35 protein-coding genes, 4 tRNA genes and 1 pseudogene are annotated in these 40,406 nt (G+C 39.5%); 36 read left to right on the top strand and 4 right to left on the bottom strand.

Annotated features, from left to right (window positions below; genetic code table 11):
• Positions 1-598: 598 nt before the first annotated feature.
• Complete coding sequence (rpmH, locus tag NST12_RS16340; protein ID WP_003353423.1) at positions 599-733, top strand: 50S ribosomal protein L34; 135 nt, start codon at positions 599-601, stop codon at positions 731-733.
• A 97-nt stretch (positions 734-830) separates the two neighbouring features.
• Positions 831-1,187 carry a ribonuclease P protein component gene (gene rnpA, locus NST12_RS16335; RefSeq protein ID WP_048624337.1) on the top strand — a complete coding sequence of 119 codons (357 nt, stop codon included), beginning with the start codon at positions 831-833 and terminating at the stop codon, positions 1,185-1,187.
• Positions 1,188-1,830: 643 nt separating this feature from the next.
• Here rnpA and NST12_RS16330 read toward each other — a convergent pair.
• A complete protein-coding gene (locus tag NST12_RS16330; RefSeq protein WP_048622333.1) occupies positions 1,831-3,192 on the bottom strand; it encodes an IS1182 family transposase in 1,362 nt (453 codons plus the stop codon).
• 503 nt (positions 3,193-3,695) lie between these two features.
• Here NST12_RS16330 and mnmE point away from each other — a divergent pair.
• The 7 genes from mnmE to NST12_RS16295 all read left to right on the top strand — a co-directional run bounded on the left by mnmE (position 3,696) and on the right by NST12_RS16295 (position 11,715).
• Positions 3,696-5,075, top strand: a complete 1,380-nt coding sequence (gene mnmE, locus NST12_RS16325) for a tRNA uridine-5-carboxymethylaminomethyl(34) synthesis GTPase MnmE (protein ID WP_187118544.1) — start codon at positions 3,696-3,698, stop codon at positions 5,073-5,075.
• A 32-nt stretch (positions 5,076-5,107) separates the two neighbouring features.
• Positions 5,108-6,997 carry a tRNA uridine-5-carboxymethylaminomethyl(34) synthesis enzyme MnmG gene (gene mnmG, locus NST12_RS16320; protein WP_341102088.1) on the top strand — a complete coding sequence of 630 codons (1,890 nt, stop codon included), beginning with the start codon at positions 5,108-5,110 and terminating at the stop codon, positions 6,995-6,997.
• Positions 6,998-7,188: 191 nt separating this feature from the next.
• Positions 7,189-7,905 (top strand): 16S rRNA (guanine(527)-N(7))-methyltransferase RsmG, encoded by a 717-nt coding sequence (gene rsmG / locus NST12_RS16315; protein ID WP_048624335.1) that lies wholly within the window; start codon positions 7,189-7,191, stop codon positions 7,903-7,905.
• Positions 7,906-8,100: 195 nt separating this feature from the next.
• Positions 8,101-8,955 carry a nucleoid occlusion protein gene (gene noc, locus NST12_RS16310; RefSeq protein ID WP_048624334.1) on the top strand — a complete coding sequence of 285 codons (855 nt, stop codon included), beginning with the start codon at positions 8,101-8,103 and terminating at the stop codon, positions 8,953-8,955.
• A 292-nt stretch (positions 8,956-9,247) separates the two neighbouring features.
• Complete coding sequence (locus NST12_RS16305) at positions 9,248-10,009, top strand: ParA family protein (RefSeq protein ID WP_003353431.1); 762 nt, start codon at positions 9,248-9,250, stop codon at positions 10,007-10,009.
• Positions 10,002-10,859 (top strand): ParB/RepB/Spo0J family partition protein, encoded by an 858-nt coding sequence (locus tag NST12_RS16300; protein WP_048624333.1) that lies wholly within the window; start codon positions 10,002-10,004, stop codon positions 10,857-10,859. Before NST12_RS16305 ends, NST12_RS16300 begins: the two co-directional genes overlap by 8 nt.
• A gap of 148 nt (positions 10,860-11,007) precedes the next feature.
• On the top strand, positions 11,008-11,715 hold the full coding sequence (locus NST12_RS16295; protein ID WP_048624332.1) for a DUF554 domain-containing protein: 708 nt from the start codon (positions 11,008-11,010) through the stop codon (positions 11,713-11,715).
• Between the two features lie 45 nt (positions 11,716-11,760).
• Here NST12_RS16295 and yyaC read toward each other — a convergent pair whose 3' ends face one another.
• Positions 11,761-12,375 (bottom strand): spore protease YyaC, encoded by a 615-nt coding sequence (gene yyaC / locus NST12_RS16290; protein WP_327797419.1) that lies wholly within the window; start codon positions 12,373-12,375, stop codon positions 11,761-11,763.
• Positions 12,376-12,556: 181 nt separating this feature from the next.
• Between yyaC and NST12_RS16285 the strand changes: the two genes are divergently transcribed.
• Both NST12_RS16285 and NST12_RS16280 read left to right on the top strand, forming a co-directional pair.
• On the top strand, positions 12,557-13,456 hold the full coding sequence (locus NST12_RS16285) for a mechanosensitive ion channel family protein (protein ID WP_048624330.1): 900 nt from the start codon (positions 12,557-12,559) through the stop codon (positions 13,454-13,456).
• Positions 13,457-13,470: 14 nt separating this feature from the next.
• Entirely contained in the window at positions 13,471-13,674 is a 204-nt protein-coding gene (locus NST12_RS16280; RefSeq protein WP_003353436.1) for a DUF951 domain-containing protein, read from the top strand.
• An 18-nt stretch (positions 13,675-13,692) separates the two neighbouring features.
• Here the strand turns inward: NST12_RS16280 and NST12_RS16275 are convergent, their stop codons facing one another.
• Positions 13,693-14,067, bottom strand: coding sequence for a hypothetical protein (locus NST12_RS16275; protein WP_048624329.1), 375 nt, complete (start codon positions 14,065-14,067; stop codon positions 13,693-13,695).
• Positions 14,068-14,155: 88 nt separating this feature from the next.
• Between NST12_RS16275 and ychF the strand changes: the two genes are divergently transcribed.
• The 22 genes from ychF to rlmH all read left to right on the top strand — a co-directional run bounded on the left by ychF (position 14,156) and on the right by rlmH (position 32,779).
• A complete protein-coding gene (gene ychF / locus NST12_RS16270; protein ID WP_048624328.1) occupies positions 14,156-15,256 on the top strand; it encodes a redox-regulated ATPase YchF in 1,101 nt (366 codons plus the stop codon).
• A gap of 350 nt (positions 15,257-15,606) precedes the next feature.
• Entirely contained in the window at positions 15,607-15,894 is a 288-nt protein-coding gene (gene rpsF / locus NST12_RS16265; protein WP_048624327.1) for a 30S ribosomal protein S6, read from the top strand.
• A gap of 69 nt (positions 15,895-15,963) precedes the next feature.
• Entirely contained in the window at positions 15,964-16,461 is a 498-nt protein-coding gene (gene ssb / locus NST12_RS16260; RefSeq protein WP_048624326.1) for a single-stranded DNA-binding protein, read from the top strand.
• Between the two features lie 26 nt (positions 16,462-16,487).
• Complete coding sequence (rpsR, locus tag NST12_RS16255; RefSeq protein WP_003353442.1) at positions 16,488-16,724, top strand: 30S ribosomal protein S18; 237 nt, start codon at positions 16,488-16,490, stop codon at positions 16,722-16,724.
• Between the two features lie 223 nt (positions 16,725-16,947).
• The gene (locus NST12_RS16250; protein ID WP_328203267.1) at positions 16,948-17,889 is read left to right on the top strand and encodes a YybS family protein; all 942 of its coding nucleotides are present in this window, start codon (positions 16,948-16,950) and stop codon (positions 17,887-17,889) included.
• Positions 17,890-17,905: 16 nt separating this feature from the next.
• Positions 17,906-19,879 carry a DHH family phosphoesterase gene (locus NST12_RS16245; protein ID WP_328203270.1) on the top strand — a complete coding sequence of 658 codons (1,974 nt, stop codon included), beginning with the start codon at positions 17,906-17,908 and terminating at the stop codon, positions 19,877-19,879.
• Positions 19,876-20,325 carry a 50S ribosomal protein L9 gene (gene rplI / locus NST12_RS16240; RefSeq protein WP_003353445.1) on the top strand — a complete coding sequence of 150 codons (450 nt, stop codon included), beginning with the start codon at positions 19,876-19,878 and terminating at the stop codon, positions 20,323-20,325. The genes NST12_RS16245 and rplI overlap by 4 nt, the downstream gene beginning before the upstream one ends.
• 209 nt (positions 20,326-20,534) lie before the next feature.
• The gene (dnaB, locus tag NST12_RS16235) at positions 20,535-21,899 is read left to right on the top strand and encodes a replicative DNA helicase (protein WP_003353446.1); all 1,365 of its coding nucleotides are present in this window, start codon (positions 20,535-20,537) and stop codon (positions 21,897-21,899) included.
• Positions 21,900-22,303: 404 nt separating this feature from the next.
• Positions 22,304-23,596 carry an adenylosuccinate synthase gene (locus NST12_RS16230; protein WP_003353447.1) on the top strand — a complete coding sequence of 431 codons (1,293 nt, stop codon included), beginning with the start codon at positions 22,304-22,306 and terminating at the stop codon, positions 23,594-23,596.
• Between the two features lie 52 nt (positions 23,597-23,648).
• Positions 23,649-24,023, top strand: a complete 375-nt coding sequence (locus NST12_RS16225; protein WP_341030438.1) for a hypothetical protein — start codon at positions 23,649-23,651, stop codon at positions 24,021-24,023.
• Between the two features lie 4 nt (positions 24,024-24,027).
• Positions 24,028-24,103, top strand: a tRNA-Lys gene (locus NST12_RS16220).
• Between the two features lie 4 nt (positions 24,104-24,107).
• Positions 24,108-24,179: transfer RNA gene (locus NST12_RS16215), tRNA-Glu, on the top strand.
• A 52-nt stretch (positions 24,180-24,231) separates the two neighbouring features.
• Positions 24,232-24,307: transfer RNA gene (locus NST12_RS16210), tRNA-Asp, on the top strand.
• A gap of 102 nt (positions 24,308-24,409) precedes the next feature.
• Positions 24,410-24,482, top strand: a tRNA-Phe gene (locus NST12_RS16205).
• 234 nt (positions 24,483-24,716) lie between these two features.
• Complete coding sequence (gene yycF / locus NST12_RS16200; protein WP_003353449.1) at positions 24,717-25,427, top strand: response regulator YycF; 711 nt, start codon at positions 24,717-24,719, stop codon at positions 25,425-25,427.
• Positions 25,428-25,433: 6 nt separating this feature from the next.
• Positions 25,434-27,257: a cell wall metabolism sensor histidine kinase WalK gene (gene walK, locus NST12_RS16195; RefSeq protein ID WP_048624322.1), complete on the top strand. Its 1,824-nt coding sequence runs from the start codon at positions 25,434-25,436 to the stop codon at positions 27,255-27,257.
• Positions 27,254-28,585 (top strand): YycH family regulatory protein, encoded by a 1,332-nt coding sequence (locus NST12_RS16190; protein WP_048624321.1) that lies wholly within the window; start codon positions 27,254-27,256, stop codon positions 28,583-28,585. The genes walK and NST12_RS16190 overlap by 4 nt, the downstream gene beginning before the upstream one ends.
• Complete coding sequence (locus NST12_RS16185; RefSeq protein ID WP_048624320.1) at positions 28,572-29,354, top strand: two-component system regulatory protein YycI; 783 nt, start codon at positions 28,572-28,574, stop codon at positions 29,352-29,354. Before NST12_RS16190 ends, NST12_RS16185 begins: the two co-directional genes overlap by 14 nt.
• A gap of 16 nt (positions 29,355-29,370) precedes the next feature.
• Positions 29,371-30,165, top strand: a complete 795-nt coding sequence (locus NST12_RS16180; protein WP_003353456.1) for an MBL fold metallo-hydrolase — start codon at positions 29,371-29,373, stop codon at positions 30,163-30,165.
• Positions 30,166-30,605: 440 nt separating this feature from the next.
• The gene (locus tag NST12_RS16175) at positions 30,606-31,811 is read left to right on the top strand and encodes a S1C family serine protease (RefSeq protein WP_341102073.1); all 1,206 of its coding nucleotides are present in this window, start codon (positions 30,606-30,608) and stop codon (positions 31,809-31,811) included.
• Between the two features lie 246 nt (positions 31,812-32,057).
• Entirely contained in the window at positions 32,058-32,216 is a 159-nt protein-coding gene (locus NST12_RS16170) for a CxxH/CxxC protein (protein ID WP_003353458.1), read from the top strand.
• A gap of 83 nt (positions 32,217-32,299) precedes the next feature.
• Positions 32,300-32,779 carry a 23S rRNA (pseudouridine(1915)-N(3))-methyltransferase RlmH gene (gene rlmH / locus NST12_RS16165; RefSeq protein ID WP_048624319.1) on the top strand — a complete coding sequence of 160 codons (480 nt, stop codon included), beginning with the start codon at positions 32,300-32,302 and terminating at the stop codon, positions 32,777-32,779.
• 437 nt (positions 32,780-33,216) lie between these two features.
• On the opposite strand, the pseudogene NST12_RS16160 reads toward rlmH, so the two are convergent.
• Positions 33,217-33,471, bottom strand: a pseudogene (locus tag NST12_RS16160) (transposase); the annotation flags it as partial.
• Between the two features lie 490 nt (positions 33,472-33,961).
• Between NST12_RS16160 and NST12_RS16155 the strand changes: the two are divergent.
• The 3 genes from NST12_RS16155 to NST12_RS16145 all read left to right on the top strand — a co-directional run bounded on the left by NST12_RS16155 (position 33,962) and on the right by NST12_RS16145 (position 39,545).
• On the top strand, positions 33,962-35,620 hold the full coding sequence (locus NST12_RS16155; protein ID WP_341102068.1) for a lactate permease LctP family transporter: 1,659 nt from the start codon (positions 33,962-33,964) through the stop codon (positions 35,618-35,620).
• Between the two features lie 1,592 nt (positions 35,621-37,212).
• A complete protein-coding gene (locus NST12_RS16150) occupies positions 37,213-37,812 on the top strand; it encodes a deoxynucleoside kinase (protein WP_048624316.1) in 600 nt (199 codons plus the stop codon).
• Between the two features lie 626 nt (positions 37,813-38,438).
• Positions 38,439-39,545: a hypothetical protein gene (locus NST12_RS16145; RefSeq protein ID WP_341102064.1), complete on the top strand. Its 1,107-nt coding sequence runs from the start codon at positions 38,439-38,441 to the stop codon at positions 39,543-39,545.
• Positions 39,546-40,406 lie beyond the last annotated feature (861 nt).

Raw genomic sequence — 40,406 nt, 5'->3', positions numbered from 1 at the left:
GCCGTCCCCTCCTTAGGGCATGATCAACTTTCATATTTTCATAGTAGGTTTCAAAATAAAATTTATAAATATGCATACCATGCATAGTGGATAACTATATAATAAAGATAAAAATAGCTTTTCGACAAAATCCGCAATATGTGGATAATTTTTTTGCAAGCCTGTGGAATAATTTTTCCACAGGTTATTCACAATTGTGGATAAGTGTATATATTCCGAAAAGCTATCCAGAGTGAAAACACATTAATAATAGCAAATAATATAAGCAGTTGCAACGACTTTCTCTATTTATCCACAATATCGAAAATATGTTCAAAAAAGTTTTCCACAAGCAGGGGATGTGTTAAAAACATGTTAGTATCCTATGTGGATAAGAAAAAATCTGTCGAAAGATATCCACAAAGTAATGAAGATGTCTTTTTGGATAAAATGTTAAGGAGCATTTTTTTCATTTTCAAATTTGAAAACTGATAGAAATCGTCGGCGGGTGTTTCAAAGATTTTGGGAAACGAGTTGACAATGAAGCTGCGACATCTTTATAATGAATTAGACTGTCTATTATTGTTGACTAACCGATCCTCAGGGAGGTGTTATCAAAATGAAAAGAACTTATCAACCAAATAAACGGAGAAGAAGCAAAGTTCATGGTTTTCGCAAACGCATGAGTACGAAAAACGGACGAAAAGTGTTGGCTCGCCGTCGTAGCAAAGGAAGAAAAGTATTGTCTGCATAGGCCACTGAAAACCTCAGTGGTCTTTTTTCACATTTAGGCTAGACGGAACAGCTTACGAAAAAGCGCAGTAAAGAAGCAAATAGGTGGGCTGAGAAAAATGAAAAAGGCTTTTCGAATTAAGAAAAATAAAGAATTTCAAAGGGTGTTTAAAGGCGGAAATTCAGTGGCGAACCGTCAGTTTGTTTTGTACTATTTTCCAAAAGAGCAGAAGGTGCCCTTTCGGATCGGGTTATCCGTCAGTAAAAAAGTAGGGAAAGCGGTCATTAGAAATCGGATTAAACGATACATAAGGCAAACATTCACTGATTTGAAAGAGGATATTAAACCTGGGTTCGACTTTGTGGTGATTGCGAGAAAGCCTACGGCGGAAATGGATTTTCATGAAACCAAAAAAAGTTTGCTTCATGTCTTAAAAAAAGCGAAGGTTTTAAACAAGAATTCAAGTGAATGTTAGTCCTAAAGTAGGATGGCAGACATCCATTGATTGATAAAGGTATGCATTGCTGACTTTTTCGTGCTTTTCATTTTTCAGACAGAGGTCCGTTTTTTTGCGGAATCAGCATAGAGAATACAGTCAGGTACAGGAAGAAAAATATGAAAGAACATACGGTGATCGGACAAATCGTTAAAGAAGCCGTGCAAACAGTTTTTGGCACGATTGAGAGTGAAACGGGACGCCGTTGAATAAGGAGTTTTGCAGAAAGCGAAAAAAGGGATTTCGCTGATAGAATCAAATCATTTAAAGGGAGATCGTCCATTTTCGCTTGTATGATGACTCATTCAGAATAAGCGGAACGCCATCTCTTTGTCGTCATTTCTCTCAAATAAAAGAAAATTTTCACCGTTCCGTCTCCAAAAATCGGGTGGAAATTAATATTTGGAGCGTGAAAAAGAAGCTCTAATTTCAAGAAAAGTTCATAACTGTATAATATAGGAAAATTTTAAGTATAAATTTGTTGATTTCTATAAACGAAAAACACAAGCTAGAAGGCTTGTGTCAGAGTGTAGACAAAAGGCATCCGAATGTGCGCTTTCGGATGCCTTTTGTCACTTTTATGCTTTCAAATGTTTGGAATAGACCCCTCCAGGGGTCTATTTTATGTTATTGCTGGACTTTTCCATGTCCAGCAAGCCATCTTTTTCAAATTCATTGCAGCAAAAGTTAGCATCGCCTGCATGGACAATTTTTTTAGACCTCTTAAGGTTGTCCAACGCATACCATGCTTTTCCTTTGCATCAGCAAAAACACGTTCAATGGTTTCTTTCCGTCTTGCATAAATGCTCTTATTCTCTTGTGTATGCCGAAGATGATCAGCTTCCTCTAAATAAAATTCCCATACATGTCGCTGAATCAGTTTTTTATGCTCCTTACTTTGGGTGCACTTCGAGAGGAATGGACAATCTTTACACTGGACTGGATCAGAAAAATATTGACGATAGCCTTCCTTCGTCGTAGTTGCATATTTTAACACTTGTCCTTGCGGACAAAGATAACAATCGTAGTATTCATCGTAAACATACTCATGTTTTTTGAAATAACCATCCTTTGTACGAGGGCGAGTATAAGGTAAAGCAGGGGTCATATCATTTTCAAATATGTATTGGGCAACGGCGGGAGTTTTATATCCAGCGTCAGCAGCAACTACAACCGGTTTTCCATGTTTTTCGATGACTTTTTCAAGAAGTGGCTCCAATACGGAACTGTCATGAATATTCCCTGGCGTTACAATAGCCCCCAAAACAAAGCCATTTCGATCCGCAGCAGCATGGAATGAGTAAGCAAACTGTTTTGTTCGCTCGTCTTTTACGTAGTAACCACTTTCCGGATCAGTGGTACTTTCTTTTATTTCTTTATATTCTTCTTTCCCAAATTTATCTGGAGGAAATGGCTTTTTTCCATGTGCTTCTCGATCAGCATTTATCTCATCTTGTAGACGTGCTTGATAGGCTTTCGTTTCTTTTCGAACCACTTTCTTCTCAAATTTATGCTTATTCGCACTCGCTTTGACATGAGTAGAATCAATAAAGACATGCTCACTGCTTATCAGCTTCTTATCTGCAGCTTCTTTCAAAATGCGATAGAATATCTGTTCAAATAAGTCTGTATCCTTAAAGCGTCGCTCGTAGTTTTTCCCAAACGTTGAAAAGTGAGGTACCTTATCATAAAAACCAAATCCAAGAAACCAACGGTAAGCCAGATTCGTTTCGATTTCCTCTATAGTTTTTCGCATGGAACGAATACCGAAGGTATATTGGATGAAAGCCATTTTAATCAATACAACTGGATCAATACTTGGTCGACCTCTTTCCGATGAATACATGTCTTGAACAAGCGAATAGATAAATGAAAAATCAATAGCAGCGTCGATTTTACGAACCAAATGATCTGCAGGTACAAGTTGGTCTAAAGCTATCATTTCTATTTGATCACGATTCATCTGTGTATTTTTTGTTAGCACTTCATCCACCTCAATTCATTACGGTATCTTAATTATACAAAAAAAGACTGTCGGCAAATCCGATTTTTTCGGATTTGTCGACAGTCTGACACAAGCTAGAAGGCTTGTGTCGTTTTTTGTGAAAGTTTTCTCCTTATCCCTCATTTCAATCCTTTCTCTTTCCCGCTCACTTAATTCTCTTCGTTTTACTTTGATAACTTTCTTTTCTTCCGAAGATATTCACATGTTTATAATGCCCCTGTTCGAAGGTCGATTTGATTATTGTTATTCACATGTGAATAAGTTAAAATAATACCATTATCCGTTTATACTGTGGATATTTTTTGATACACTTATGGGTAGAAAATCATAAAATGAGATCTGAGCCAAGCCTTGACAAAAAGCAAGGTTCTTTTTTTGAAATACCTTATGTGGTAACCTAATAATTTAGAGGATTTAAAACTAATCCAATTTATTTATATAGATCAAAAGTTTGAGACGAAAAGAGGTGAGTCGATATGGATATCGACACGATTGCGGCTATTTCGACACCGCTTGGGGAGGGAGCGATCGCAATCGTTCGTTTAAGCGGCCCCGATGCTGTTTCTATTGCTGATCGAGTGTTTCACAGCCCCAATGGAAAAAAATTGGCGGACGTTCCTACCCATACGATCCATTACGGACAACTGCATGATCCACAAACCGGAAATGTTGTCGAAGAAGTAATGGTATCGGTCATGAGGGCTCCCAAAACGTTTACAAGGGAAGACGTGGTGGAAATTAACTGCCACGGAGGCCTTGTTTCGGTGAATCGTGTATTGCAGCTAGTACTAAATTCGGGAGCCCGGATGGCAGAACCGGGTGAATTTACAAAAAGAGCCTTTTTAAATGGACGTATTGACTTGTCGCAGGCAGAAGCAGTGATGGATTTAATCCGCGCCAAAACCGATAAAGCGATGAATGTGGCTCTTAATCAAATAGAAGGACGCCTTTCCAAGTTGATCCGTAAACTTCGTCAGGAAATTTTAGAAGTGCTCGCTCACGTGGAAGTGAATATTGACTATCCGGAATATGATGACGTGGAAGAAATGACCCACGAGCTGCTTTTGAAAAAATCTTTATACGTCAAACAAGAAATTGAAAAACTGTTACGGACGTCTCAGCAAGGAAAAATTTTAAGAGAAGGATTGTCAACGGTTATTATTGGCCGGCCGAATGTAGGAAAATCATCGCTGTTGAATGCTCTTGTTCATGAAAATAAAGCGATCGTCACCAATATTCCGGGAACAACGCGCGATGTAATTGAGGAATATGTAAATGTAAGAGGCGTGCCTCTTCGATTAGTGGATACAGCGGGGATCCGGGAAACGGAAGATATCGTCGAACGTATAGGGGTGGAACGGTCGCGGCAAGTACTAAAAGAAGCAGATTTAATTCTACTCGTATTAAATTATTCAGAAGAGCTGACGCCGGAAGATGAAAAATTGTTTGAAGCGGCAAAAGGAATGGACGTCATTGTCATCGTCAACAAAACCGATCTTCCCCAAAAAATTGATATGGAACGGGTACAGAAACTGGCAAACAACCATAAGATCGTAACGACATCTCTGTTGGAAGAACAAGGAATTGATGAATTGGAGGAGGCGATTGCTTCACTATTTTTCGAGGGGTCGATCGAATCGCAGGACGCTACTTATGTATCCAACAGTCGCCATATCGCTTTGCTGAACCAAGCGCTTAATGCGATCAATGATGCGATTGCAGGAGTGGAAGCGTCTATGCCGGTCGACATGGTGCAAATCGACTTAACAAGAACGTGGGAATTGCTCGGTGAAATCATTGGGGATAGCGTCCATGAAAGTTTAATCAATCAGCTGTTTTCACAATTCTGTCTTGGAAAATAATGATCAGTACTTTTTAGAGGAGGAATATTACGATGCAGCAATATGAAGCAGGCCAATATGATGTCATTGTCGTCGGTGCCGGACATGCTGGAGTCGAAGCAGGCCTGGCTGCTGCCAGAATGGGTGCTAAGACGTTAATGATTACCATCAACTTGGATATGATCGCATTTATGCCTTGCAACCCGTCAATCGGCGGTCCGGCAAAAGGAATTGTTGTCCGCGAAATTGACGCATTGGGCGGGGAAATGGGAAAAAATATTGATAAAACCTATATCCAAATGAGAATGTTAAATACAGGTAAAGGTCCGGCCGTCCGTGCGCTAAGAGCGCAAGCGGATAAAGTTTTATATCAGCGGGAAATGAAAAAAACGCTGGAAAACGAACCGAATTTAACATTAGTTCAAGGAATGGTTGAAAAATTAATTGTCGAAAATGATGAATGTAAAGGGGTTATAACGAAAACAGGTGCGGTGTATCGTTCAAAAACAGTCGTTTTAACGACAGGAACCTATTTGCGCGGGGAAATTATCATCGGAGACTTGAAATATTCGAGCGGCCCGAATAATCAACAACCTTCGATAGGCCTTGCTGAGCATTTAAAAGAACTTGGATTTGACATTGTTCGATTTAAAACGGGTACACCACCGCGCGTCAATAGCAAAACTATCGATTACAGCAAAACGGAAATTCAACCGGGCGATGAAGAACCAAGAGCTTTCAGTTATGAAACGACCAAATTTATCACCGACCAGCTCCCTTGCTGGCTGACATATACCAATGAGGAAACACACAAAATCATTAATGCCAACTTGGACCGGTCTCCAATGTATTCCGGTATGATTAAAGGGACTGGACCGCGTTATTGTCCGTCCATTGAAGATAAAGTCGTTCGTTTCCATGACAAACCACGTCATCAAATTTTCTTGGAACCAGAAGGACGAAATACTGAGGAAGTATATGTTCAAGGTTTGTCTACGAGTCTGCCGGAAGATGTGCAACATCGTATTTTGCAAACTATCCCCGGTCTTGAAAAAGCACAATTAATGCGTGCTGGCTATGCCATCGAATATGATGCGATCGTGCCAACACAACTGTGGCCAACTCTAGAAACGAAAAAAATTAAGAATTTGTATACTGCAGGCCAAATTAATGGAACATCCGGCTATGAAGAAGCAGCTGGACAAGGGATTATGGCAGGTATTAATGCAGCATGTCGGGTTCATGGAAAAGAAGAAGTGATTTTAAGCAGATCCGATGCTTATATTGGAGTGCTTATCGACGACTTGGTGACAAAAGGAACGAACGAACCGTATCGTTTGCTGACATCGCGGGCTGAATACCGCTTGCTGCTCCGTCATGATAATGCCGATCTTCGTTTAACGGAAATTGGCTACAAGCTTGGATTAATTAAAGAAGAACGCTATCAAGCCTTTTTAAATAAAAAGCAAGACATTGAAAATGAAATGAAGCGGCTGAAATCCACTATCATCAAGCCGAATGAAGAGGTACAGCAGCTGATTTCAGAAGCAGGAGGAAGCCCGCTTAAGGATGGGATCCGAGCTTCAGACTTGCTGAAAAGACCGGAAATGACATATGACCATATCAAAAAAATCGTTCCGGCCGAAAAAGAGTTAAGCCCAGAAGTCGAAGAACAAGTTGAAATTCAGATTAAATATGAAGGATATATTCAAAAATCGCTGCAGCAAGTTGATAAGTTAAAAAAAATGGAAAATAAAAAGATTCCGGAAGATATTGATTATGATGCCATCAACGGTCTTGCCACAGAAGCTCGACAAAAATTAAAAAAAGTGCGGCCGTTGTCGATTGCTCAAGCGTCACGTATTTCCGGCGTCAATCCGGCGGATATTTCCATTTTGCTTGTTTATATTGAACAAGGAAAAATTGCACGCATCGCTAATTAAAATGAATATGGATCGGATCATTTTCCCGGAAGCGTCAAGCTGAACGAATGCGTTAGCATGTGGGAGAAAGGTTCCATAAAAGACACTGCAAATAGTTTTTTTCAAAAAATGTCCCCCACTTTTTGTCGATTTGAACAAGTGGGGGATGACTGCCTATAAGTGAGAGAATCAAAATAGGGAATGATGAAGTCATGAACATTGATCAATTTCAAGAAAAACTTAAAGAAAAAGGAATTATATTGACTTCTTTTCAGCTTGAGCAATTCGAACGCTATTACGAAATGCTTGTGGACTGGAACGAGCGAATGAATTTGACTGCCATAACCGATCGGGAAGAAGTCTATTTAAAACATTTTTATGATTCGATTTCCGCTGCTTTTTATTACGATTTTCGCAAAGAATGGTCGGTATGTGACGTGGGAGCGGGGGCCGGTTTTCCAAGCATTCCTTTAAAAATCGTATTTCCATCGTTAAAAATAACCATTGTCGATTCTTTGAAAAAACGAATTACCTTTTTGGAGGAATTAGCCAAAACATTGAAATTGGAAAATACGTCCTTTTACCATGACCGCGCAGAAAGTTTTGGACAAAAGAAAGAGCATCGCGAGCATTACGATGTGGTCACGGCTAGAGCCGTTGCCAGAATGTCGGTGTTGAGCGAACTGTGTTTGCCGCTTGTGAAAGAAAATGGAGCCTTTTTGGCGATGAAAGCTGCCCATGCCCAAGAAGAACTGCGTGCGGCTGAAAAAGCCATCTCCACTTTGGGAGGCAAAATCAAAGAAATTGGATCGTTTCTGTTGCCGTACGAACAAAGCGAAAGAAATATTATCTGGATTGAAAAAGTAAAACAAACGCCTAAAAAATATCCGCGCAAGCCTGGAGTGCCTAATAAAATGCCGTTGGAATAACGTTCCATAATAAGGAGAAAAAAGTTATTATAGAGAGGGAAAAGTCCGGACCGTCAAAATATTTTCCGGGAAATATATAAAAATATGTCGAAAGAAGATTATTGAAAAACACGAATTGACCATTGGTTTTGCAGGAACTTGTCGTCAAGATAAAGAATATGTAATAAGGGAGTTTCCTAAAGGTGGTGGAGGACGATGAAGCATCCTTTCTCTCGTTTTTTTGGTTTGGGTGAAAAAGAAGTTGATGAAACGCAAGAAATAACGAGTGAGAGAGAAGAAGTAAAACACATCCCCATATCCCAAATTATCCCCAATCGTTTTCAGCCGAGAACGATTTTTGATGATGAAAAAATAATAGAATTATCCAGAACAATTCATACGCATGGGATTATTCAGCCGATTGTTGTCAGGGAATTTGAGCAAGGAAAATATGAAATCATTGCTGGCGAGAGACGTTGGCGGGCTGTCCAGAAATTAGGATGGGAAACGGTACCGGCTATTATAAAGAATTTAAATGATACGGAAACAGCTTCTGTGGCCTTAATCGAAAACTTACAGAGGGAAGAGCTTTCACCCATAGAAGAGGCAATGGCTTACGGCAAGCTGTTAGAGCTTCATAATTTAACTCAAGAGGCTTTAGCTCAAAGGCTGGGAAAAGGTCAATCCACTGTGGCCAATAAGCTTCGTCTCCTAAAACTGCCTCAAGAAATCCAAGAGTCTTTATTGAAAAAAAACATTACAGAAAGACATGCGAGGGCGCTCATTCCTCTCAAAGATCCTGAAAAACAAATTCAGCTGTTGAATGAAATTATCGAGAAAAATTTGAATGTCAAACAAACCGAAGAACGAGTTGCCAAAATGTTAGACAAAACACCGGCAAAACCGAAACCGAGAAAAAAAGCAATCAGCAAAGATATGAGAATTGCGGTTAATACGATCAGACAGTCCCTTACCATGGTTGCAAAAAGTGGAATCAAGCTGGATTCAGAAGAAAAAGATTTAGGAGAGTTTTATCAAATTACCATTCGAATCCCGAAAAAAAAATCATAGATTACGTGAGTGAGAAGCATTCAATTTCATAAATGTTTCTCACTTTTTCATGGACTTTTCACATTTGTCTTCATTGCATCGATACAACCAGTCTCCTCTTAATCTTTCTCCCTCTTAAATAAACAAAAAAATTTGATTTTAAAAAATTAATTTAGATTAATTTAGATTTAAGAATCTTTTAAAAAAGTAAGTTTCGCTTTATTCTATCGTGGTTAAATCTGCACTGTACTTTAACACAGCCTTTGATAAAATAGATTACATAATTGGTAGAGCAAAAAGGTAGGTGAAAACCGTGGGCAAGGTCATAGCAATTGCAAATCAAAAAGGAGGAGTGGGGAAAACAACGACATCCGTCAATTTGGGCGCTTGTCTTGCTTACATAGGAAAAAAGGTTCTGCTCGTAGATATCGATCCTCAAGGAAATGCAACGAGCGGTGCCGGTATTGAAAAGGGAGAAATTCAGCAATGCATTTATGATGTTTTAGTTGATGATGCTGATATAGCCAAAATAGTGAACCCGACCGCTGTTGAAAATTTGTATGTTGTTCCGGCAACGATCAATCTTGCAGGTGCTGAGATTGAACTCGTCCCCACTATTTCCCGGGAAGTGCGATTGAAAAGCGCATTGGATAAAATCAAGCATGAATATGATTTCATTATTATAGATTGTCCCCCTTCATTAGGTTTGTTAACGATTAATGCATTGGCAGCAGCTGATTCCGTAATTATTCCCGTTCAATGCGAATATTATGCTCTCGAGGGGCTGAGCCAACTTTTAAATACCGTTCGTCTTGTCCAAAAACATTTAAACCATGATCTTACTATTGACGGCGTTCTTCTTACCATGCTGGATGCTCGGACGAATCTGGGTATTCAAGTCATTGAAGAAGTCAAAAAATATTTTCAGGATAAAGTCTATCGAACGATCATTCCCCGCAATGTCCGGCTGAGTGAAGCGCCTAGCCATGGGAAGCCTATTATACTTTATGATCCCAAATCAAGGGGAGCAGATGTTTATTTAGATTTTGCCAAGGAGGTGGCCATGAATGGCTAAGGGACTCGGGAAAGGAATAGACGCCCTATTTAAAAATTTGGAACCGGCCAATGAAGAAGTCATCAAAGAAGTAAAATTAAAAGAACTGCGCCCTAATCCTTATCAGCCACGGAAAATTTTCCATAAAGAAAAAATTAAAGAATTAGAGCAATCCATAGCAGAACATGGAGTGCTGCAGCCGTTGATTGTCAGAAAGAGTATAAAGGGATATGAGATTGTTGCAGGGGAAAGACGTTTTCGAGCGGCAAAAGAAGCGGGATTGGAAAAAGTCCCGGTGATTGTACGAGAAATGAAAGATGAGCAAATGATGGAACTGGCTGTTCTTGAAAACCTGCAGCGGGAGGATTTAACACCTATTGAAGAAGCAGCCGCCTATCAAATGCTAATGGATAAACTTGGTTTAACTCAGGAAGAATTAGCGAATAGATTAGGAAAAAGCCGTCCACATATAGCCAATCATCTTCGTCTTCTTTCTCTACCACCTGAAATTCAAGCTTATATTTCGGACGGGAAAATCTCCATGGGACATGGGAGAGCGTTGCTGGGGTTAAAGAAAAAAGAAAAGCTGCCTTATTTAGTCGAAAAAGTGATGAAAGAACATCTCAATGTCCGCCAGCTTGAAAAATTAATTCAGCAATTAAACGAAAATGTTTCACGTGAAACAAAAAAGAAAAAAGAAGAAAAAGATGTCTTTCTGAAAGAGCAAGAAAGCATTTTACGAGATCGACTGGGAACCAATGTGGTGATTCGCCAAGGAAAAAATAAAGAAAAGGGAAAAATCGAGATTGAATTTTTTTCAAAAGAGGATTTAAATCGAATCCTTCAGCTGCTCGATCAGCAAGAAAGATAAAGAAAACCATCCAACGATGGTTTATTTTTTGGGCTTTGTTTTAAATCGAGATTTCCTGCGAATTCTTATCGATATCATCGAAAACGCAAGATAATGACAATGCCGCTTCAAGATTGTAACAACTTCGGAAGTATTGGAGGAAATTGGAATGGTGCTTTTGGGCTCGTTGGTTAACGGATTGAGCATTTTAGCCGGCTCGATTATAGGGAAATTTTTACACAATATACCGGAAGGCATTAAAAATGCGGTAATGCATGCGATCGGATTGGCTGTATTAGTGCTTGGTCTGCAAATGGGATTGAAGAGCGAAAATTTTTTGGCCGTTGTGATCAGTTTAGTTGCCGGTGTTGTCATCGGAGAATGGATGGCGTTGGAAGACAAATTAAATCAGTTAGGCATATGGATCGAAAGAAAAATAGGCAATCATTCAAACCGTAGTGGGAGCATTTCTGAAGGATTTGTGACCGCTACGCTCATTTTTGTTATTGGCGCCATGGGCATTGTGGGTGCTTTAGACAGCGGTATAAGGGGAAATCATCAAGTGCTGTTTACGAAGTCCATTCTGGATGGATTTACGGCGCTTATTTTAAGCTCCACTCTCGGAATGGGAGTTTTATTTTCGGCTATACCTGTTTTTCTATATGAAGGTTTGATCGCTTTGTTTGCCACACAAATTAACCATTTCGTCCCAAAAGAAATGATAGATTCCTTTATTACCGAAATGACATCGGTTGGAGGAATTATGATCTTCGCGATTGGCTTAAACGTTCTTGGGTTAACGAAAATCAAAGTGGCCAATTTTTTGCCAAGCCTTGTGGTGACGGTCATTCTTGTAATTTTTTACTATTTTGTTTGATAACTGCTAATGATATGATCATAGTAAAGTGGGCAGCCAGTATTTTTATGGGAGCTGTTGCCTTTCTTTCAGTTCCAATGGATAAAAAGATTTTTTGACGGGATAAAGGTAGGACGCCTCTAAAATGCCTCGCGATATGATTTTGGCCATTTTCATCACTAAATTTAAACGGGTATTTTGAAGAACAAAAAACTCCATGAATCCGCTGACGTTCACGATGCCAGTTAAATGGGCATCGCCTACAGGGGGCAGATCTTTTTGAACACCCGCTCCAGGTTTGACGGGCCCTAGATCGATTTGGATACATCCAATGCTTTTTAAGCGGCCCAGGCATGCGTCGATTCCAATAATAAACGGATTGTCAAAAGTGCTGTGTACTTTATGTAATTTTTCCTGTAAATTTACCGCATGAACCGGATCGTCCAACGTTCCCAAAACATGAAAAGAAGAAAGCTGTTTTTCTTCCAGCAATGTCCCAACTAAAGGCCCTAATGAATCGCCAGTAGACCGATCGGTTCCGATACATATGAATACGATCGGCCGATTTTGTTTAGGCAGAAGTGAGACAAGCTGTTTTGAAATGATTTGGACGGCGTTTTCATCTTCATAGTGAATTTTTACAGGCTCTATTTTCTTGTCCAGCCAATTTTTTATATTCATTTATACCGCTCCCTTCCGGATGTATTATAGTATACGGATAAACCAATTTTTCTATACGTGGGAATGCACAATCTTGCCAAAATATCTATCTGCAATATCCATTACTGGATAAAAAAGGAATGTTCGTTTCGAAAATAGATCAATGTTTTCGTTAAATGATAACCAAAAGGGGGGGACCGACTTGAAAACTTGGGATAGATTGATTGAGCGGTTATGGGAAAGATTGACCAATGAAGATTTATGGCTGTCCATTGGTGAAGGAGCGCTGAAAATCACCGTAACGATATTGCTGGCAGCTATTGTGATTCGAATCGGAAAAGTGATGATCCGTAATATCTTTAAATTGCGTGCGAAATCTCCTTTAAACTTTTCGGAAAGAAGGGAAAACACCTTATTAAGGCTGCTGGAAAATGTTCTTACCTATGTGGTGTATTTTATCGCTTTTGTTAATATACTGTCGATTATGACATTTGATATAAAAGGTTTGATCGCGGGTGCTGGAGTAGTTGGTCTGGCTGTTGGTTTTGGAGCGCAAAGTTTAGTTAAAGATGTCATTACGGGATTTTTCATTATTTTTGAGGATCAATTCTCAGTAGGCGACTATATCCGTATTGGCAAATATGAAGGATATGTGGAAGAAATCGGGCTGCGGACGACAAAAATCAAAAGCTGGACAGGAGAGCTTCATATTTTGCCTAATGGCAGTATAACAGAAGTGACGAACTTTTCTTTGCACAACAGTTTAGCGATTGTCGACGTTACCGTTGCTTATGAAGAAAATATTGAGGAAGTGGAGCAAACGATTGAAGAGCTCTTAAAGACCCTTCCCGATAAATACGAAGAGTTAGTTGCTCCACCACAGCTGCTTGGCATCCAAAACATGGGGGCAACGGAAGTAGTATTGAGAATTGTTGCCGAAACAACTCCCATGAACCATATGTATATTGCCCGAATGATAAGAAAAGAAGTAAAATTGTGTCTAGATGAAAAAGGCATCGAAATCCCATTTCCGCGTCTTGTCATGTATTCGCGTGAAGAAAAAGAAAACATGATTGGAAGAAAAGACACGGAGACGAGTTAGGAGGGTGATCGTGTATGGACACCAAAACTTTTCAGCTGCATGATATTGTAGAAATGAAAAAGCAGCATCCATGTGGAACGAACCGTTGGCAAATCATCCGAATGGGGATGGACATCCGTATAAAATGCCAGGGCTGCGGTCATAGTGTGTTGATTCCAAGAAAAGAGTTTGTGAAAAAAATGAAAAGGGTATTGGAATCGGCTGATCAGGAAAACTAGACGAAAATGAGGCCATTTTCAGAGGATTGTTCCCTCTATCAAAATTGGCCTCTTATTTGTCCATTGAAAAAATGGAGAAATCTTACAATCTTTGATGAGAACCACTAAGTCTTTTTCTTTGTCAAAAAAGTTTTCCTTTGCCACACAGCTGTTTTGTAATGTTTCCACGATATGACAATGGTTTGTCATTTGAGATGCTTCTTGAATCACAAAAAAGCCTATCTCTTGATGACAAAGACGTTCACTCTTTTTCATTGGAAGTATTCGGAACAGGATTAAAAGAGATGCCAAGACGCGGTTCTTGTCATTTTTCTTTCTTATCTCTATAATTGGAAAAGGTTTTATTGTAGACTGACAATTTTTTATTCTTTTTTCAAGAGGAAAGAGGCTCATTTATAAATATCCTTTTCTTTGTTGCAGCCGTTTTTAGAAAGCAGAACAGTTATGGATGAAAGTTATATAAATAGAGGAGTGACTATTTATGGCTTTAACAGCCGGAATTGTCGGCTTGCCGAACGTTGGAAAATCTACCTTATTTAATGCGATTACAAAGGCGGGAGCGGAATCAGCGAACTATCCATTTTGTACGATTGATCCCAATGTAGGAATGGTGGAAGTTCCGGATCAACGTCTTAATCGATTGGCAGAGATCGTTCATCCCAAAAAAATCGTTCCGACCACTTTTGAATTCACAGATATTGCCGGAATTGTAAAAGGTGCCAGCAAAGGGGAAGGATTAGGAAATAAATTTCTTTCCCATATTCGCCAAGTGGATGCGATTTGTCATGTCGTAAGATGTTTTGCCGATGAAAATATTACCCATGTTGCTGGAAAAGTAGATCCGATTGCCGATATAGAAACGATCAATTTAGAATTAATTTTAGCGGACTTGGAAACAGTAGAAAAGCGAATTGGAAAAGTGGAAAAGATCGCGAAGCAAAAAGATAAAGCAGCTATGGCTGAATTTGAAGTGTTGAGCAAATTAAAAGAAGCCTTTGAAGCGGAAAAACCGGCTCGTACGGTAGAATTCACCGAAGAACAAGAAAAACTTGTGAAAGGTTTCCAATTGTTGACGATGAAACCGGTTCTTTATGTCGCCAATGTAGGAGAAGACGATGCAGCGGACGCCTCCAACAACCAATATGTACAGCAAGTACGTGAATTTGCAGAAAAAGACAATGCTGAAGTCATCGTGGTATGTGCAAAGATTGAGGAAGAGATCGCCGAATTGGAGGATGAAGAAAAAGCGATGTTCCTTCAAGAACTAGGCATCGAAGAATCAGGGCTTGATCAATTGATTCGCGCTGCTTATCATTTGCTTGGTTTGGCGACGTATTTTACGGCGGGTGAGCCGGAAGTGCGTGCTTGGACGTTTAAAAAAGGAATGAAAGCACCGGAATGCGCCGGTATTATCCATTCGGATTTTGAACGAGGATTTATCCGGGCGGAAGTGGTTTCTTATGAAGACTTAATCGAAGCAGGTTCTATGGTTGGGGCCCGCGAAGCCGGCAAAGTGCGACTGGAAGGAAAAGATTATGTCGTGCAGGATGGAGATGTCATTCATTTCCGTTTCAACGTATAATGAAGTTGATGGGAAAATCCGCTGTGTTTTTAGCGGATTTTTTCTTTTCAGTGTATATTAAGGAAACAAATTATTTTGTAACAGTTGAAAATACAAGCTTCAGTTGAAAAGCGATCTTTTTTTCAGATTTTAAAAAATAATCAGGAACATTCGTTCTGTTTATGGTATAATAAACAAGACAATGATAGATACACATTACCATCGTTTTTTTATACTGCACAACATTTATGGGAAATTGCTTTTTCGTTAAAACTATGGTATACTATCAAATTGTGAGTAATGAAAGATTGTTACTCCTTGCTCTTTTATGTGAAAAAGAGCCGCATAGACCATGAGGAGGTGAAAGAAAGATGAGAAAGTACGAACTTATGTATATTATCCGCCCAAACGTTGACGATGAAACGAAAAAATCAATCGTAGAACGTTTTGACAATATTTTGTCTTCCAAAGGTGCGGAAATCATCGATTCGAAAGAGTGGGGAAAACGTCGTTTAGCCTACGAAATTAACGACTTCCGCGAAGGAATTTACCACATTGTTCATGTGAAGTCGAATCCGGAAGCTGTTCAAGAATTTGACCGTTTGGCAAAAATCAACGACGATATTCTTCGCCACATTGTTGTAAAAGAAGATGAATAATTTGATGAAAATGAAATTTGAATCATATATGTTTCACGTGGAACACGTGTAAAAAAGGGGTTGATTCTGATGATGAACCGTGTCGTTTTGGTCGGTCGGTTAACAAGGGATCCTGAGCTTCGATATACACCGAATGGAGTAGCGGTTGCTACCTTTACTCTTGCTGTCAATCGAAATTATACGAATCAACAGGGCGAAAGAGAAGCTGACTTTATTAATTGTGTAGTATGGCGGCGCCCGGCTGAAAACGTGGCAAACTACTTAAAAAAAGGTAGTTTAGCTGGCGTTGACGGCCGTTTGCAAACACGAAACTATGAAGCACAAGATGGAAGACGTGTATATGTAACAGAAGTTCTAGCCGAAAGCGTTCAATTTTTAGAGCCACGCAGCGTTACCAATAATCGCGGCGGTGAAAACGGATTTTATAGCGGCCAGAAATCTCAGGATTTTCCGTTTAGCCCAAATCAGAATCAACAAAGAAATGAAAATTATACACGTGTAGATGAAGATCCATTTGCCAACGATGGACAACAAATTGATATTTCCGATGATGATCTTCCATTTTAAGCGAATAAAGAAAAGGAGGGAATCACATGGCTGGACGCAGAGGCGGACGCAGACGCCGGAAAGTGTGCTATTTTACAGCTAACGGCATTACACACATTGACTATAAAGATGTAGATCTTCTGAAAAAGTTCATTTCTGAACGTGGAAAAATTCTTCCGCGCCGTGTAACTGGAACAAGTGCGAAATATCAACGCCAATTAACTCGTGCCATCAAACGAGCACGTCAAATGGCACTTCTGCCATATGTAGCGGAAGATAAATAAGGTTTTCTTAGTAAGCAGCAGGGAATGGAATCCTTGCTGCTTTTGCTTATTTGTAAAATAAGCGCCATCTGTTTAATAGGATGAAATCTGTGTTTCTTCTGCACATTCCATAAAACAGAGCGATTTCAACAGTCTGCCAAGAATATTGAATCATCGTGATATGAAAGCTAAAATGGTAAGTGATGAACTTAAGCAACTTACCATGACATAGAGAGGTGTTTTTGTGAAAAATACGCGAATATTAACGGAAGGAGCGATGATGCTCGCTCTCTATGCAGTCCTGTTACTCATCACTCTTTACATACCGGTACTTTGGATTGCATCAAGCTTTTTTCTTATATTGCCGTTTTTCATATACAGCGCAAAATACCCTGCCAAAAACTCAGTCATGCTCATCATTGCAGCCATTATCATATCTATGATAACGGGAAATATTGTCGCTGTTTCGATTGGGTTTGCCTATGGAACAACAGGTGCGGCGATGGGTTATTTTCTTTATCGAAAAAAAGGGAAGTTCTCTGTTTATATGGCGGGAAGTTTGGTCTTTTTGGCCAATACGATCATTCAATACGTGGTCGCTGTTCTTTTCTTCCATTTTAATTTAATTGATGATTCCATGAAAATGTTGAGAGAATCGTTTGAGCGATCCGTTCATATGATGGATCAACTGGGAGAGCCCGTTCCTGACAAAGCAATGGAGCAATTCGAATTTGGCATGGACTATTTCCGTGCTCTTGTGCCAAGTATATTTGTCGTTTCTTCGTTTGTCATGGTTTTCCTGTTTACAGTCATCCATTTTCCGATTTTGAAAAGATTAGGGGTTGAGGTTCCCTCTTGGAAGCCTATCCGTGAATGGCAAATGCCGAAAAGCGTATTATGGTATTATATCATCGTTTTAATCGCAGCCATTATCTTTGTTCCTGAAAATGGGAGTATGTGGTATATGATTTATATAAATTTGTTATTTATGCTGCAAATCTGTCTCACCATTCAAGGGATCTCGTTTCTTTACTTTTTCGGGAACTTAAAAAATTGGCCGAAAGCGGTCCCAACAGCGCTGACAGTTCTTTCTTTTCTCTTTTTTCCGGTGCTTTATCTTGTCCGGATATTAGGTATAATGGATTTAGGTTTTGATTTAAAACAGCGCCTCCAACAAAAACCATGACTTAGGAGCTGAAGTTATGCTTTCTTATTATAACAGGCGGAACATAAGGTATCCGTTGATCGGATTAATCATTATGTCCATTGCTTTGTTATCTGTGCTAGCGCTATTTTACTGGTGGTTAAGCCTCATTGGGTTTATCATTATAGCTGCTCTATTTTTTCAAATTTTCCGTTCAGAGCGATTGATTTCCCACGAAATTGAAGAGTATATCTCAACGCTTTCTTATCGTGTCAAACGAGTGGGAGAAGAAGCTTTGATGGAAATGCCGATTGGGATCTTGCTTTTTAACGAGGATCTCTACATTGAATGGACAAATCCTTTTTTTGCTTCTTATTTTAAGGAAGAAACGTTAATAGGACGGTCACTTTATGAAGTAGCGGAAGAACTCGTACCGATGATCAAACAGGAATCAAGGGAAGAGATTGTGACTTTACATGACAGGCAGTTTCGGGTGGTGTTTAAGCCGGAAGAACGGCTTATGTATCTGTTTGATGAAACGGACCATCAAGAAATGGTCAGGAAATTTAAAGACGCTAAAACGGTGATTGCAATTATATATTTGGATAATTATGATGATCTTACACAAGGAATGGATGATCAAACTCGAAGCAGCCTAAATAGTATGGTGACTTCTCAATTAAATAAGTGGGCAAAAGAGTTTGGAATTTTTCTGAAGAGAACTTCTACGGAAAGATTTGTTGCCGTTTTCAATGAGGGGATTTTAAAAAAACTTGAAAAAGAAAAATTTTCTGTATTAGATGAAGTACGGGAATTGACTTCTAAGCATAATGTTCCGCTAACTTTGAGTTTTGGAATTGGAACGGGCGCAATGTCTCTGCCGGAACTGGGGACGTTGGCACAATCCAGTTTGGACTTAGCCCTTGGGCGTGGAGGCGACCAAGTTGCCATTAAAGAATCGAGTGGAAAAGTCAAGTTTTACGGTGGAAAAACCAATCCAATGGAAAAAAGGACTAGAGTTCGCGCGCGAGTGATTTCTCACGCGTTAAAGGAATTGATGATTGCCAGCGATAAAGTAATGGTGATGGGCCATAAATATCCGGATATGGACGCTATCGGCGCGGCCATAGGGATAAGCAAAATGGCTCGTATGAATCAGAAGGAAGGCTATGTCGTATTAAATTTTTCTCAAATGGATAAGGGTGTGAAACGGCTGCTGGCGGAAGTGAAGAAAGACCCTGACCTCTATTCGCGCTTTATTACTCCGGATGAGGCGTTGGAAATGGTCACAGAAAAAACGTTGCTGGTAGTAGTGGATACTCATAAGCCTTCGCTCGTGATTGATGAGAAATTATTGAGTAAAATAGAGAAGATAGTGGTAGTCGATCATCATCGCCGAGGGGAGGATTTCGTCCAAAATCCGATGCTCGTCTATATGGAACCATACTCCTCCTCTACTTCAGAGTTGGTAACGGAATTACTAGAGTACCAGCCAAAAGAAGAAAAAATCTCCATGCTGGAGGCGACGGCTCTGCTTGCCGGAATTACGGTGGACACCAAAAGCTTCTCATTGAGAACCGGATCACGGACATTTGATGCAGCTTCCTACTTGAGGGCACAAGGAGCTGATACCGTTCTAGTTCAAAAATTTTTAAAAGAAAATATTGATATGTATATTCAGCGTTCAAAACTAATTGAAACTGTATCCATCCAGCCAAATGGAATTGCGGTTGCCGTGGGAAGCGAAGAAGAGGAATACGATCCCGTTTTGATCGCGCAGGCAGCCGACACGTTGCTTATGATGGACGGCGTGAGAGCCTCCTTTGTCATTGCCAAGCGGAAAGATAACAAAGTGGGAGTCAGCGCCCGTTCTCTTGGTGACGTCAATGTACAGCTAATTATGGAGGAATTGGAAGGCGGAGGACATTTGACCAACGCCGCAACACAACTGGAGGATACGACCATCGAGGAAGTCGAAGTTCGACTTTGGAAAGCTATTCAAAAATATGTAGAAGGGGGAATGGAATCATGAAAGTAATATTCCTTCAAGATGTAAAAGGCAAAGGAAAAAAAGGAGAAATTAAAAATGTGGCCGATGGATACGCCCACAATTTCTTATTCAAAAAGAATTTGGCGATCGAAGCGACGCCAGCCAATTTAAAAGCTTTGGAAGCACAAAAGAAAAAAGAAGCGGAATTGGCAAAGCAAGAACTGGAAAATGCTAAAAAATTAAAAGAAGTTCTTGAAAACACGACGGTGGAATTAAAAGCAAAAGCTGGAGAAGGCGGGCGATTGTTCGGCTCTGTCACAAGCAAACAAATCGCGGAAGAATTAAACAAAACCCATAAAATTAAACTGGATAAACGGAAAATTGAATTGGACGATGCCATTCGTTCATTGGGATATACGAACGTTCCGGTTAAGCTTCATCCCGACGTTACGGCCGTGTTAAAAGTTCATGTTTCAGAAGACAACTAATTTTACCAAACCGTTCGGCTTGTTTTCATGATAAAATAGTTAAAAGAAAAGGGCTGATTCAGAGGGTTAAGATCCCTTTGACAATATATAGATAAACTATATCCATCATCCTTGTCTATATATTGTGAATTTGGAGGGCGAACTCTGTGAGTCGGCCTTCTTTTCATGAGGGACTCTGAATACCTTCTAACCATTTGGGAGTGGTTATGATGAGTGATCTATTGATGGATAGAATTCCACCGCAAAATATAGAAGCGGAACAAGCCGTTTTAGGGGCTATATTTTTAGAACCTTCTGCTTTGATCACCGCGTCGGAGATTTTAAGTCCTACTGATTTTTACCGAAGCGCCAACCAAAAAATTTTCAGTGTGATGCTGAAGTTAAGTGATGAAGGAAAAGCGGTGGATGTGATTACCGTTACAGAAGAATTGGCTGCTTCCAACAATTTGGAGGATGTCGGCGGGGTAGCGTATTTGACGGAACTTGCCGGAAGCGTACCGACAGCCGCCAATATTGAATATTACGCTAAAATTGTTGAAGAAAAATCGTTATTGAGAAGGTTAATTCGAACAGCGACAGAGATTGCCCAAGAAGGCTACACACGAGAAGACGATGTTGACGATCTGTTAAACGATGCGGAAAAAAGAATTATGGAAGTTGCCCAGAGAAAAAATACTTCTGGGTTTCACAATATAAAAGACGTACTCGTCCGGACGTATGACAATATTGAGATGCTTCATAATCGCAAAGGTGATGTAACCGGAATTCCGACTGGATTCGCTGAATTGGATCGGATGACCGCGGGATTCCAGCGCAGCGATTTAATTATTGTCGCCGCCCGTCCATCTGTCGGGAAAACGGCTTTTGCACTCAATATTGCCCAAAATGTCGCTACAAAGACCGATGAAAATGTAGCCATTTTCAGTTTGGAAATGGGGGCTGAGCAGCTCGTCATGCGGATGTTGTGTGCGGAAGGGAATATCAATGCCCAAAACTTGCGGACAGGGACTTTGACGGAAGAAGATTGGCGAAAATTAACGATGGCAATGGGAAGCTTGTCCAATGCCGGCATTTTTATAGACGATACACCGGGCATTCGCATCAACGAAATTAGGGCCAAGTGTCGCCGTTTAAAACAAGAACATGGACTTGGCATGATCGTCATTGATTATTTGCAGCTGATTCAAGGCAGCGGACGCTCTGGAGAAAACCGCCAGCAAGAAGTGTCGGAAATCTCCCGATCGTTAAAAGCGTTGGCAAGAGAATTGGAAGTCCCTGTCATTGCTTTATCTCAGCTGTCTCGTGGAGTGGAACAGCGCCAGGATAAACGGCCGATGATGTCGGATATCCGTGAATCGGGAGCTATAGAGCAAGATGCCGATATTGTAGCTTTTTTGTATCGGGATGATTATTATGATAAAGAATCTGAGAATAAGAACATTATTGAAATCATCATTGCAAAGCAAAGAAACGGTCCTGTTGGCACTGTTCAACTGGCTTTTATAAAAGAATACAATAAATTTGTCAATTTGGAACGGCGGTATGATGAAGCTTCCATTCCGCCGGGAGCATAAGAGAGGCATATCTTCTGAAAAAATGCCTCTCTTTTTTAGGCGGTTAAACAATCCCATGTCGAGATTTGTGAATCATTAGGTATTGAAGGAATAAAACGAAATTAGCCAAAAGGGGCCTTTTCGCTTGCTCTCTATTGTCATCACGGAATTTTTTTGCTCGTGAAAAATGATTTTTACGAACGAAAACAATTTATATAAAAATAAATGTTCGGATTTTGAATTGACTAACAAGAGAAGATATTGGTAAAATAAAAAAGGTGCCAAAACTGAAAAGTTCATCTTCCAAGTGATGGTGGTATCTTGAACATGGAAGTTGTTCAGACCGGGATCTCAAACATGACTTTTGAGTTTTCTGCCGGTTTAAACAATAGAAACGATTAAAGGACCTTGCGGAGGTGCGGAGAATGTCATCAGTAGTTGTGGTTGGAACCCAGTGGGGGGACGAAGGAAAAGGAAAAATAACGGACTTTTTGTCCGAGCATGCTGAAGTGGTTGCTCGCTACCAAGGAGGCAATAATGCCGGTCACACAGTCCGTGTGAATGGAGTGACATATAAACTTCATTTAATTCCCTCAGGGATTTTTTATAAAGAAAAAATATGCGTGATTGGAAACGGTGTGGTGATTGATCCCAAAGCGCTTGTTGAAGAGCTCAATTACTTGCGAGACCACGGTGTATCCACAGAAAATTTGCGTATTAGCGACCGGGCTCATGTGATCCTTCCTTATCATTTGAAGCTGGATGAAGTGGAAGAAGAGCGTAAAGGAGCCAACAAAATCGGTACGACGAAAAAAGGAATTGGCCCTGCTTACATGGATAAGGCGGCGCGAGTCGGCATTCGCATTGCGGATTTGCTGGATAGAGAAATATTTGAAGAAAAGCTTGCCCACAATTTAAAAGAAAAAAATCGTCTATTGGAACGTTTTTATGAAACAGAAGGCTTTAAATTGGAAGACATTTTAGATGAGTATTACGAATACGGACAGCAGATCAAAAAGTATGTGTGTGATACGTCCGTAGTATTAAACGATGCGATTGATGAAGGGCGCCGTGTGCTTTTTGAAGGAGCTCAAGGAGTCATGCTCGATATCGACCAAGGTACATATCCGTTTGTGACATCTTCTAACCCGGTTGCTGGCGGTGTGACTATTGGATCTGGCGTAGGTCCGACTAAAATCAATCATGTTGTCGGTGTGTGCAAAGCCTATACATCCCGTGTTGGAGACGGTCCTTTTCCAACAGAACTGCATGATGAAATAGGCGACCATATTCGTGAAGTTGGCCGCGAGTATGGAACCACAACCGGCCGTCCGCGTCGTGTCGGCTGGTTTGATAGTGTAGTGGTACGTCATGCTCGCCGTGTCAGTGGCATAACGGATTTATCACTGAATTCGATCGATGTGCTGACAGGGTTAAAGACGGTAAAAATTTGCACTGCTTACCGGTATAAAGACCAAATATTGAGCCATTATCCTGCCAATTTGCGCGTGCTGTCAGAATGCGAACCTGTTTATGAAGAATTGCCAGGATGGACAGAAGATATTACCGGTTGTAAAACGTTGGATGAACTTCCGGAAAATGCTCGCCATTATGTGGAACGTATTTCGCAGTTGACCGGTATTCCTCTTTCCCTCTTTTCGGTCGGTCCAGATCGTTCGCAAACAAATGTGGTGCGCAGCGTCTGGTCGCAAAATTAAACAAAAATAGGCTGACTTCTTAAAGATTGGACTCCTCCGAAGTTTACGATATATGGAGATGATCAAAGCAGATTATCGAGTATATTGTGAAGGAGGAGTTCAAACTTTAGATGAGGTCAGCTTTTTTTACATCCCATTCTTTTTTTCGACAAATCTTTTAAAAAGGTGTTGTCTAATTATCAAATGTTGTGTTATTATTAACAACGTCGCCGCTAATCATATCTTGAAAGATCATGCTCCCGGTGCGATTTCAGATACACAGTACAAACACCTATTGAAATTAGTCATTCGAGAGCCGGCGGCAAAGGGATGTTGGCAGCTTGAACAATTCATTGATGAAAAGACAGGACAAGCGGTTCTAGCCGTAATGATTAGATTAGTTCCTTTGTCCAAACTTCTTTATACATTAAGAAGCGTTAACATTTAATAATGAGCCATTAGCTCAGTCGGTAGAGCATCTGACTTTTAATCAGAGGGTCGGAGGTTCGAATCCTCCATGGCTCACCATTTCGGCCCGTTGGTCAAGTGGTTAAGACACCGCCCTTTCACGGCGGTAACACGGGTTCGAATCCCGTACGGGTCACTTGCCAGAAGAAAAAGCTTCTTGCTGCCAACTTCCTTTCATGATGAATATTGGTCCCGTAGTGTAGCGGTTATCACGCCTGCCTGTCACGCAGGAGATCGCGGGTTCGATTCCCGTCGGGACCGCCATTTTCAAAAATTGAACTTTTGCTTTGTTCCGTCAAAATTTGGTGCGGCAACCGTTGAATGAATGCATGGACGAATGAATAAGCAGGTCGAATTTTTTATTGCGGCTTGGTAGCTCAGTCGGTAGAGCAAAGGACTGAAAATCCTTGTGTCGGCGGTTCGATTCCGTCCCAAGCCACTCAAAGAAGCATTGCGATGACATATTGCTCTCGCAGTGCTTCTTTTTTCATATACCGCCGATGTCCATTTGACAACATTCAGAAATGACGAATAGCGTTGATTTTTCTATCAACAGGTCGGATGAAAAGGCATCAAGAAAGTGTTAAAGTAATAAATGACCTGTTCTATTTTACATTGAAATGATTTGATAATATATAAATAGTAGGATTCTCAATAAAAGAGGAGAGTAAGTATGCAAAAGAAAATTCTTGTTGTAGACGATGAAAAACCGATTGCAGATATATTGGAGTTTAATTTAAAAAAAGAAGGTTATGAAGTACATTGTGCTTATGATGGGGAAACAGCCATGCAAATGGTGGAGGATATCCAACCAGATATGATATTGCTTGATATTATGCTTCCGGGACGAGACGGCATAGAAGTTTGCCGGGAAGTGCGGAAAAAATACGAAATGCCGATAATCATGTTGACGGCAAAGGATTCTGAGATTGACAAAGTTCTCGGTTTGGAATTGGGAGCCGATGACTATGTGACAAAACCGTTCAGTACACGGGAATTATTAGCTCGTGTAAAAGCAAATCTGCGTCGCCATCAAAATGTGTCGACACAATCAAATGAAGAAGAGAATAACAGTGAGATTACGATTGGACCATTAGTCATTCATCCTGATGCATATGTCGTTTCAAAACGTGGAGAAACCATTGAATTGACACATCGCGAGTTTGAACTGCTCCATTATTTGGCAAAACATATCGGCCAAGTTATGACCCGAGAGCATTTGCTTCAAACGGTTTGGGGATACGATTATTACGGGGATGTTCGGACAGTAGACGTCACCATCCGACGCTTGCGTGAAAAAATTGAAGATAATCCAAGCCATCCGACATGGATTGTAACACGTCGTGGAGTAGGTTATTATTTGCGTACTCCGGATCAGGAGTAGAATTCGATGAAAAAAGTTGGTTTTTTTCGCTCAATCCGGGTCAAATTTGTTGTGATCTATGTCCTCTTGATTTTGTTTGCCACGCAGGTGATCGGGGTTTATTTTGTCCGTGAACTGGAAACAAAACTTGTCACCAATTTTAAAAACTCATTGAAAGAACGAGTCAACTTACTAGAGTATAATTTGCGCGAAGAAATGCTCAAAGACCGGAATGAAAATTCGGCGACATTAGAAAAAGACATTCGCAAAATTTTGGGGGATTTTGCAGCTTCTGACGTGTCAGAAGTGCGAGTGATTGACAACCACAATCGGATTATCGGGACTTCTGATCCTAACAACCAAGGAATTGTCGGACAAAGAACAACAGAGCTGGCGGTCAAGAGAACGCTTGCTGTCGGTTCGGAAGAAGACAAGATATATTTGGATCAGCAGACCCACAACCGCATTTGGGTGTATACTTCCCCCATTGTCTCCAATAAAGAGGTAATCGGGGCCGTCTATCTGGTTGCCAAAATTGAAAATGTCTTTAAACAAATGAATGAAATTAATCAAATCTTTATATCAGGAACCATCATTGCTTTATTGATAACTGCTTTTCTCGGTATTTTGATTGCCAATACGATTACAAAACCGATTACTGAAATGAGGCGGCAGGCCCTTGCAATGGGAAAAGGGAATTTTTCGAGAAAAGTAAAAGTATATGGCAATGATGAAATCGGTCAGCTAGCGATAACGTTTAATAATATGACAAAACGTTTGCAAGAAGCCCAAGCTTCCACTGAAAGCGAGAGAAGAAAATTATCTTCCGTATTATCTTATATGACAGACGGCGTCATTGCGACCGACAGAAGAGGGCGCGTTATTTTAATCAACAAGCCGGCTACTGAAATGTTGAATGTTTCACGTGAAACAGTAATGTCCGAATCGATTGTCACTCTGCTTCATTTAGAGGGCCAATATGAATTCGAGGACTTGCTGAATATGAAAGATTCCATTAATCTCGATTTCAGCACGAAAGATCGCCCTTATATTTTAAGAGCCAATTTTTCGATTTTACAAAAAGAAACCGGGTTTTTAAACGGACTGATTGTCGTTCTGCATGATATTACAGAACAAGAAGAAATCGAAATGGAACGTAAAGAGTTTGTCGCCAATGTGTCCCATGAACTGAGGACTCCATTAACCACGATGCGAAGCTATTTAGAAGCGCTGGCAGATGGAGCGTGGAAAGATCCGGAAATTGCACCGCGGTTTTTAGAAGTCGCGCAAAATGAAACAGAACGAATGATTCGTCTTGTCAATGATCTTCTTCAGCTTTCCAAAATGGACAACACCGATTTCAAACTGGAAAAAGAAGAATTAGATTTTGTGAAGTTTTTCCATAGAATTATTGATCGTTTTGAAATGACGAAAGAGCAGCATGTCGTTTTTGAAAGAAAACTTCCAAACTATCCGTTATATGTCGAGTTTGATCCGGACAAACTGACTCAAGTTCTGGACAACATTATTTCCAACGCCTTGAAATATTCTCCGGAAGGCGGTCAAATTACTTTCAAGGCGGAAGAAAAGAATCATTATATTGAGGTCAGCATTAAAGACCAAGGAATGGGTATACCGAAAAAGAACTTGGATAAGATTTTTGAGCGTTTTTACCGGGTGGATAAAGCACGTTCTCGTAAAATGGGAGGAACAGGACTGGGACTGGCAATCGCTAAACAGTTGATCACTGCTCATGGCGGAAAAATTTGGGCGACCAGTGTGGAAGGAAAAGGTACGACTATTTATTTGACGTTGCCATATGAACCATCAGAAGAGGAAGATTGGTCATGAAGAAGTACGAAAAAATCAAATCCGTCATTTTAGCAGTGTTGGTGGTTGCCAGCGCGATTTTAACGTGGAACATATGGACGTATCAGCCGGATTATGAGACGATTAACAATCACTATTTATATGAAGTAGAGATCAGCGAAAATCGCGATGCTTCCAGTTTAATTAAACCTGTCAAGATCATCTTCCATAAAGAGGGTGCACATTACGGCACTGTGAATGAGCGAGATATCGATACCATGATGAAGGAATTGATGAAGTGGAAATTTTATGATTTCCGCAATGTATCTCGCTATTTCAACCAGAAGGAACTGCAAAGGCTGGTCAATGGAAACGGCCGAGTGGATATTGAATATTCGGCACAAGTTCCGCTCAAAATGTATCAAAATGTACTGCACTTTGAAGATAAGAAATTGCCCAACGGCACTTTTGATCATATTATTTTGAACGATATGAACACGGCTGGAAGTGAGGCAACGGTCTATTTCGTATCTGTTCATAACAAAGCTGTTTATAAAACCACAATCGCTTCCAGTCAACTGAAAGAATGGAAAAAAATTTATCTAACCAAAGTCAATGACAAGAAGGAATACAGCGCCTATAAGTTTAAAACCGGCACCGTTTACTTGCCGAAAGAAAAAACAACGATGATTCGTTATAAATATATTCCCGATTTTATAGAAACCGAAAAATTTAAAGATGCCCTCTTTAGCGATCCCCATTTTGTGAAAAAGAATGTCAATTCCGAAGGGGAAGAATATACGGATGGTTCGAGTTTGATGAGGGTCAATTACACCAATAATATGATGTTTTATGTCAACCCTGCCCAGGAAGCGGAACTGGGCCATATATCCGATCTGAATGATTTAATGGGGAAAAGCATTCAATTTGTGAATGAACATGGCGGCTGGACAGATAAATATCGTTATTTTGACAGCGACTTGAAGGAGTCAAAGATTGTGTATCGGCTTTTCGTGAATGGGTATCCCGTTTTTAATGAAAATGGAATGGCGGAAATTCAGCAATATTGGGGAAAAGAGAAAATTTATAAATATGAGCGCCCTTACTTTACTCTTAATATTTCGCTGCCATCGGAAACTGTGGAAATCACGTTGCCGTCTGCTCAGGAGGCATTGGATTTTATTTCCAAACAGCCGGATTTTAATCCGGATTTACTGGAGGATATGGAAATTGGATACCAATTAATCCGTAGTCCACAAACCCCTAAAATATTGATCTTGGAGCCGGCTTGGTACTATAAGTACGGCGAGTCATGGTTCCCGCTCACGAATAAAAATTCGGGAGGAGGGAATCAAAGTGGATTGGAGTAAAACGAAAACCATTTTTATTTTTGTTTTTTTCATACTCGATATTTTTTTGCTGACGGTTTTTTTGAACAAACATTCGGCCAGCCAATTTGATATTATCGAAGAATCGTCTATTCAAGACAAACTAAAAAACGATGATATTAAATACGATAAGCTGCCGGGCGAGGTGGGGAAAACTCCTCTGATTACTGCCAAAGCCAAAACATTTACCAAAAAAGAAGTAGCCGGATTGAATAAACAAAAAGCAGCGTTGACGAGCGATCAAACGATGATCGTTTCCCATTTGGATAAATCGATTCCTTTAGATAAAGATTGGAAGGAAAATCTAAAGAAGTTTGTAAAAGAAGAAGTGTTGTATGGAGATCATTATGAATATTGGGGTTACGACAAGGATCAAAACCAAATCATTTTTTCTCAAGTATTCAAAGGAAATAAGCTTTTTAAAAACGGCAGCGGGCAGATATTGTTTGAAGTAAATAACAACAATGAAATTGATTCTTATGAACAGACCATGCTGGAAGAAATCGAAGAAAATAATAAAGAAAGCGTCCTTCCGGCAACGCAAGCAGTCAATAATTTATATAAAAATGGAATGCTGAAGCCGAACAGTACGATTAAAAAAGCCGAACTCGGCTATTATACGTTGGTTCAGCTAACGGAATCTCAAGTTCTTTCCCCTACTTGGCATTTTGCCATCGAACATAGAGGAAAAGTGAACCATCTATTTGTCAACGCTTTTGATGGCTCTATTCAGCAAACAGATAAAGAATGAATTGGGAGAGGATACCATGGCCATTCAATTTAGTGTACTTGCCAGCGGAAGCACTGGAAATGCCATTTACGTAGAAACAGATAAGCATTCGTTTTTAGTCGATGCAGGTTTAAGCGGAAAGCAAATGGAAGGATTATTTTCGAAAATAGGCCGCAATATTCGCGATTTGACCGGTATTTTGGTCACGCATGAACACAGCGACCATATTAAAGGCTTGGGAGTGCTGGCCCGCAAATACCAGCTTCCGATTTATGCGAATGAAAAAACATGGAGAGCGATGGAAGGGCTGGTCGGAGAAATCCCTACTGACCAAAAATTTGTGTTTGAAATGGAATCGGTTCAGACATTCGGAGACTGCGACATTGAGTCTTTTGGGGTATCCCACGACGCAGCGGAGCCGATGTTTTATATTTTCCATCATGAAGGAAAAAAACTAGCTTTAATTACCGATACCGGATATGTAAGCGACCGCATGAAAGGAACGATCCGGAATGCCGATGTGTTTGTTTTTGAAAGCAATCATGATGTGGAAATGCTGCGGATGGGGAAATATCCTTGGAACATTAAACGGAGAATTTTGAGCGATGTGGGACACGTATCCAACGAAGACGCCGCTTTGGCTATGAGTGAAGTCATCGGCGATCGGACAAAACAAATCTATCTGGCTCACCTCAGTCAAGACAATAACATGAAAGAACTGGCAAGAATGAGCGTTTCTCAAACACTGGAACAGCGCGGGATCGTTGTTGGAGAGCAAGTGAGGCTGATGGATACCGATCCTAAAATCCCGACGACTTTGACGGCAGTATAAAGCAACACTTTTCATAGCGTCAGTTGTATAAGATTCTATTTCACTTCCTTGTTTTGTACATTTTTCTTTATAACCGATGATAGGGTTCTGTCGGCAAAGAACTTTTTCATTGAAACGGTGCTTCGAGAAGCAAGCTTATTGCCTAGTGTGAACGGCTTCTTTATAGATTCCTGGTCAAAAAATAGATCTGGATCAGCTTATGAGCATATCATAAGCCGCAAAGATTCCGTTGCCTTTTTCGACAGCTAGAGCCTAATACATAACGACCCGTCATATTTTTGGAATGGGAAAGGCAAATCGCTTTGTGAATATTCCGATATTGTTTAAAATAAAAGCGGATGTGTGTTTTCATCCTTTTTTCACTATGAAGGGTTATTCTTATAGGAAAAAAGGAAGAATAAACTAACAGGTGAAAGCGATAAGAGAAAGGATGATAGGCAATGGGCTTTTACGATGAGGACCCGGCTCAAAAAAAGACAGGCCGAGGAAAAGGAGGCTATTTTTTAGCCAGCCTAGCTGGGCTTATTGTGGTAGCGCTCTTGGTCCTTATAGCGCTGCCGAGATTAACGGATCAATCTATTTTGAACAGTGGCACGGGTACAGACAATACCGCAACGAACCAACCTGTCCGTCATGAAAAAGTATCGGTGAATGTGACAACGGATGTGACGAAAGCGGTCAGCAAGGCAAAGGATGCCGTTGTTGGAATTAGCAACATTCAATCAACCAGCTTTTGGGACACAGGGGAAACGAAATCAGAAGAAGCTGGATCTGGTTCAGGTGTGATTTATAAAAAAGTGGGAAACCGTGCTTTTATCGTCACCAACTATCACGTCATTGAAGGGGCTGAAAAATTGGAAGTCACCCTGGCAGACGGCACAAAAGTTCCAGCCAAAGTCCGCGGTGGGGATATATGGACGGATTTGGCCGTTCTTGAAATTGACGGTTCGCACGTGAAGAAAGTGGCGGAATTTGGCGATTCCAGTGCTTTAAAACAAGGAGAACCGGTTATCGCTATCGGAAACCCGCTTGGACTGGAATTTTCCGGTTCTGTTACCGAAGGAATTGTGTCTGGGCTTGAACGAACCGTTCCGGTCGATATCGATCAAGACGGCGTAGAAGATTGGCAAGCAGAAGTTATTCAAACGGATGCAGCCATCAACCCGGGAAACAGCGGCGGCGCTTTGATCAATCTAGCTGGTCAAGTGGTGGGAATCAATTCGATGAAAATTTCCCAAGAAGCAGTGGAAGGCATCGGATTTTCCATTCCAATCAATTACGCTGAGCCAATTATAAACTCCCTTGAAAAGTACGGGAAAATACAACGTCCGGCAATGGGTGTAACCTTAAGGAATGTAAACGAAATTTCCGCCTACCATCAACAAGAAACATTGAAATTGCCGAGCAATGTGAAAGATGGCGTCATGATCGAACAAGTCTTGCCTAATTCACCGGCAGATAAAGCTGGATTAAAGGAATTAGATGTCATTGTTCAGCTGGATGATCAAAAGATCCATGACATTCTCGGACTACGCAAATACCTGTATAACAATAAGAAAACGGGAGACACCATCACAGTCAAATTTTATCGGGAAGGAAAACTGAAAACGACAACTGTAAAATTAACAAGTGAGAATTCCTTCTAAATTCTGAAGCAAAGGGGCGGAATCCATTTCCGCTCTTTTTTACTGATAATGGACTTTCCGGCACTTCATGAGTTTTGATCGGGTTATTAGAAGGGGGATACTATTGTTTCGCACAGCTTTTATTCGATAGGACGCTCATTCTTTTTTTCGTTTGTTGAAGTGAAAGGCCTGTCGAAAAAGGTTTTTGGACACGCCGGCAATGGTTTAAACTATGGACAAAAAGCATTTTTAGAGGAGGGGATTCAAATGATTTATTGTTGTGAAGAACATGTGGAATTGGCATTAGAAATTGCCATTGACGAGCATGGAACGGCTCCGAACATGGAGAAACTGCCGGAGGAGCAACAATTGTCAACAACCTGTGAATATTGTCAAAACCGGGCGATATATGTTGTGGCAAACTAATATTCCCCTACAATATGTGGATAAAAAATGTGGATATGTGGATAAGTGCTGTGAATAACTTGTTTGTAAAGTGAGGAGAAAGTGTGAATATCTCAATTGTCACGGTCGGTAAATTAAAGGAAAAGTATTTAAAACAAGGAATCGAAGAATATTTAAAACGGCTGTCCGCTTATGCAAAAGTGGAAATCATCGAAGTAGCGGACGAGAAAGCTCCGGAAACATTAAGTGAATCGGAAATGGAGCAAGTCAAACAAAAAGAAGGCGAACGCATCTTGGCAAAACTTCATCCGGACACTCATGTCATCGCTCTTGCCATCGAGGGGAAAATGTACACATCGGAACAATTTTCTGCCCACATCGATCAGCTCACTACATACGGTAAAAGCAAAATCGCTTTTATCATCGGAGGCTCTCTTGGATTAAGCAGCCAAGTGCTAAAAAGAGCCGACGAAACCCTCTCCTTTTCTAAAATGACCTTCCCTCATCAGCTCATGCGCCTCATTTTACTCGAACAAGTGTATCGAGCGTTTCGGATTATGAGAGGGGAACCGTACCATAAATAGTGGTAAATCCAAAGTATATAGGTAACTGTAAATAAGGAGAAATGGAAAAGGTTATTGGATAGGGTTATATTTATTTGGGAACTTCGGAGCAATAAAAGTTCTCTGCTTATTCAACTAAAGCTCCTTGTTACTTCAATAATTATTCATATATAAATAGTATTCGGAATTCGTCGTGATAATGGTTGCTTATTCAATATCGGTCAAGAAATCTATTACTAAGAATGAAAATTAGAAAGATCATTAATAAAAATCTTAAGAACATCCATTTCTTGCAAACAGGAAAATTTTAAAAGCGTGAATTGAAAAAATGCCAAAGAAATAATGATTCTTTGGCGTTTCAGAGTGTAGACAAAAGGCATCCGAATGTGCGCTTTCGGATGCCTTTTGACATTTTTATACTTTAAAGGTTGGGATTAGACCCCTCTAAGGGGTCTATTTTATGCCATTATTGGACTTTTCCATGCCCAGCAGGCCATCTTTTTCAAATTCATTGCAGCAAAAGTTAGCATCGCCTGCATGGACAATTTTTTTAGACCTCTTAAGGTTGTCCAACGCATACCATGCTTTTCCTTTGCATCAGCAAAAACACGTTCAATGGTTTCTTTCCGTCTTGCATAAATGCTCTTATTCTCTTGTGTATGCCGAAGATGATCAGCTTCCTCTAATGTTTTTTTATGCCGTTTGCATTCAGAATAATCAATTTATTGATATTTGGACTGGTTGACCAGTTTCGATTCTTGAGTTTTCAATGTGTTTGGTCATTCCAATTAAATTGAATCTTTTCATTTTCATTTTTTTGAGGGCTATAGTTATCAAATTTTACAAGTTTACCTGTCATACTAGATTGAGATTTTCCATAATGGCTAATTTCCTTGGCTAAATGTCAGGCCCTTTTTTATGTAAGGGTCTTTGATTTAAAGGAAATTTCGTTTTTTCTGCCCGTCGCTTTAAGAGAGATTTCATGATTTTTATCATGAAAAATGATTTTTGGTTACCCTTTTCTTTAAGTCAGCAAATAAAAAAGTTCAAATTAAATTCACAAATGAATGTGAAATATTTCACAAAGTAATGGTATATTAACATTGTGGAATTGATTGTGAAATATTTCACAATAATATTCAGACTAAGTTTATTTTAAAAGGCAAGAATAAAACGGAATTACTAATTAGGAGTTGAACGATCATGAGTGTATGGGAGCAATTATACAATCCATTGAACAACATTTGGTTGTCAGCTGCTATAGCAGCCATTCCAATCATCCTTTTTATTGTTATGTTAGTCTTTATTAAGTTAAAAGGATATGTCGCAGGTGGCTTAAGTGTTCTGGCAGCAGGAGCTGTGGCTCTTTTCGTCTATAAAATGCCGGCTGCTATGGTTGCCGCATCTGCTGTATATGGTGTTCTTGCCGGGATATGGCCGGTGGCATCCATTGTATTAGCTGCCATCTTTTTATATAAAATAACAGTGAAAACGGGACAATTTACGATTATCAAAAATAGTATTTCATCTGTAACGGAAGATCAGCGAATTCAAGTGTTGCTTGTAGCTTTTTCATTTGGAGCCTTTTTGGAAGGAGCTGCAGGGTTTGGAGCGCCCGTAGCCATCACTGCTGCGATTCTTGTTGGTCTTGGATTTCGTCCTTTGTATGCCGCAGGACTTTGCTTGATAGCCAATATTGCAGGCGGGGCTTACGGTGCAATGGGAATACCGGTAACCATCCCTGCACTGCTTACCGGTTTAAATGGCCTTTCTGTTGCAAGATACACTGCTTTGGTTCTGCCTTTGGTGAGCTTTATGATTGCCTTTTTGCTTATCTTCATTGTGGATGGCTTTAAAGGAATACGCCAAACTTTCCCTGCTATACTGGTAAGCGGTGGCTCATTCAGTCTTACTCAGGCTTTCGTATTGTATTTCTTGGGAGCTGAACTGGCAGATATTTTTTCTGCGATTGTTAGTTTACTTGCACTCATTCTTTTGTTAAGAGTATGGAAACCAAAAGAAATCTATCAGGTGAAACGCTCTGAAAACAACTCGGAAACAGCAACAGAAGAGACGGAAGCAACAGAAGCAATGGAAGCAAAGGAAGTATATCCTATTAATAAAATTATATTTGCCTGGCTGCCATTCATATTATTAACTGTATTCGTAACGTTGTTTAATCTATCTTTCATAAAAAAATTGTTTGAAGCGGGCGGTCCGTTGAATAAACTTGTTCTTCTTTTTCCGATTCCTGGGCTAAATAACCTAGTGATTCGGCATGCGCCGGTGGTGCCTGAAAAGAGCCCGTATCCTGCTGTTTTTAAACTTGATTTATTCTCATCAACAACGACAGCTATTGTATTAGCGATCATTTTTACTTTGCTGATACTACACTGCGATTGGAAGTTGATAAAAGAAACGGCTGTCGAAACAGGAAAGGAACTCATTTCACCTATATTAACCATTTGCAGCGTACTGGCATTCGCCTATATTTGTATGTATTCAGGCATGTCATCGACGCTTGGTCTTGCTTTTGCTTCTAGCGGAAAGATTTTCCCGCTATTTTCACCCATTCTTGGTTGGCTAGGGGTATTTTTAACCGGTTCAGTCGTGAATAGTGGATCCTTATTTGCTCCTCTCCAATCTGTAACGGCAACACAAATCGGAATTCCGCCAGAAACAATGGTAGCTGTTAACGTCATGGGGGGAACAATGGCGAAAATGATTTCTCCGCAGTCTATCGCGGTGGCTGCTGCAGCAGTAGGACTGGTAGGACAAGACAACGAATTGTTCAAGTTTACAATAAAGTACAGTTTAGTTTTACTGATTTTAATTGGTTTCATTAGCTGGTTTATTTTCTAATCTTTCACATTTGAAAAGAGCAACATCATCATGATGAAAGAAAAAATAAATTAGGTTGGCAAGGAATAGTGATATAAAAAAGAATGTTTAGGTGGTATTTTGGTACAGCCTCACATTGATCCAATTAAGATATATGCGATTATATGAATAATATTTGAGGAAAATTTATTCGAGAAATTTATATACGTTGCAGAAAACCGTATCATAAGCGAATGAGATGATTAGAAATGTTCGCTAGCGGAATGGTTAATAGAGCTGGATGATTCTCGTATCATCCAGCTCTTTTGTGCGCCTGGCATGGGTGCAGTCTATAGGGTGAAAGTCCTGAGCCACGAAGGCAGTAGTAGTGATTAGCTTAACGCAAGGGTGTCCGTGGTGACACGGAATCCGAAGGAAGCGAGCGGCAAACTTAGGGTCTCTCGGAACACGAACTTCATAGAAGGCTAGGTAACATTGGATGAGTCTGCAAAACAAGATAAAGTCCATACTGCCTTACCCAGGGAGGTCTGACGGACACGCCAACTGAGTTGGTAACCCATCTAGCGATGGATGGCTGAACCGTCAGAAGTCAGCAGACGTCATAGTACAAATAAGGTCGCTCCTTTGAGAGCTTCTGGTCAGCATCGGTTCCATCTGCTTCCGGCAACATCCAATCTGTTGTCAATAATGAACGGTTATTCTTTTGCTTCGAATATCCCATCTTATCCGTTTTTGCCGTTACGTTTCAAATCCTTCTACATTCTAAAAAGGTTTCATTAATGCAATGACATTTTCTTCGTCATCCACAAGGACTATTATTCAGCATTCTATCAAATCTCCTTTAAAGTATTAGACTTATTTTTCATCAAAACCGTAATCTTTCGTCATAAGTTCACAACATTTTGTTAGTAATATGTATTTGAATAACAAATGAAAATTCGGTAGCGAAGTGAGTAAACAGTCGTTTTTTTCGTTCGTTGGCAAATTTAATCAATACAGAAAAAGAGTGGTCTATAGGCAGTAAAGGTGTTTGAGAATTGAAAGAGCATATTGAGAAAAATGTGCATCTTTTTTAAGGAACTAGACAAACCTTATTCGAAAAGCAGAAAGAACCAGATTTTTATGAAAAATATGGTAGTACCATTACCCTATATGATTTACGTCATTTTTATCATACTTTTGCAATTACCCAATGGAGTTAGCTGGAAATTGATCCTCCGCATTCATCAATAAAAAGAAGAAAAGAGAAGGCAAGTACCCCTCTAAAAAGTTCCACTGTACATTTAACAGCAGCGCTAATATAATAGAATCTTGCGTAACAATGAGATAAACCTTTCAACAACGACTCTTTCTTCCTGCTGAAAAGTATACCTGATTCGTCATTCATGGACGGATTTACCGAAAAGGGAGTTCCAATAAATAATATCAACAAAAAATAGCAAAAGTTTTTCATTCATATCTCATGCTTATAAAAAGATAATGGGTATCGTTCGATTCAATTTAAGTGAAACCTATCTCATTCAAAGGTGCAAACTTAAGAAAAGTAGGTGACCTCTTTGTTTTACTACAACCAGTTGAAAATACTCAATCAAAAGAAGGGGGATTATGGGGACATGATCGTAATAGATGGAGTGGTAGGTGTTGGAAAGAGTACATTGATGGAAATTCTGGAGAAAAACGGGTACATAGCTTTTAAAGAGCCTGTCACTAATAATCCCATTTTGGATAAATTTTATTATGACAGAGAAAGATATAGCTTTCCCTTGCAAATTTATTTTTTAAATGAAAGGTTTAAACAAATTAAAAAAGCTTCTCAATATCCAAATTCGGTTTTAGACCGAAGTATATATGGCGACGTCATTTTTGCCAAAATGTTGCGCGACAATGGTGAAATGAGCGAGGTTGAATTTCAAATATACTTAGATTTATTCGGAAATATGATGGAGCATTTAAAAGCGCCTAAACTCTTGGTATACTTAGAAATTTCAACGGATGAAGCCATAAAGAGGATTAAAAAAAGAGGGAGAGAGTATGAACAAGTAGTAGAAAGAGAATATTGGGAAAGACTCAATCAAAATTATCGTGAGTATTTTGAGCAATATTCGTTTTCTCCTGTTTTAAAAATCAATGTGGATCAAATCGATTTTGAAAATAATCTTGAAGATAGAGAATATGTATTGAATTTAATTGAGAAATCACTACATACTGAATGATTGAAGATATGGATAAAAATCGCCGGAACATTATTGCATCTTATATTGTATATTTAAATACGTTTTGAGCCATGGATGTGCTCCTTCTCATTATTGTAAAAGGATCATTTTACAAAGAGGACGCAGCATACGGCTCTTTATTTATTACGTAATTATAAGGACAATGATGAATAAAATGAGGGAATTGCAAGCGGTTCTTATAGGGGAAGAAATATTATTTGCTTCCCTTTGTTTTTTATGTTATTTGCCTCGGGAGATGTTGCGGTGAGCCGTACCATAAATATATTAGCTTCTTGATAGAGTCTCGGATCCGCATCGATTCATAGTTAATATTTGTTGAGTCAGAAAAATGTACAATCTTGTTTTTGTTCAATGCTGATTTATAGATGCAACGGGGGTTGCGGTGCTTTGCAACTACGGCTATCTTTACTTTTTAAATCTAATGTATTATTAAGTAAGGATTAGGAGAATTTATTTCTATCGTTGGATCTTTTGGTTGTGGCAAGTCCGCTTTTGCTCAATTTAATAGAATGATTATTTTGAAAAAAGTAAGCATCAAGGTTCTTTTTATAGTTTTCGATTTACATCATCATCTTATGACTAGGCTTTAGTAAGAGGGTGATCATATGAACATTATTCAACTGTTTAATTGCTTTTATAGAGAAGATGTGGTTACGGATCTGATGGCAAATTTAATCAATATAGAAAAGAAGTTTGCGAACTGGTTTGTGGAACATGTATGTCATGTTTCTGGTTCATATAAGATGGTGAACGCACATACGCGTGTGGGATTAGGAAAGGGCATTGGAACTCCGGATTTAATTATTGAATTGAAAAATGATTCAGCAGCTGAAAAGATTTTGGTTATTGAAAATAAACTAGGTGCTTTAGAAGGCTATGAGCAAACAAATCGGTATGCATCCGACCAGGGAAAGGAAAAGCTTTTTAAAGCTCTTAAGATTTCCCCAGTTCCTATTGAGTTTTTCTTTCTTACTTTAGATCCTTTTACGCTGCCAAAGAATACGCAATTTCATAAAAGAGATTATCAACATTTTGTTGACATGAAATGGGATACACTGATCCAAGATCCGACAGCTGTTCTAGTCATGAAAGATTTTTCTTCTTACTTAAAATCGTTTTATGCCCCTATTTTAAATGTAGACTTAAAAGATCATATTGAAAAAGCGACGACTGGCTTAGATTCTTTGCAAAGAAAACTTTTATGGATACAAGTTTTTCAACAAAGTCAAAGTCAGCTTCCTGAATCGTTAAAAATGCATTTCGGAGAAGTAGAAGGATATGGAAGGAATTCTGCTGTGTTTTTATTTCAAAAAGAAGAATGGAAGCAAAATGAATTTAACGGAAAAGAGCTCCAAGCAAACTCAATCAATATTCATTTCGAAGTTACGGTTGATTTAGTAGGAAGTTCGCCCGGTAAAGTATCTAGCTTTTCGGTCCATTATGAACCCAATCCATACAAATCGAAAAAAACATATGAAGGGATTCCCGGTTATGAAAAATACACCATGCTCCGGTCAAAACGTACAAAAGCTTTTCATCAATCCGTGTTGAATTCGAATTTTTCGAATGAAGTATCATTGCGAAATGGCAGTAATTCGATTTTATTTGTTCCGTTAAATGACCATACTACGTTTGAAGGATTAATAGAAGAATTGCTGCAAAAAATGAAAAATATTGAACCATATATAGATCGTATGTTGCAAATAAAATGAAATAAGCAGAAACACTTTTTTTTTCTGCTTGTTTTTATGCAAGTAGAACACGTTGAGATGGGTTGATACACCTGCTGATTAAATTTGCGGTGTATAGTGGTATAAAAGAAAAATCATGTTATCGGTAGATATTATCATCATCTAATCCCTTTTTAGTTTGTCATTTTACAAATTTCGAGTTTGAATGAAGTTTTCTAGTTCCTGTTTTAAACGATCCATATTTTCCTTCAGGTGGATTTCATCTTGCAGATTATAATGGCTGATGATCTTTCTTACGTCGGAATTCAATAAAAATAAAGGTCCATGGTGTTCTCGCAAGTTATGGAACCATAATTGTTGTTTCAGTATTTCTATATTCTGATTCGTTCTTCTTTGTTTTTTTTTGAAGGTATTGAAGTTATACATAACCAAACGACGATATCGAAGAATGCAGCAATCAAAAGAAAGCCCCCTTTTTTATTTTTCGCTTCAAAAGAAGAATTGGAAAAAAGCATATAAAAAGAAAGCACCGCACTCTTGTGATTGAAAAAATTGGACATATCCGTAAAAATTCAGTACGTGACATGGCCTTATCTTAGTGCTAAAATTCATACGAAGGATGCTAGCCAATCTCTGTACAGGATGATTTAATATAATGATATTGAAAGATTTAGCCTTGTTTTCATCTCTATGTAACGAGGCTTTTTCCTTTTTTGAAGTTTTTGGAGTGCATGTTTGCAAAAAGTTTTAAGCGACGGTGTCAAAAGCGTAAAGGATTCCATAAAACTCCATGAGTAGGAGAATATTTTGTTCTTCACAATAAACATTGTTGGGAAATGGAGTTTCTTTATGGAATTTTTATAATGAGTTTTGAATTTTAGA

Source organism: Bacillus sp. FSL W8-1127 (genome assembly GCF_038006725.1).
Lineage (GTDB): Bacteria > Bacillota > Bacilli > Bacillales > DSM-4216 > Bacillus_O > Bacillus_O smithii.
The sequence above is the reverse complement of the archived record's forward strand: the minus strand, read 5'-3'. Positions and strand labels throughout refer to the sequence as shown.

Coding starts and splice junctions, on each gene's coding strand:
- rpmH (WP_003353423.1), top strand. CDS start 599: ATGAAAAGAACTTATCAACCAAATAAACGGAGAAGAAGCAAAGTTCAT.
- rnpA (WP_048624337.1), top strand. CDS start 831: ATGAAAAAGGCTTTTCGAATTAAGAAAAATAAAGAATTTCAAAGGGTG.
- mnmG (WP_341102088.1), top strand. CDS start 5,108: ATGCAGCAATATGAAGCAGGCCAATATGATGTCATTGTCGTCGGTGCC.
- rsmG (WP_048624335.1), top strand. CDS start 7,189: ATGAACATTGATCAATTTCAAGAAAAACTTAAAGAAAAAGGAATTATA.
- noc (WP_048624334.1), top strand. CDS start 8,101: ATGAAGCATCCTTTCTCTCGTTTTTTTGGTTTGGGTGAAAAAGAAGTT.
- NST12_RS16300 (WP_048624333.1), top strand. CDS start 10,002: ATGGCTAAGGGACTCGGGAAAGGAATAGACGCCCTATTTAAAAATTTG.
- NST12_RS16295 (WP_048624332.1), top strand. CDS start 11,008: ATGGTGCTTTTGGGCTCGTTGGTTAACGGATTGAGCATTTTAGCCGGC.
- yyaC (WP_327797419.1), bottom strand. CDS start 12,375: ATGAATATAAAAAATTGGCTGGACAAGAAAATAGAGCCTGTAAAAATT.
- NST12_RS16280 (WP_003353436.1), top strand. CDS start 13,471: ATGGACACCAAAACTTTTCAGCTGCATGATATTGTAGAAATGAAAAAG.
- NST12_RS16275 (WP_048624329.1), bottom strand. CDS start 14,067: ATGAGCCTCTTTCCTCTTGAAAAAAGAATAAAAAATTGTCAGTCTACA.
- ychF (WP_048624328.1), top strand. CDS start 14,156: ATGGCTTTAACAGCCGGAATTGTCGGCTTGCCGAACGTTGGAAAATCT.
- rpsF (WP_048624327.1), top strand. CDS start 15,607: ATGAGAAAGTACGAACTTATGTATATTATCCGCCCAAACGTTGACGAT.
- ssb (WP_048624326.1), top strand. CDS start 15,964: ATGATGAACCGTGTCGTTTTGGTCGGTCGGTTAACAAGGGATCCTGAG.
- rpsR (WP_003353442.1), top strand. CDS start 16,488: ATGGCTGGACGCAGAGGCGGACGCAGACGCCGGAAAGTGTGCTATTTT.
- NST12_RS16245 (WP_328203270.1), top strand. CDS start 17,906: ATGCTTTCTTATTATAACAGGCGGAACATAAGGTATCCGTTGATCGGA.
- rplI (WP_003353445.1), top strand. CDS start 19,876: ATGAAAGTAATATTCCTTCAAGATGTAAAAGGCAAAGGAAAAAAAGGA.
- dnaB (WP_003353446.1), top strand. CDS start 20,535: ATGAGTGATCTATTGATGGATAGAATTCCACCGCAAAATATAGAAGCG.
- NST12_RS16230 (WP_003353447.1), top strand. CDS start 22,304: ATGTCATCAGTAGTTGTGGTTGGAACCCAGTGGGGGGACGAAGGAAAA.
- NST12_RS16225 (WP_341030438.1), top strand. CDS start 23,649: ATGGAGATGATCAAAGCAGATTATCGAGTATATTGTGAAGGAGGAGTT.
- yycF (WP_003353449.1), top strand. CDS start 24,717: ATGCAAAAGAAAATTCTTGTTGTAGACGATGAAAAACCGATTGCAGAT.
- walK (WP_048624322.1), top strand. CDS start 25,434: ATGAAAAAAGTTGGTTTTTTTCGCTCAATCCGGGTCAAATTTGTTGTG.
- NST12_RS16190 (WP_048624321.1), top strand. CDS start 27,254: ATGAAGAAGTACGAAAAAATCAAATCCGTCATTTTAGCAGTGTTGGTG.
- NST12_RS16180 (WP_003353456.1), top strand. CDS start 29,371: ATGGCCATTCAATTTAGTGTACTTGCCAGCGGAAGCACTGGAAATGCC.
- NST12_RS16175 (WP_341102073.1), top strand. CDS start 30,606: ATGGGCTTTTACGATGAGGACCCGGCTCAAAAAAAGACAGGCCGAGGA.
- NST12_RS16170 (WP_003353458.1), top strand. CDS start 32,058: ATGATTTATTGTTGTGAAGAACATGTGGAATTGGCATTAGAAATTGCC.
- NST12_RS16155 (WP_341102068.1), top strand. CDS start 33,962: ATGAGTGTATGGGAGCAATTATACAATCCATTGAACAACATTTGGTTG.
- NST12_RS16150 (WP_048624316.1), top strand. CDS start 37,213: ATGATCGTAATAGATGGAGTGGTAGGTGTTGGAAAGAGTACATTGATG.
- NST12_RS16145 (WP_341102064.1), top strand. CDS start 38,439: ATGAACATTATTCAACTGTTTAATTGCTTTTATAGAGAAGATGTGGTT.